Here is a 50,289-nt window from a genome sequence, read left to right on the forward strand (position 1 = left end):
CCCGGTGGTAGGGCATGATCAGGTGCGCGTTGGCGGAGATGAGCAGCCGGGAGGTGTCCACGCCGCGCTGGTTGAGCCCCTCGAGCTCCTCCAGGAGGACGCCCGGGTCGACGACGACGCCGTTGGCGATGACGGGCACCACGTTCGGGGAGAGGATGCCGGACGGCAGGAGGTGCAGGGCGTACTTCTGGTCGCCGATGACCACCGTGTGACCGGCGTTGTTGCCACCCTGGTAGCGCACCACGTAGTCCACGCGGTCGCCGACAAGGTCGGTCGCCTTGCCCTTGCCCTCGTCGCCCCACTGGGCTCCCACGAGCGTGATCGCCGGCATTGTCTCAACCTCTTCGCTCGACGCCTGACCGAGGCTTTCCCACCCCGGACATGGATGAACCCCTGGCGCAAGGCAGCGACAGGGGCCGTTGCGTATTGAGGGTACACGACCAGTGGTTCCGGACTCGGGCGGTGATGTCCACAGGGTGTGGACGGCGCGTTCGGGGAACCGTCCACACCCTGTGGACGCGAGGCCTCAGGCGCCGAGCGCGTCGGCGGCCTCGGCGCTGGACTCGCGCAGGAACGTCGAGCAGCGCTCGGCCTCCTCGGACTCACCGATCTCCCCGGCGGCCGTGGCGAGCGCGTGCAGGGCGCGCAGGAAGCCGCGGTTCGGCTCGTGGTCCCAGGGAATCGGTCCGTGGCCCTTCCAACCCGCGCGGCGCAGCTGGTCCAGGCCCCGGTGGTAGCCCGTCCGCGCGTAGGCGTAGGCGGTCACCGGCTGGCCCTGGGCGAGGGCGTTCTCGGCGAGGAGGGCCCAGGCGGCCGAGTAGGACGGGAACCGGCCCGCGACCGGTGTCGGGTCGTCGGCGGCGGCCAGAGCCTCGCGGGCGTCGGTGTCGTCGGGCAGGCGGGTGGCGGGCGGTTCGCCCAACAGGTTCTGGTGCAGGTTCATGGGCCCATCCTGCCACCGGGCGGGGGCGGCCCGGGCTTCACCGCTCGGCCTCCGCTCCCAGGTGCACGCGGGCGGTGGTGCCCCGCGTCGCGGCGTGGGCGGCCACCGCCGCCAGAGCCGCCGCGACGGCCAGGACGGGCACCGTGCCCGGCGGCAGGAGGTCCGGGGCGACCCACCCGTCTCCGCCCGCGTACGCGTACGGGACCACTTGGTTCAGCCCGGGGACGAGGTTGCAGGCGGCGGCCCCGGCGAACACGCCCGCCAGGACGGCGGCCCCCGCGAACACCGCCCCGAGGAAGGGGGACAGCAGATACACGGCGGAGGCCGCGAACAGGACGTTCGTGACCATCAGTGCCCGGTGCCCGACCGCCCCCGTGGGCAGGACGGCCAGGGCCGCGAGGACGGGGAGCGCCACACCCGCCGCGGCCACCGCCGCCGCACGCAGTCGGGTGCGGGCACCGCCCAGCCGCTCCCAGACCCACAGCCGGGGCCGGTTCCACCACGCCCCCGCCGAAGCGGCGCACAGGCACAACAGCTCGGCGAGGGGGATCCGCTGCTCCTCGTGCGGCCAGCCGACCACCGCCACCGGCACCACGACGCCCGACGCCGCCAGGCCGAGTACCGCGGCGGCCAGGGCGGCGAGAGCGGCTCCGGCCATCGGCAGGAGGCAGGGGCGTGTGATCACGTTCGCCACGGCAGGTCCTCCGGGGCCACGTCACACGCGGACAGGCGTTCGCGGTCGCGTCGGATCCACTCCCGGACCTGGTCGGAGGCGGCCCCGGCGAACACCCCGTCGTCGACCGGGCCGTCGCCGTGGGCACGGCTGACCAGCCAGGCCCGAAGGCCCTCCACCACGGCGGCCCGGCGCGCCTCGGGCGGTGCGTCCTCCTCCAGGCTCGACACGCCGCCGGATCCGCAGCGGAACACGTCGGGTACCAGCCATTCCGCCGCTGCCGCGGGTACCTCCTGCTGCGGCTTCCATCCCGGGTACACGCGCAACCAGAGTGCACCTCGCTGACTCTTCCGCAGCACCTCGCCGTCGCTTCCGGCGAGGCTGAGGTCGCGGACCTCGTCGGGTGCCGCGTCCGCGAGGCCGTACCCGGCGAAGACGGGCGCCGCGAGGTCGGCGATCGTGTCGAGTTCCGCGATGTGTCCGTGATGTACGCAGTACCGGACACTCGCACGCTCCGTGCAGATCTCGGTGCCGTCCTCGGCGTACGCCAGGAGCGGGAACGGCCGCAGGTGGGGCAGGAGCACGGCCACGGCCACGGCGGCGACGGCCAGCGCGTACCCGGCCGAGAGCCGCCGCGGGGTGCGCAGCAGCGCAGCCGTCGTCCACGCGAGCGCCACGGTCAGCAGAAGGAAGAACCCGAGTCGGTAGGGGCCCACGGCTGAACCCTCCCGGGTGCCGAGGGTGGGGGAGACTGGCAGTTGGAGGGAGAGCGCGCTCCAGGCGTCCGCCACCAGGGGCAGGCTGGCCAGGAGGAACACCGATCCGACCGCGACGGGGACGGCGAGCGGCACGTGCAGGGCGGCACCGCACATGTAGCCGAACAGGGTGAGGGCGGTGAAGCCCACCAAGGCGCCCGCGACAGCGGTCGGATCCAGCGACCCCGCCCCCTGCGCGGCGACGGCGAGAGTGAGGGGGAGCAGCCCCACCAGGTAGGCGGCCAGGCACCAGCCCGTCACCACCACGCAGTGCCGCCACGGGACCTCCCGCTCCACGCGCGGCTGCCAGCGCTGGGCGAACACCAGGCCGGGCCGGGTGAACCGGACGGCCACCAGGGCGGCGGCGCCCGCCGCCACCACGACGGGTAGTCGGGCCCGTGCACCCACCTCGGCGGACAGGTACACCCAGTCGAGCGCCCGCCAGGACAGTGCGTCCCAGGTGTCGGCCAGGGTCAGGGCGAGGATGAGGGCCGCCGGAACCAGCGCGAACACCGGTGGCAGCGGCCAGAACAGGACCGAGGCCCGGGCGCGGGTGAGGGTGGGCGTCATGCGCGTTCCCCGATCCGTGCGATCAGCCGGTCGTAGGCCCGCTCGAATCCGGAGCCGTGGGCGCTCCCGGTGGAGGTGTCCTCGATCATCGCCTCCAACTGGGGGAAGGTCCCGTGGAACTCGATCCGGCCTCCCACCAGGACGCCGATGCGCGAGCACAGGTGGGCGACGTCCTCGATGAGGTGCGTGGAGACCAGGACGGTCCGGTCCCGGCCGAGCCGCGCGACGACCTCACGTAGGCGCAGCCGCTGCCCGGGATCGAGCCCCGCCGTGGGCTCGTCCAGGACCAGGACGCGGGGGTCGTGCGCGAGAGCGGCGGCGATGCCGACCCGTTGCCGCTGGCCACCGGACAGGGCGCGGGTCCGGTGGCGGGCGAGGTCGGCGAGATTGACCAGGTCGAGGGCCCGCTGCGCCGCCGCCCCGCAGTCCCGCCGCCCCAGACCGTGCGCCCAGGCGGCGTAGGCGACGGTGTCCGCCACGGTGAGTTCGCCTGCGAGGGAGAAGCGCTGGGGCACGAACCCCAGCACCCTCCGCGCACCCGACCGCCCGGCCGCGGTGGACAGGTCGTGCTCACCGACGAGCAACCGTCCGCCTCTGACCGGGAGCAGCGTCACCAGGAGCGACAACAGGGTGGTCTTTCCCGACCCGTTGGGCCCGAGGAGTCCGGTGACACCGGGCTCGATGGTCCAGGAGAGCCCGTCCAGGACCCTCCTCCCGCGCCGGTACCCGAATTCCAGGTCCTCAGCGGTGACGCGCATGGGCTCGTCCGTTTCCACTCATCGAACTCACGTACTGGTCGGCGGGGGATTTCGGATGGACCTTTCAGGTCGGATTGTTCAGCACCGATTAACGCGTCCGGAGGACAGTTTGTTGCCGGTCGAACTCCGGGTTTCGGTGAAGTACGTTCCGTGGCCCTCACAGTTTCCGCGTGCCGTGAGGTTGCCGGATGAGAAATCACTCCGAGTGGTTTCGGCCACGGCCAGGTCGGGCCACGCTCGACGGTGCTTGCGGACCTCGACGGTGAGGGTCACTGCCCCACCGCACTCGGTGCGGGAACCTGTCCCTGAGATGATGTTGCTGTATTGGTTGGGGGTCTGGGCTCCAAGGCCGCACGCGGCGACCGCACGGTCGGCCACGGTGTCGTCGGTCCCGGCCGACACCGCCGTGGAGGTTCCGACGAGCGCTGCGCCCGCCGCCAGTACGCCGACCGCCACCGTGCGCGCGATGCTGTTCCTGGTCTTCAATTTTCCTCATTCTCTGCCGAGGGGGAGGGGCGTTGAGAAGAATTCCCGGGTACGCATCGCTGAAACAGGGGTGTGGACAACCTTGTTTCTGGTGGGCGATTGGTCATGGTTTGTTGGTTAATGCGGTCCCGACGTGTCGTGAATTCGAGTTCGGGGTTGTGGAAAACCTGTGGAGAACGTGAAGATGCGGGTGCCCGGGTGCCCCCGTGCGCGGTCCGGTCCGGGCACCGGTCCCGCGGCGACGACAACAGAGAGGGGACCCGCGGGCGCGCCCACGGGTCCCCTCGCCGGTCGGTCCTACCTCATCTTGTTGCCGGCGGACTTCAGCTGCTGGGCCGCCTCCACGACGCGCGCGGCCATGCCGACCTCGGCGGCCTTGCCGTAGGCGCGCGGGTCGTAGGCCTTCTTGCTGCCGATCTCACCGTCGATCTTGAGCACACCGTCGTAGTTGCGCATCATGTGGTCGACCACGGGGCGGGTGAAGGCGTACTGCGTGTCGGTGTCGATGTTCATCTTCACCACGCCGTACTCGATGGCCTCGTGGATCTCCTCGAGGGTCGAGCCGGACCCGCCGTGGAACACGAAGTCGAACGGCTTGGCCTTGCCGTACTTCTGGCCCACGGCGTCCTGGGCCTCCTTGAGGACCTCCGGGCGCAGCTTGACGAAGCCCGGCTTGTAGGAGCCGTGCACGTTCCCGAAGGTCAGGGCGGTCATGTAGTAGCCCTTCTCACCCAGGCCCAGGGCCTCGGCGGTACGCAGGGCGTCCTCGGGGGTGGTGTAGAGCTTCTCGTTGATCTCGCCGACGATGCCGTCCTCCTCACCGCCGACGACGCCGACCTCGATCTCCAGGATCGTGTTGGCGGCCTTGGAGGAGGCGAGCAGCTCCTCGGCGATCTGGAGGTTCTCCGCGAGGTCGACGGCCGAGCCGTCCCACATGTGGGACTGGAACAGCGGCTCCTGGCCGCGGGCGACGCGCTCCTTGGAGATCTCCAGGAGCGGACGGACGAAGCCGTCGAGCTTGTTCTTGGGGCAGTGGTCGGTGTGGAGGGCGACGTTCACGGGGTACTTGTCGGCGACCACGCGCGCGAACTCGGCGAAGGCGACGGAGCCCGTGACCATGTCCTTGATCGAGGCCCCGGAGAGGAACTCGGCGCCGCCGGTGGAGATCTGGACGATGCCGTCGGTCTCCGCCTCCGCGAAGCCGCGGAGGGCGGCGTGGAGCGTCTGGCTCGAGGTCACGTTGATCGCCGGGTAGGCGAAGCCCTGGGACTTCGCGCGGCTCAGCATCTCGGTGTAGACCTCGGGGCTGGCGATGGGCATGCTTACTCTCCCTGGAGTCGGCCTTGAGCGAGCGGCCGCCGGTCCTTCGCCCGACGGCACCCCACGTGCGTTGCCCCGGTGGAGGCCGGCCGCCGGGGGGTGGTCCAAGAGGAGGGCCGCGTCCGGGAGTGTCCACCAGGTGTGAAACCAGTATCTCGAATGTGCGGAGCCGTTCAACAGGTCTAGACCAAATTGACCCAGAGCGCACGCGTATGTGCAGTTCGTGGGCTTGGCGCTCGGAAGCCGTTGCCGGTGCGGCCCTCGGATCGTGCGCGATGCGTACGTGAGTGGCCGGATTGGTGATCACGTGAGGTATTCGGGCATCTGCTGTCGCTTTTTGCCGTGATACACGCTACATTCAACGCCGTGGGAAGGCACAGGAATGATCCGCGCGGCGTTGGCCAGGTGATGGCCATCGTCGGAGCCGTCCTGCTCCTGGTCGCTCTGGTGGCCCTCGGGGGCTATTTCCTCTACCGGTCGCTGCCGAGCGACGGCACCAGCGTCAGCGCCAACGCGTCAGGGGCCTCCTCCGAGGTGGAGGAGCCGGAGAACATGGGCGTGCTCTACGTTCGCGTCATCGGTGAGTCCAGCAACGTCTTCGTCCGGGTACCCGGTGGGGACGTCCTGCACGACCAGGTGATCAGGCAGGGCAGCTCCATCACCTACGCCGAGGCACCCGAGGAGGGCCTGGAGGTCACCATCGAGGACCCGGCGTCGGTCGAGGTCTTCGTCAACGGCAACCAGCGCGACATCTCGGACCGCAGCGCGGACTACACCTTCACCATCGACGGCTAGCCGCACACGGGCGCCGACCGGTGCCGACGGCGGGGCCGTCGTCCCGGGTGCCGGGAACGCCCCGCGCCGCAGGCGGGGCCGCGCCCGGTGCGCCGACCCGGTGGCCGGGCCGGCGGAGCCGGTGCCGACACTCAGAGGTCGAGGTCGGCGGCCTCGAACACCGCCCGGTACTCCAGCCCCTCCTCGGTCACGCGCTCGCGCGCACCGCGGTCCATGATCAGCGCGACCGCCACGACCTCGGCCCCGGCCTCCCGGAGCGCCTCCACGGCGGTCAGCACCGAGTTGCCCGTGGTCGAGGTGTCCTCCAGGGCCAGGACGCGCCGCCCCCTCACGTCGGGGCCCTCGATCCGGCGCTGGAGGCCGTGCGCCTTGCCCGCCTTGCGCACCACGAAGGCGTCCAGCCTGCGGCCGCGCGCGTGCGCGGCGTGCAGCATCGCGGCGGCCACCGGGTCGGCGCCCAGGGTCAGTCCGCCCACGGCGTCGAACTCCAGGTCCGCGACGTTGTCCAGCATGACCGAGCCGACCAGCGGCGCGGCCTCCCCGTCCAGGGTCACCCGGCGCAGGTCCACGTAGTAGTCGGCCTCCATCCCGGAGGACAGGGTCACCTTCCCGCGGACGACCGCCTTATCGTTGATCTGACGCAGGAGTTCATCACGTTCGCTCATGACCAGTGAGCCTAGAACACCGGGCGGCGCGGCGCGGACGACGCCGTCCAGGTGAGGAGGGGTGACCGTGCCAGGACCCGAGGACACCGTCCGGGTGGAGACCACCGTCGACAGCCGGGAGGGTGCGGAACGGGTGGCGCGGTCGCTGATCGAGCACCGCCTCGCCGCGTGCGCGCAGGTCGGCGGGCCGATCACCAGCTTCTACCGCTGGGAGGGCGGGGTCCAGTCCGACGAGGAGTGGGTGGTGGTCGCCAAGACCTCCGCCGACCGGGTGGACGATCTCACCGCGCACGTGGTCGAGGCCCACCCCTACGACGTCCCCGAGGTCGTCGCCGTCCCGGTCACCGGGGGCAACGCGGCCTACCTGGCGTGGGTGCGCGACGAGACGCGCGACGGCGGCACCGCGTGATCGCCGTCCTCCTCCCCCCGCCCCTCGGACGTCCCTCGCGCCTCCCCGGGCTCGCGGACGGGCTGGCCGTCCGGGGTGTCACACCCGTCCAGCCGGAGGCGGGAGGGGACGAGACCCCTCCGCACGCGGCCCGCTACGTGGCGCGCGTCAGCATGGAGGTCAACCGCCTGGTGGGTGCGGCGGGCCCGGTCGCGCTGGTCGGCGAGGGAGACGCGGGTCCGCTCGTCGGCGCGGTCGGCGCGGCGCAGCGGGCCGCGCACCGGCCGGTGTTCGGGTACGTCCTGGTGGACGCGCTCCTGCCGCAACCGGGCAGCCCCACCCGCGCGGAACTGGAGCGGGCCCAGAGCCCGGAGGGCGCGGCGGGTGACGGGAAAGGGGCGAGCGACCGGCCGGACGAGCCGCCCGCGTACCGGTCCGAGCACCTGCCGACGGTCGCCGACTGGCCCGACGCCCCGTGCGGCTACCTGCTCACCGATCCGGCCCGCGCGCACGTGGCCCGCCTCTCCCGGATGCGTGGATGGACGGTGCGCGAGGCCGCTCCGGAGGACGCCGCCGAGGCACTGCGGGAGATGCTGACCGAGCTGCGGGGGACGGACTGAGGGCGCTTTCGCGCGGTGACCGGTCCGGTTCGGCCGAGGGCACGAAAACCAGGTGGTGCGTGGGGCGCGCGGGACGGAGAATCGGTGCATGCTGAGCACCTACTTCCCAGCGATGGGACTGCGCCTGACCACTCCTCGCCTCGAACTCCGGCTGCCCGACACGGAGGATCTCGGCGCGTTGGCGCAGACCGCGGCGGGCGGGATCCACGCGCCGGACACGATGCCGTTCACCGAGCCGTGGACCGACGGGACGCCCGCCGAGGTCGCGCTCCGCACCGTGCAGTACAACCTGGCGCAGATGGCCGAGATGGGGCCGCAGAGGTGGAGCCTGAACCTCGTCGTGGTCCATGAGGGCACCGTGCTCGGGATCCAGGACATCGGGGCACGGGACTTCGCGGTCACCCGCCAGGTGAGCACCGGCTCCTGGCTGGGGCTCACCCACCAGGGGCGGGGGTTCGGGACCGAGATGCGCGCGGCCGTGCTGCACCTGGCGTTCGCGGAGCTGGGCGCGCTGGCGGCGGAGACGTCGGTGCTGGAGGGGAACGCGGCCTCGGAGCGGGTGTCGCGCAGACTCGGGTACCGGCCGAACGGCACCTCACGGACGGCGGTGCGCGGTCAGGCCGTGGTCGAACACGGGTACAGGCTGACCAGGGAGGACTGGGAGAGGCACCGCACGGTTCCGGTCACCGTGACGGGGCTGGAGCCGTGCCTGCCGCTCCTCGGCCTGGCGGCGGCGGGGTAGCCGGTGCCGCCTGGTCCGATGCGCTGGCGCCCTCGGTGGCCGCCGGTCAGCCCGGCTCGGCCCGGGCCGAGCAGAGCCGGGCGCGCAGGACGTCCAGCGCCCAGGCCTCCCACTCCTCGTGCGGCCAGCCGCGGTCCCGGACGAGGAGCAGGTACAGCTCGGGGCTGAGCACACCGAACAGCTCGTCGGCGACCTTCGCGGCGTCCAGACCGGTGGCGGCCCCCGGCTTGTCGACCAGCGCCCGTGCGAAGGCGGCCTGGACGACGTGGCGGGGGTCCTCGGCGGAGTCCTCCGCCCAGATCTCGCGCACCGCCGGATCGGTCGCCGACGCGACCCGCAGCATCTCGGTGACACCCGCGACACGGGCCAGGATCCGGCCCACGCCCGGGACGTAGGCACGCAGCGCGTCCTCCGCCCCGTCCTGGTCCCGGGCCGACAGGAACCAGTCGCGTTCCAGGGTGGGCACGGGTTCGTCGTCCCCGGCGATGGACGTGTCCACGACCTGTTTGAGCAGGGCCTTCTTCGTGCCGAACGTGTAGAAGAGGGTCTGCACGGCCACCCCCGCGCGATCGGCGATCGCCTGCATGGGCGTGGCTCCGAACCCCCTCTCGACGAACAGCTCCTCGGCGGCCCCCAGCATGCGCATACGGGTCTGGCGCGCCTTCTCCGCCCGTTTCCCGCCGGTCTTGACGTGGTTCATGGCAGCAGCCTATAACTAGATGCAGTCACTAGTGTCTGGCTCTAGTGAAACTCCCTGGAGGAACCATGACCGAGGTCGCCAACAAGGAGCAGTACGACGCCTGGAACGGCTGGGTGGGTACCCACTGGGCAGAGCACCCCGACCGCTACGACGGCCTCCTGGAGGCCTACAACACCGGCATCCTGGACGCGGCGGAGGTGGAGGCGGCGTCGCGGGTCCTCGACGTCGGCAGCGGGACCGGGCAGTTGACCCGCGCGGCCGGGCTCAGGGCAGCGAAGGGGACGGCCACCGGCGTCGACATCTCGACACCGATGGTCGCTGTCGCCAGGCGGAGGTCGCGGGACCTGGCCAACGTGTCCTTCGTCGAGGCGGACGCGCAGGTCCACGCGTTCCCCGAGGGCGGCTACGACGCCGTCGTCAGCCGCGGCGGCGTGATGTTCTTCGACGATCCCGTCGCCGCCCTCACCAACATCGCCGCGGGTCTGCGCGGGGGCGGGCGGCTGGCCTTCCTCGCCCCGGCGCCCGGTGACCCCGACGGGGACTACGTCCGGGCGACGGCGGCGGTGCGCCGGTACATGACCGAGCCCTCGCCCACCACCCGGCGCATGATGTCGTTCGCGGACCCGGACGTCGTGCTCGGGGTGCTGGGCGAGTCCGGGTTCCGGGACGTCCGGGTGGAGCGCGTCGACGGGGTCGCGAAGCTGGGAGCGGACCCGGCCGAGGCCGCCTCGTTCATCAGCGGTCAGGGCATGGTCAGGTCCTGCCTGGAACGGCTCGACGACGACACGCGCCGGGCGGCCGTGCAGGGTCTGGAGGAGGGGCTGGCGGGGCTCCAGGACGGCGGCGAACTGCGGGTCCGCGACCACGGTTGGCTGGTCACCGCCGTTCGGGGGTGATGCCCGCACCGTCCGCACGGTGACCGGGAGCGGGCCGTCCTCGGTTGATCCCGTGGTCGGGTGACACAGGGGCAGGCGCGCCCGCCTCCCCTTGCGGACGCGCCTCCCGGGGCGCCGCGTGGCGGCGCTCCCCTCACCGGCCGGTTCCGCGGGTCGCCCTCCACCGAGGGCCAGAGGACCCGGGAACCGTTCCGGCTGACCGACCCTCCAGCGCCCCTCCCCTCAACGGGGCGGGGGGTCGGCCGACCGCCCCGTGCCGGGTCCCGCCCCCCTCATGGCGGACCGCGCGGCACCGGGCGGCGTCATGCGGTCATCCGTCCGACCTCCCCAGACCGTTGATCAGGGCCAGTGCCTCCCTGAGGGTGGGCGGCAGCGGCACCGCCCACACACCGGCGCCGTGCTCCCAGCCCGATCCCCCGCGCAGTTCGCCGAGCCGTCCGTCCAGGTCCTCCGCCTCCTGCGCGACCACAGCGATCCGGCCCCGGCTGAGCAGGCACACCGACTCGCCGCGGTCGAAGAAGCGGCGCAGCTCGTAACCGAGCACGATCAGCCGCGCCGTGCGCCGCCACGGATCGATCGTCGGGTCGAGCGTCACCACGACCAGCCGGTGTTTCGCGGCGGGCGCTCCGTCGTCACTGACCGGGTACAGCTCCCCCAGCCGTGTGCGCAGATAGGACCGGGTCGCCAGGCCGGTCAACGCGTCCTGGCAGGTGTCGGCCCCCCTCCCCCCTTCGGCCCATCCCTCGGCCATGGCGCGCACCAACCCCAGCGGGGGGTCGCCCCACCCGACGGCCTCCGTGAACGCGGCCAGGTCCGCCAGGCTCTGACCGACCCCGATCCCCGCACGTGCCCGCGCCGCCCCCAGACGGCCCGAGGCGTCGGTCAGGTCGGAGCCGGTCGCGAAGGCCGCGCAGACCGCGTCCACCGCGGGTGTCCACCAGTCCTCGGCCCGGTCCCACACCGCCTCCCGGCTCCGCCGCCCCCACAGGGCACGGAGTTCCCGGGTTCGGGCCCCGTGGTCGCACGCTCCGGTTCCCCGCTCGTTGTCACCCATGGCACCGCTCCCTCCGGTCGTCCGGACCCTCGGCGCGCGGTCGGGGTCCGCGCCCCCGCGGTGGGCCCCTTCCGCTCGCCTCTGTCTCGGATTACGGAGAACGGTGGCGTCCATGACGCCGATTGGGGATATTTTTTTCGGGGACCTTGTAAGTTCGACGCCGATCCGGCGTTTCTCCCAGCTGGCAGGGGATGTCGAGAAAGGACGCCGGGTGACCGACGCCGACGGCCATCACACAGAGGTACTCACTGGTGACGAAGAATTCATCAGGCGCGTACGAGGTGGCGACACCGCGGCCTACGGCGTGCTCTACGAACGCCACGCGGTCGCCGCGCGTGGTCTCGCGCGCCAACTCCTGCGGGGTGAGGCCGAGGCCGAGGACGCCGTCGCGGAGGCCTTCACCCGCGTGCTCAGTGTCATCCAGCGAGGTCAGGGCCCCACGGACTCCTTCCGTCCGTATCTGCTGACCGCCGTCCGCAACGCCGCCTACGACCGCGGGCGCGGTGAGAAGCGCCAGGTGGTCACGGACGACATGGAGAGCCTCGACCCCGGGCAGCCCTTCGTCGACCCCGCCCTGGCGGGACTCGAACGCTCCCTCATCGCCCGTGCCTTCCTCTCCCTCCCGGAACGCTGGCAGGCGGTGCTGTGGCACACCGAGATCGAGGGGGTCAAACCCTCGGAGGCCGCCCCCATCCTCGGCATGAACGCGAACGGCGTCGCCGCCCTCGCCTACCGTGCCAGGGAGGGCCTGCGGCAGGCCTACCTCCAGATGCACCTGGCGGGCGGGGGCGCCGCCGAGCCGTGCCGCCCCGCCCTCGGTCTGCTCGGTGCCTACGTCCGGGGCGGTCTGGCCAAGCGCGACACGGCCAGGGTCGGCGCGCACCTGGACGAGTGCGCCGACTGCCGCGAGGTGTACGCGGAGCTGATGGACGTCAACATCGGACTGCGCGGGACCATCCTGCCCCTGGTGGCCGGGGCCGGAGCGGCGGGCTACCTCGCCTCCGTCCCGGGCGGCGCCGTCACCGGCGCCTGGTGGGGCAAGATGTCGCGCGGTCAGCAGCAGGCGACAGTCGGCGCCACGGCCGCGGCCGGGGTCGCCGTCGCGGTCGCCTTCGCGCTCGTCGGCGGGCAGGAACCCCTGCCCGATCCGCCGACCGCGGCGCCTCCGGCCCAACCCGCCCCCCAGGACGACCCCCCGCCCGCCGACCCCCCGCCCGCCGAACCGCCGCCGGTGCTCCCGCCGCCCGCCGCCCCGGTCGCCGCCCCGTCCCCGGCCCAGGAGCCCGAGCCGGATCCCGTCCCCGAGGTCGTGCCGCCCGCCGACGTTCCGGAGGCCGAGGTCCCCGGGGCGGAGGCGCCGGAGCCCCGGTTCGCGGCGGGCATCGACCCGGTCGGAGCCCTGGTGCCCGACAGCGACGGGATCATGGTCATGGACGTGCGCAACATCGGAGCGGCCACCGTGGACGAGGTGGTCGCGCTCATCACGCTGCCGCCCGGGGTCGAGATGGTCTCCTCCGGCGGTGCGGGCAACGCCGTCCCCGGAGCGACCGGGCACGGGGACTGGAGCTGCTCGTCGGGCAGCAACGGCGGCCGCTGCGTACACCCGGGTCTGGAGGCCGGACAGGACAGCACGCAGTTCTTCGACGTCCGCGTCGCCGGGGACGCCGACACCGGGGTCCCCGCCACGGTGAGCCTGTCGACCGGCGACGTGTCCGTCACGGCGACGGGAGAGCGGGGAGTGAGCACCGACGGGGTGGCCGCGCGCTACGCGACGGCCGGTCGGGTCCGGACGGAGGCCGTCGGCAACGCCCTGATGACGTGTGTCGAACCGGAGCTCCCCGCAGCCCCGGAGATCCCCTGGCCGTGGCCCTGGCCCGTGCATCCGCACGACCACGGGCACGGGCATGGGCACGGGCACGACGACGACCACGGGCACCCGGGCGGCCACTCCGGCGAAGGCCCGGACGGGAGCGCTCCGGAGCTCCCCGCCCCCTCACCCGAGGCCGACACACGCCGTGCCCCGAGTGACGTTTCACCCGGTCTGGGACTGGAGTTGCCGTCTGGGGACACTGACGTTGTTGGGGATGATGAAGACGAAGGGCACGATGAGCGCTCTGGGGCCCCTGGTGTGACCGAGAGTGATCCTCCTCCGGGGGGCGCGGGGGTCGGCGGCCCGACAGCCGCAGACGCCGGTACCGGCGTCCCGGTCACCCCGGGTGCGTCCGCGCCCCCCGCGCCCCCCGGGGCGACCGAGGCCGTCCGGGGGGCGGGCACCGCGGAGGCTTCGGACCGTCCCGGGGGTGCGGAGAGTCCGGAACCCACGCCGCGCACGGGTGAGGGGACCGCCGGGGACGCCGGGGACGGGCCCTGCGCCCGGGCCCGGGCCCGGGAGGGGTCCCTGCTCGACAACGACCACTGGGAGATGGGTCCGCTCGACCGGGACCGGAACCCCGGCACCACCTCCTCCAGCTCCGCGACCTGGGACCTCCCCGAGGGCGGGAACGTGCGCTGGGCCGGTCTGTACTTCTCCGCGGCCGGGCAGCCGCAGTCGCCGACCGCACGGATCAAGGGTCCCGGGTCGGACGTGTACCGGACCGTCACGGCGGACGAGACCCGCTTCGCCGACCTGCCCGGATACCCCGCCTACCAGGCCTTCGCCGACGTCACCGACATCGTGCGCGCCCAGGGCGGCGGCGAGTGGTGGGTCGCCGACGTCCCCATGGTCCAGGGGCGCGGCGTCCACGCGGGGTGGAGCCTGGTCGTGGTGATGGCGGACCCCGGTGTCGGTTCCTACAACCAGGCGATGGTCCTGGACCACACCGACGTCGTCTTCCAGGGCGGTGAGTCGGGCTTCCCGGTGTCCGGGCTGCTGCCCGCGGCGGTGGCCTCCACCGTGGACGTCGTCGCCTGGGAGGGGGACATGGGGTTGACCGGGGACTCGGTGGCGGTGGACGGAACGGTCCTCGCGCCGTACGGCGCGCACGCGGGAGCGGACAACGCCTTCGCCAGCTCCGCGCGCGGGGCGGTCGGGGACCCCGCGGCGTTCGGGACGGACGTCGTTCGATTCGACGCAGTACTGGGGCGGGAATCGGATGTCCGAATCCGCTCCAGCCAGGACGCCGTGATGGTCGGTGCGGTCGTTCTGACCGCGCCCATGCGGACCTGAACCCCGACCCGGTATGACGTCGCGGTCACGCTGTGTGGAGTGCGCAAAGCCCGGGGCGGCCCGGATCCCCGCCCATGCGTAGCGTGACCGTAACCGTGGGTGTTCGCGGCCGGCACGCAAAACGAGACAGACTTGGCTAGGCTGTGGCCCGGTCATGGGTATGGCCCCAGAATCAACAGGGAAGGGGGCGGTGTCGCGTGGACCGCTGCGCGTTGTTCGTCGACGCGGGATACCTTCTCGCGGACGGCGCGATGGCCGTACACGGAACCCGCAACCGGGACTCCGTCTCCTGGGACTACTCGGGTCTCGTCCAGTTCCTCAACGAGGTCGCGCGGGACCGCACCGGTCTGCCGCTCCTGCGCTGCTACTGGTACGAGGCCGTCGCCGACGACCGGCGCACCCAGGAGCAGGACGGCATCGCCGACATCCCCGGCATCAAGTTCCGCGCGGCCCGCATCCGGCCCGGCCGCCGCGAGGGGGTGGAGAGCTACGTCCAGCGCGATCTCACCACCCTGGCCCGCACCGGTGTGCTGTGCGACGCCGTCCTGGTCAGCGGTGACGAGGACATGGCGTCCGTCGTCGCGGACGTGCAGGACCTGGGTGTCCGCGTCACGGTCGTGCACATCTCCGTCGAGGGCAACTGGACCATCTCCCGTGCCCTGCGCCGCGAGTGCGACGATCTCATCGAGATCGGCGCCGGCCACCTGCGCCCGCACGTCAACCTGCTCACCAGCGGCGGGTCCTCCCAGGAGAACGCGGCCAAGACCACGACGCCGTTCGCGAACGGCCGTGCCCGGTCGGCTCCCGAGGTCCCCCGTCAGCCGGTCGAGGCGCAGCCGGGGGGCAGCCGGGTCGAGCCCGCCGGGACCACCGGCGGCGGCCTGGACGGGATCTTCGCGGGAACCGGGCCCCAGCCCGTCCCGCAGGGCAGCGCCATGGATCAGTTGCGCGCGATGCGGCGGTCCCTCGCCCAACAGCGCGGTGACCACCTCGCCGGTCCGGCCACGGACACCCCGCCAGGTCCGATCGACGCCAACGGCTTCCCCTCGGGAGCCCAGACGCCCCTGAACGGTAACGGCGCCTACCCGGGCACGACACCGTCGGCCAACGGATCCGGCGGGCAGAACGGTCAGGCGGCCTACCACCCCGGCGACCAGCCGTTGCGGGGTGCGGAGCAGAACGGATACGGCCTGCCCAGCAGATCGGCCTCCGGCCAGCCGGGCGCCAACACCCATGCCGCGACCGGTTCCCAGCCGGCGTTCACGGGCGGCACCGGACCGCAGCGTTCGTTCGCCAACGGGACGGGAACCCAGCAGTCCTTCGCGGGCGGGGCCGACGTGCAACAGCCGTTCGCCAACGGGACGGGGCCCCAGCAGTCCTTCGCGGGGGGCACCGGGCCGCAGCGCTCGTTCGCAGCGGACAGTCCCCAGGGTCACGCGCCGCCGCAGAGAAGCGGGCCGCCACCCCAGGTGGACCCGCGGTTCGGGCCGACGGACAACCCAGGCTTCGGGGGTGCGAACGACGCAAACCCTACCTATGGGACCAGTACGGAAACTGACGCCGCGCGCCGCGGCGGGGCGGTTCCCGGATACGGGGCTCCGCCACGTACTGGTCCCGATCACGATGACCGTTTCGATCCTCGGGGGCACCAGGAACCCGGTCCCAGTCCTGGATATCCCCAGCAGACACGCGCCGCCACGCATACCGTTGACGATGCGGTGCATGTCGCACGCAAAGAAGGGAACGACTTCGCGGAGTCGATCGCGCGCGAGGCGCCCGTCCTGTGGGTCGAGGCGGTCCTCGCCCGGAGACCCCGGATGCCCTCCGATCTGGAGGCGCGTCTGCTCCAGGGCTCTTCGCTGCCGATTGACCACCTGTTGAGGGACGAGGTCCGGGACGGACTGCGCCAGGGGTTCTGGCAGGCACTGGAGCGCGCCAGGCCCTGATCGGCGCGCGGGAGTGCGAGTGGGGGATGGGGGCGATGCGGTTGACCCACGTGACGACGGCAGATCTGGACCGTATGGAGTTCCACGCCGTCCGGTCGGGTGAGCACGGCCCCGTCGCCGCCCAGCTGCAGGACCTGGCCAACCGGGTGGACGCCGGGAGCGAGATCACCCGCGCCGAGCTGTTCGTGCGCGCCGGGGAGCAGTGGGAGATCGCCCAGGAGTACGAGCACGCGTGCGCGGCCTACCAGCGGGCGATCGACGACGGCGGCCCCACGGTGATCGACGCGCGTGCCCTGAGTGCGGGCGCGCTGCTGCAACTGGACGAGCCCGAACGGGCCTACGCGCAGCTCAACCGCCTGGAGGGCGAGCCGTCGCTCGGGTTGGCCACCCACGTGCACGTGGCGGAGGTGCTCTACGCCCACGACGACCCCGGGGGCGCCGAACGCTGGGCGACCACCGGGATCCGCGAGTACCTGGACGTCTCCTCCCCGTACGTGCGGGACCTGCTCGACGAACTCCTGCGGATCCGGTTCCGCATCCGCACGGACCTGGGGCTGGAGGAGGACGACCTGGACGGCCTGTTGGACGGCGACTGACCCCGGGGCCGGGCCCTGTGCGGCGGGGCGGGCCCCGTCCCCGTCGGCGGCCTCTGGGGCGCGTCCGGGCGTGCCCCGCGACGCGGTCGTGAGCTTTCTGACGCGCCTGGTGCGTCACACCCCCCGGGGGCCCCTAGGCTGTGTCCGGTCGCGGTGGCGAACACCCCCGGATCGGTGTGCGAAACCCCCGTGAAGCTGATGGTTCGACGCGCCCCATACCACGTCTCGGGTGCGCCCTCAGCCACGGTCGCCGACCCTGGAAAATCGATGACACGCCATCATCTTGCGGTGTTCCAACGTCCCATCCCCTAGATGTAGTATCTCTCCCGCTGGTGGTTCACCCCTCAGGGGTGAGGCAAGAGGGAACCCGGTGTGAATCCGGGGCTGCCCCGCAGCGGTGAGCGGGATCGGACTGCGTCGCACACTGGACTCCCCCGAGTGACCCCCGGGGAGCGACGGTCAGGAGGGCGCCCGCGAGCCCGAGGACCTGCCGCCAGCGCGCACCGGAACGTGCGCCGACGACGGGGCTTCGAGGGCGGGCCACCGCGACCCACCGGTCACGTGACCACGCGCACTCAGCGTGTCGGCCCACCGGTGTGCCGTGGCCGTGTTTCTCGTGTCCCTCCCCGCCGGGACTCTTCTACCGAGGTTGGAGCCGCTGTATGACCCTTGACGTCGAGACCGTGCCCGCATCCGTTCGGCCCGAGCCGACCCACGAGGGCGCGCCCCCCGCCGCCGTCGACCGGATCGAGCACGTCGTAACCGAGGCCTGCGCGCGGCTCACCGGTGTTTCGGCGGACAAGGTCCTCACCGAGGCGCGTCGCGGGTTCTACCCCGGCATCTCGGACGCCGAGGTGGAGCTCGCCCTGGTCATGGCCGCCCGCAGCTTCGTCGAGGTCGACCCGGACTACTCCTACGTCGCCGCCCGCCTGCTGCTGGACAAGCTCCGCAGCGAGGCGCTCAGCTTCGTCGCGGGTACCCCGCAGGCCGCCAGCCAGTCCGAGATGGCCGACCGCTACGCCGCCTACCTGGCCGCCTACGTCGGCCGCGGCATCGACCTCGGCCAGCTCGACCCGGCCCTGGCCACGTTCGACCTGGAGCGACTGGGCGCCGCCCTGCGCCCCGAGCGGGACGAGGACTTCACCTTCCTCGGTATCCAGACCCTCTACGACCGCTACTTCCTGCACAGCGACGAGGTCCGCTACGAGCTGCCGCAGGCGTTCTTCATGCGCGTCGCCATGGGCCTGGCCCTGAACGAGGACGACCGCGACGCCCGCGCCATCGAGTTCTACGAGCTGCTGTCCTCGTTCGACTTCATGGCCTCGACGCCGACCCTGTTCAACTCGGGTACGGTGCGCGCGCAGCTGTCCTCCTGCTTCCTCACCACCGTCGGCGACGACCTCCAGTCGATCTTCCACGGCATCAGCAACAACGCGATGCTGTCCAAGTACTCGGGCGGCCTCGGCAACGACTGGACCCCGGTTCGCGGTCTGGGCTCGCACATCCGCGGCACCAACGGCAAGAGCCAGGGCGTCGTCCCGTTCCTGAAGATCGCCAACGACACCGCCGTCGCGGTCAACCAGGGCGGCAAGCGCAAGGGCGCGGTCTGCGCCTACCTGGAGACCTGGCACATCGACATCGAGGAGTTCCTCGACCTCCGCAAGAACACCGGTGACGAGCGTCGCCGCACCCACGACATGAACACCGCGAACTGGGTTCCGGACCTGTTCATGAAGCGTGTGGAGGAGGGCGGCTCCTGGATGCTGTTCTCGCCGGACGAGGTCCCCGACCTGCACGACAAGTACGGGGCCGAGTTCGCCCGGGCCTACACCCGCTACGAGGCCGCGGCCGAGGCGGGGCAGATCAAGGTCTTCAAGAAGATGCAGGCCGTGGACCTGTGGCGCCGCATGCTCACCATGCTCTTCGAGACCGGCCACCCGTGGATCACGTTCAAGGACCCGTGCAACCTGCGCTCGCCGCAGCAGCACACGGGTGTCGTGCACTCGTCCAACCTGTGCACCGAGATCACGCTGAACACCAGCGCCGACGAGGTCGCCGTCTGCAACCTGGGCTCGGTCAACCTGGCCCAGCACACCGGTCCCGACGGGCTGGACGCCGAGCGCCTGCGCCGCACCGTGCGCACCGCCGTGCGGATGCTCGACAACGTCATCGACGTGAACTTCTACACGATCCCCGAGGCGCGCCGCGCGAACATGCGCCACCGTCCGGTGGGTCTGGGCCTCATGGGCTTCCAGGACGCGCTGTTCAAGCTGCGCACCCCGTTCGCCTCCGAGGGCGCCGTCGACTTCGCCGACGAGAGCATGGAGCTGATCAGCTACTACGCCATCGAGGCGTCCATGGAGCTGGCGGCCGAGCGCGGTTCCTACGAGAGCTTCGACGGCTCGCTGTGGAGCAAGGGCGTCCTGCCGATCGACTCGCTGCGCGCGCTCGCCGAGGCGCGCGGCGGCGACCTGGACGTCGACCGGGGCGAGACCCTGGACTGGGACGCGCTGCGCGAGCGGGTGCGCACCACCGGCATGCGCAACTCCAACGTGATGGCGATCGCCCCGACCGCGACCATCGCCAACATCACCGGTGTGAGCCAGTCGATCGAGCCGGTCTACCGCAACCTGTTCGTCAAGTCGAACATGTCCGGCGACTTCACCGTCGTCAACCCGTACCTGGTCCGCGACCTCAAGGAGCGCGGCCTGTGGGACGACGACATGGTCTCGCAGCTGAAGATGCACGACGGCAGCCTGGGCGCCATCGACCGGGTCCCGGCCGACCTCAAGGCCCTGTACGCCACGGCCTTCGAGGTCGACCCGGACTGGCTGGTCGACGCCGGGTCGCGTCGCCAGAAGTGGATCGACCAGGCCCAGTCGCTGAACCTGTACATGGCCGCTCCGAGCGGTCGCAAGCTCGACGCCCTGTACCGTCGGGCGTGGCGCTCGGGTCTGAAGACCACGTACTACCTGCGTTCGCAGAGCGCCACCCACGTGGAGAAGAGCACGCTCAAGGGAACGGACGGGCGCCTCAACGCCGTGTCCGCCACCCCGGCCCCGGCTCCCGCCCCGGCGCCGAGCCCGTCGCCCTCCCCCTCGCCGAGCCCCAGCCCCGCCCCGAGCCCCGCGCCCACCGTCGCCGGTGAGGACGAGTTCGAGATCGTGGAGGGTCAGGCCTGCTCCATCGACGACCCCGAGTGCGAGGCCTGCCAGTAGGCCCGCCCGCCCGGGAGATCCGTGCCGAGGGGCCGTCCGCGCAGGTCGCGGACGGCCCCGCACCGGGCCTCCCCCAGACACCACGCACCACCAACGTCCGGCCCGGCCCGGAGACACGGAGAGCGACCGCAGCATGACCACAGCAGCCGACAGCAGCGCCAGCGCGACCAGCGGCCTCGGGGAGATCGAGCGCGACGCCGAGCGCGTCAACGTCGACGACAAGGCGATGATCAACGCCCGCGCCGACGTCAACCAGCTGCTCCCGCTCAAGTACACGTGGGCGTGGGAGAAGTACCTGGCGGGCTGCAACAACCACTGGATGCCGACCGAGGTCGCGATGCAGGCCGACATCGCGCTGTGGAAGTCCAAGGACGGCCTGACCGAGGACGAGCGACTGATGCTCAAGCGCAACCTCGGCTTCTTCGCCACCGCCGAGTCGCTGGTGGCCAACAACATCGTCCTGGCCGTGTACCGCCAGCTGACCAACCCGGAGTGCCGCCAGTACCTGCTGCGCCAGGCCTTCGAGGAGGCCGTGCACACGCACACCTTCCAGTACATCTGCGAGAGCCTGGGCCTGGACGAGGGCGAGCTCTTCAACATGTACCGGGAGATCCCGTCGATCACGGCCAAGGACGCCTGGGCGCTCAGGTACACGCAGAACCTGGAGGACCCCGACTTCAGGACCGGTACGCCCGAGGCCGACCAGGCGTTCCTGCGTGACCTGGTCGCGTTCTACGTGATCTTCGAGGGCATGTGGTTCTACACGGGCTTCGCGCAGATCCTGTCGCTGGGCCGCCGCAACAAGATGGTCGGCATCGCCGAGCAGTACCAGTACATCCTGCGCGACGAGTCGATCCACCTGAACTTCGGCATCGACGTGATCAACCAGATCAAGATCGAGAATCCGCACCTGTGGACCGAGGAGTTCCAGGCCGAGGTCCGCACGATGCTCACGGAGGCCTGTGAGCTGGAGGTCGCCTACGGCCGCGAGACCATGCCGCGCGGCGTGCTGGGCCTCAACGCGGAGCTGTGCGAGAAGTACATGCACTTCATCACCGACCGCCGCGCCGAGCAGATCGGGCTGGCGCCCATCTTCGGCGAGACGGAGAACCCGTTCCCGTGGATGTCGGAGATGATGGACCTCCAGAAGGAGAAGAACTTCTTCGAGACCCGGGTCATCGAGTACCAGACCGGCGGCGGCCTGGACTGGGACTGACCCGAACCGCCCGGCCCTCCCTCCCCGTCGGCGGAGGGGGCGGAGGGCCGATGCCGGAGGGGTCCGGCGGGCGCGACCGGACCCCGTCGCCCGACGGGCGGACGCGAGGGTGCCCCACCTCCTCGGAGGCGGGGCACCCTTCGCCGTGCCCGGGACGCCCGGGGCCCGGGATCACCCCGGGTTCGACCAGGTCATCCTGACGTTGAAGGTGGCCTCTCCGCCGCCCTTGACGACCACGGCGTCGGCCTCGGCGCTCACGTTCACCCCGAACTCGACCTCCGTCTGCGCGGGTGCGAAGGGGGACGAGGAGAGTTCCGTCAACTGTGCCGACACCGCCTCCCCGACCTTCCTGATCCGGAGCAGCACCGATTCGAGTTGGCTGTTGCCGAGCATCTTCGCGGGGTCCCTGGCGACGTTCGAGGCCCCCTCGCGTCGGACGGGCGCGGATTCGACGCTGATCACGGTGCCGTCGTCGGTGACGAAGTCGATCACTTTGTTCACGCGGACCTCACGTATTCATCGAGGGGGTATTGGTATTCCTGTCGGCGGGCGCGGAAAGTAAAATGATGGTACATGTCCGGAATAGGAGAGATTCCGCGGCCGTCCGAGCGGAGGAAACGGTGGGACGAACCAGTGAGGACCGGACGAGACAGCGCACCTACCACCTGGCGGGACGGTCGAGACGGCACCGGGTGGCGTAAGTCGTCGTGGTCCGATCGGGGCAATGGCTGTTGTGAGGCGTCCCTGGGGGAACCGGGGTGGGTGCACCTCCGTGACTCCCGGAACCCCGGCGGGTCGGTTCTGCGGGTCGAGGTGGGGGAGTGGCGGTCGTTGCTCCGGTCCCTGCCCTGAGGCCCGGTCGCCCCCGGGGCGGTCCCGGATCACGGACGCTGCGGCTCAGACCCTCATCGAGAGGATGTCGGTGTCCAGTCGGGTGAAGTCCGCCATCGTGGTCACGAAGCGGTGGTCCGGGCCGAACCGGGCCGCGTACAGGTCGCGTAGTCCCTCCCACTCCTCCTGAACGTTCTCCCCCAGTGCCCGACGGCTGATCAGCAGGTTGCGTCGGGCGGTGGTCAGGAAGAGGTGGTGCTCTCCCAGGGCCTCCTGGCACATCTCCACGCTCCTCGCGTCCTGGGCTCGGGCCTCCTTGAGCCGACCCAGCGCGAAGAGGTCGTTGCCCAGGTTCACCTCGATCGCGGCCAGGGTGATGCGCGAGTCCGGGAAGTGGCGGCGGATCCCCTCCCGGGCGGCTCGGTCGAGTTCGTGGGCCTGTTCGTACTTCCCCGCCACGCGGAACACGATCGCGGCGTTGGCTCTGGCGGCCCAGGGGAACAGGTGGTGGTCGGCGAACTCGTCGTCCACACGGGAGAGCAGGTCCTCGGCCAGTTCCCGGGCGGCCTCGACGTGGCCGGCGAAGGCCAGGTTCAGCATGTGGATGCTGTTGATGTGCAGTGTCGGGCGACTGTGCGGCCCGTACCGCGCGACGGTGTCCTCGTGCTCCCCGGCGGTCAGCTCCATGGCCAACTCGTGGTCGCCGAGCCTGCGGTGGATCACCGCGAGCGAGATCGGGATGTCCACGGTGTGGGTGCTGGCGTCCGCCACAGCGGCCTCGAACCGCCGCTGACTGTCCTCCAGGACGTTCTGGGCCTCCTCCAGGTGTCCGAGCGCCATGAGGCTGAGGCCGACGGACATCCGGGTGCGCAGCGTCGGGATGCCGTTCGGACCGAACAGGTACTCGCGCTGGTCAAGGGTACGGCGGTCCAGATCGAGCGCCTCCCGGAACCGGCCCAGACGGCGCAGGTTCACACTGATGTCGTGCGCGATGACCAGGGTCTTCTCGTCCTCCTCGGTGAACCGGGCCGTCCTGATCCGGTGGATCTCCTCGAACATGTCCAGGGCCCGTTGGTAGTGCCCGAGGTTGCTGAGCGCGATGGCCCGGGCCCGCTGGGCGTCCAGGGCCTCCTCGCTCTCCGGGCCCTCCAGCTCCGCCTGTTCGGTGTACATCCGGTCCGCCTCGGCGAACGCGGTCTCGTTCTCGCCCTGGATCCGGAGGATCATCGTGCGCAGCAGTTGGACCTGGAACCGCTGTCCCGTGTCGTCGTACCAGGACGCGATGGCGCGATCCGCCAGGTCCAGCGCGGACCGCTCGTCCCCGGTCTCCACGAGGTAGGTGACCACGTTGCGGACGAGTCCGCGGACCTGCGGGTCGTGGCTGCGCCAGGCCTCCGACGCCCGCACGTGCGTGAACAGCAGCTGGTACTCGTCCCAGTTCTGCGGCAGTTCGGGGCCGAGCGGGTCGCTCTGCGCCAGCAGGCGGTGGGCCAGGTCCCGGTAGCGCACACGCTCCTCGTCGCTGACCGTCCGCTGGACGACGGTCTGGAAGGTGACGTGCATCTGGAACGTGTGCTTGGTCCGGTCGAACTCGGCGAGACTGTGCCTGCTCACGTAGCGCAGCACCTTGGACAGTTCCATCTCGTTGCCCAGGATCCGGGCCAACTGGGGGTTGGAGCTCAGCCCCCGGGCCCGGTGGAAGAGGGTGCGCGACAACGGACGGGGGCCGAAGAACGAACAGAGCTGGACGAACTCGCGCACCATCTGCTTGGTCGCCCGGTCCGGACCCGTGCCGTGCCGGAGATCGTCGAGCTGCATGTTCCACGCCGCCGCGAGCGGGAGCGGGTACAGGTCGTCCGACTCCACGTTGGTGACGAGTTCGTCGAACTTGTCCTGGATCAGGGGGAGGAACTCCTCGACGCTCATCAGGGAGTCGCGAAGGTAGGCGCCGACCTGTGCCAGGGCGAGGGGGACGTGCTCCAGGAGTTCGGCGATGCGCTGCGCGTCCGGGGCGGCCTCCAGGCCGTGCGGGCAGATCTTCCGGAGCAGGGCGATGCTCTCCCGCGGGGTGAGGCTGGGGACGACCGCCCCCTCGCTCCGTCCGCTGGGGATCCAGCTCTGGTCGCGTGAGGTGACGATGATGTCGCCGGGTCCGTTGACGGGGATCTCGGCGCCGTCCAGACGGCCCAGGTCCGCCACGTCGTCCAGGACGAGCAGCCAGCGGCCGACCTCGGGGTCGGTCTCCAGGGCGTCGCGGACCCGCTGGGCCGTCTTCTCCAGGTTGCCGCCGTCCTCGGCCAGTCCGAGGTGCCTGGCCAGGTTGACGTAGGACTGGTGGACGTCGGTGACGCTGTTGGCGGGGATCCACCAGATCAGGTCGTAGCCGTCGCGGTAACGGTGCGCGTACTCGATCGCGATCTGGGTCTTGCCGATCCCTCCGCCACCCGCCAGCAGGTAGATCCGACTCACCGAATCGGACAGCAGGTCGTGGATCCGTCCGAGGATCTCCTCGCGCCCGGTGAAGTTCAGGTTGTGCGGTGGAACCCCGCGGAGCTTGGCGGGCGGGCGTGTCCGGGCACGCCTGTCCCTGGGTCGGTGGACGGCCAGGGGCTCCGAAGGGGTGGGGTCCGTTTCGGAGGTGCGGGTGTCGGTCACGGTCGGACTGGCATCCTCTCGGGGAGTCGCGGGAGGTGGACTGTGGGTGCCCGGATCGCCGGGGAGCTCCCCGAGCGCCGCGCGCAGGTGTTCGGCGAAGCGCCGATACTCCCCGGGCATCTCGGACAGGGCCGGGAGCAGGGCCCGTGCCAGGTCCTCCTCCCCGGCGAGTGCGTCGACCCGGGGCGCTCCGGTCTCGATCCTGGACAGCCACCGGAAGACGCGCGCGGAGTCCTTGAACTCGATGGCGAGCGCGTAGAACACCGAGCGCATGACGCTGAGGTCGCCGAACCGGCCGAGCAGGTTCCTGCGCACGCCGGGGAGGAAGTCCAGCGCGGGGGAGGCGGGGTCGTTCAGGTCACCCAGGGGACGGGTGGGGTCCATCAGATCGCCGCCGAACACCTCGGCGATCTCGGTGACGGCGGTGCGGGCCTCGCGCGGGGCGTGGGGGAGGTTCCGTTGGAGCAGCTCGGCGACCGGGAGGTTGACCGGAGCCTGGGTCAGGCGCACGGCGAGTTCACGCGCCCCGCGCGAGGCATGCGAGAGGAAGCGCGCGACGGGGTCGGGGTCCCAGGGAGCCGTCTCCGGTGGGCGCGTACCGGAGGGCGGCAGGACACCGACGTCCGCCTCCCAACCGGTCTCGGACCGGTTCACCACGGCGGTCCACGACGCGAGGGAGTCGGGTCCGAACTCCAGCATCGGCAGGACCGCGGCGTCCTCCGGGACGGCGCCGCCCCCGGCGTCGTTCGCGGTGTGCCTGGCGGCCCAGGAGGCGGGTGCCGACGGATCGGTCCCCGTCATGTACAGCGGTTGCGGCGCGAGAGGGCCCCGGGCCCAGACGGAGTGGTCGAGCAGGTGCAGGAGAGCGGTCGGCAGCCGGCTGGCGACCGAGGCCACCCAGGCGCGGAAGGGGCGTTGCCGCCAGCCCCGGTCCTGGGTGTCGGTGACGATGACGGCCGCCTCGATCCCGTCGGGCAGCGGATCGGAGAGCGGCCACGCGGCGCCGTGCCCGTCGGAGGTGTGCGCGGTGTGCCCGGCCTGGAACCGCACGACCGGTGATCCGACCCTTCCGGCGTGCTCGACCAGTTCGGCGACGTTGTCCCGGTGCAGGTCCATCAGGGGGGAGGAATCGACGAGAACGACCAGGCGGGACGGGCCGCCCGCCAGACTTGTGAGTGCGCTTTGGTATGTGTTCGACAACGTCGAACTCCTCCTGGAAGTCTCCTCCCATAATCCTGCCACGAGTCACCGACTTCTGCGATACGCCGTGCCCCGACTTGTGGACAGGGCCAGCTCGGGGTCAGCGTCACATTGCGGGATCGGAGTTCGCATTCTCGTTGTGTGCTGCCAAAAACTGTGAAGTATGAGAATTTTGTTGTCTTAAAATATATATGTAGGTTTCTGTTGCTATAAGTCATGTTTGTCTGTTTGTGGGTGGTCATGGTCCTGGACGGCCTGGCGCACGAGCCCGTCCCCGAAGTCGTCGTGGATGATGGCGATGTCGCGGCTCTCCGTGTCCTCCCGGGCCCGGTCGCGCAGGAACCTGGGCAGGCCGGAGATCGGTACACGCAGGTGCGGGTCGCGGTCCAGGAGCGCCTTGGCGAGGTTGCGGAGCGCCTGCCTGGGGCCGCGGATGACGGTGGGGATGCCCTGGTGGAGCGCCGAGTCGTAGACGTGTCGGACGTCCTCGTCGTCCGACTCGGCGACGCAGACGGTGACGTTCGCCTGTCCGAGGTGGTGCACCACCTCGCTCACCTGCGAGTTCCAGGTGAGCAGGACGTTGCGGTCCGTCACCAGCGTGTCCGACCTCTGCAGTTCGCAGTTGCGCCGCCACTTGTTGGGGAGCGCCCCCAGGTAGTGCGGCGACTGGACGCGTTCCCGCACGTGGTAGACGATCTCGTACATCGCCCCCAACCTCGGCGGGTGCTTGAGCAACTCGCGGTGTGTGGCGGCCTGTCCGAGGTTGAGGTGCAGCAGGTCCCTGGGGAGGAGGAAGCGCAACCGCAGCGACTCCTCGTTCGGCGTGACCAGCCTCTGGAGTGCGGCGTCCCCCATGATGTCGCCGATCTCGTCGAGGATGTCGACCCTCCCCACCACCTTCGTGCCCTGGGGCAGCAGCCGGTAGCCGTCCTCGTCCAGGTGGGCGATGCCGTGGGACAGCCGGTAGCCGCCGGTCACCGGTTCCAGGTCGAAGAGCACCGCGGTGTCCGGCTGCGCGGACGCCGCCGACCCGTCGACCGCGGCACCGTCCGGTTTCCTGTGCCTGAGCAGCCGCTGCTCCCGGTTCCGGACGAGGATCTCCTCCCAGTCGCGCCCCAACGGGTGCGCCTCCTGGCGGATCCACGGCCAGACCGTCGGGGGGAGCGGCCGCCGGGTCCGGATCTCCTGGTACACGTGGTGCACCCAGGCGACCCGCGGCGGCGGTTCCCCGGCGGGCGGGACCAGGTCCCACAGGGCGGTGAGGACGCGCCAGGCGGTGCCGCCGGACCCCTGTCGCCTGACCCTGCGCAGCTCCCGGGGGCGAAGGAGTGAGTCGGGCGCGACCTCGTCGGCGGGGACGGAGTCCAGCAGGTCGTGCAGTCTGGCGTACGCCTCCCGCCCGCACAGGGACTCGTCCGCCAGACGCTGCACCGACACACCCCCCTCGTCGCCCCCCTCCCGGAGGAGTTCGACGACCGGGAGGTAGAAGGAGATCCCCGACGTCTCGCCCGGCCCGTCCGACGGGTACTGGTGGTTCTTCTGCATGATCCCCACGAGGTCGCCCGTCTCGGTGCGGACGGCGCATCCGCTGAACCCGCCGGTGATCAGGGCGGACCGCCACTTCGGCGTCTCGACCTGGTGGGTGCTGTCGGTGGGCCCGCCTCTGCCCTGGTAGGTCACCGAGGCCTGGAGGGACCGGCTGCCCGCCGGGTAGCCCGTGATGTGGAGCTCCTGCCCCGCGGGCACGCGGGCGGTGCTCAGCTGGGGGAAATGGGTGTCGGGCAGTCCCGGCCCCGAGAGCCTCAGCGCGGCCAGGTCCCGGCTGTCCCGGCCGGCGGACCACAGCTCGGGGAGGACGACGGCCTCCCACACCCGGTCGTCGAAGGACGCCAGCCGCACCGCGGTCGCCGGTCCGGGGAAGTCCTCCTCGTCCTCGTAGCGGCCGAGCGCCACGTTCACGACGTGCGCGCACGTCACGAGGAGGCTGGGCGACACGAGGATGGCGCCGCCGACGACGTCGTCCGCGAAGTCGAGCATCCGCATCTGCCAGGGCGGTTCGTTGCGTTGCAGACCGCTCGGGGGGTGGGGGCTGGGCACGATCCGGGAACCTCTCTCGCATCCGTTGTGCCCAGAACTGTTCCCCGTCGGGTCGGGGCGAATCGCGGCGGCCCGCGGGGCGGGGAGAGGCGGGCGGAGGGAGGGAGGGGGCGCCGTCCCGGACGGGTGACGACGCGTACACGCTCGGGTGATCCCAAAGATCCCATCACGGGTTGTCGATTATGTTCGACCGGACAAACGCAACCGCCCCAGCGTGGTGAGCGGAACAATCATGCCTGGTCAAAGACTCGGCTAGGTATCAAAGAGGTGATGTTCCACCAACGGGCGTTGTGACTCGTCGAACACGGGGTCATGATCACCCACATACTTCATAAGCAGCGCGTAAGGGTCACGACCGCGCGCGTCTAGGAAAGGAGGGGACGTCTTGAACGGCTCCATGCTCGGTTCGGTGGTGACCTTCGCGGTGTATCTCGCCGTGATGGTGGGCATCGGCCTCTGGGTGTACCGGCGCACCGTCTCCCAGTCCGACTTCGTGCTCGGTGGTCGGCAGCTCAACAGCTGGGTCGCGGGCCTCAGCGCCAACGCCAGCGACTTCAGCGGGTGGCTGCTGCTCGGCCTGCCCGGCGCCATCTACGTCTCCGGTCTGGGCGAAGCCTGGATCGCGGTCGGCCTGGCCTGCGGTTTCGCGGGAAGCTGGATCCTGCTCGCGCCCCGCCTGCGCGTGTACACCGAACGCGTCACCGACGCCCGGACCGGCGGTGAATCCGACTCGCTGACCCTGTCCTCCTTCCTGGAGAACCGGTTCAACGACCCGACCCGTCTGCTGCGCGGTGTCTCGGCGGTGCTGATCGTCGTCTTCTACTTCTTCTACGTCGCCTCCGGCCTGGTCGCCATGTCGGCCCTGTTCGACCAGGTCTTCGGCCTCGACCCCGTTCCCGCCATCGCCATCGGCGTCGGCATCGTCGTCCTCTACACCGTGCTGGGCGGCTTCCTCGCGGTCTCCTACACCGACGTCGTGCAGGCCGTCATGATGTGGCTCGCCCTGCTCATCGTGCCGATCATGGCGATCGTCGCGCTCGGCGGCTTCGGCGGCCTCACCGCCGGCGTGGCCGAGCAGAGCGACGGCCTGCTGTCCGCCGTCGGCGGCACCTCGCTGAACCCGGAGACGCTCGCCTGGGAGAGCACCGACACCCTCGGCTGGGTCGTCATCGTCTCCGGCCTGGCCTGGGGCCTGGGCTACTTCGGCCAGCCGCACATCCTCGCCCGCTTCATGGGCATCCGCTCGGTCAAGGACATCCGCCACGCCGGGATCGTCAGCGTCTCCTGGGCCGTGACCGCCATGGCGCTGGCCCTCGTGGTCGGTTTCGTCGGCATCGCCTACTTCGAGACCCCGCTGGAGAACCCGGAGCAGGTCTTCCCGCAGCTCATCGAGGCCATGACGCACCCGCTGGTCGCGGGCGTCCTGCTGGCGGCGATCCTCGCCGCGGTCATGAGCACCGCCGACTCCCAGCTGCTGGTGGCCGCCTCCGCGCTCACCGAGGACGTCTACCGGGGCTTCGTCTCGCGTGACGCCGACCCGCGTGTCCTGCTGTGGATCAGCCGCGGCACCGTCGTCGCCGTGGCGCTCGCCGCCGCGGGTATCGCCCTCTGGGGCAACAGCTCGGTCATGGACCTGGTCGGCTACGCCTGGGCGGGCTTCGGCGCGGGCTTCGGCCCGGTGCTGCTGCTCGCGGTGTTCTGGAAGCGCATGACCTGGGCGGGTGCGCTCGGCGGCATGGTCGTCGGCGGCGCCACCGCGATCATCTGGGACATCATCGACAGCAACTACCTGGGCACCGGGCTCTACGCGATGGTTCCGGCGGTCATCCTCGCCGTCGCCGCCATCTTCCTGTGCAACGGCCTCGGCCGGGTCACCGGCGCGATGGCGCAGGACTTCGAGCGTATGGAGGCCGAGGTCAAGGGTGCCGCGGTCAGCGGCGACGGCTCCGTGGGCAAGGCCGGCTGACCGGTCGGCGGACGGCCCCTGCACCACCGGACGGCCGTGTCCTGCGCACCACCCGTGATCCGGGCCCGTACCGCGCGTCGGTACGGGCCCGGACCCGTCTGGCGTGGTGACCGCGCGGAACGGTAGAACGGTGACATGTCGTCACTGACGGAACACCCAGCCGCGTGGACCCGGACCGACGTCCCCGAGGGGCTCGGCCTCGGCGCCCTCCTCCCCGAGCCCGACGGCTACCGGCTGGAGGCCGGGGAGGTCGTCGTGGAGGGCGACGAACGCTTCCTCACCCGGTTCACGGTCCGCACCGACCTGGCCTGGACGACGCGGGAGGTCCGTGTCGAGGTGGTCACCGCGCGGGGCGCGGAGTCGGCCGTGCTCACCTCGCAGGGCGGCACCTGGGCCGACGGCGAGGGCAGACCCAGACCCGACCTCGTGGGGTGCCTGGACACGGACGTCGCGGCGACCCCGCTCACCAACACCCTCCCGATCCGGCGTCTGGGCCTGAACCCCGGCGAGTACCGCGACATCGCGGTGGCCTGGATCGACATCCCCTCCCTGCGGATCCGACGCGTCCGGCAGCGGTACACCCGCCACCCGCCCGAGGGCGGTCTGGAGCGCTACACCTACCGCGACCCCCTGCGCGGCGAGTACCGGTTGTCCGTGGACGCCGAGGGGCTGGTCGTCGACTACGAGCGGTTCGCCCGGCGGGTCGGCCCCCAGGTCTGAGCCCCGTACCCCGGGGTGCGCGTCCCGCACCGGACCGGCGATAATCGGCGGGGCACACCCACCACACCCACAGGGGACCGCAGTGACCGAAACCGAGCTGAGCCAGGCCCGCCGCGAGATCATCCGCGACCTCGACGTTCCCGGGCGCTTCGACGTCCACGCCGAGATCGAACGGCGCGTCTCCTTCCTCGCCGAGCGCCTGACCTCCACCGGGGCCGCGGCGCTCGTGCTCGGTATCAGCGGTGGCGTCGACTCGCTCACCACCGGCCGCCTCTGCCGCCTCGCCGTGGACCGCGCCCGCGCCGCCGGGCACACAGCGGAGTACGTGGCCATGCGCCTTCCCTACAAGGTCCAGAAGGACGAGGAGGACGCCACCCGCTCCGTCGGGTTCACCGCCCCCGACCGCTGCCTCACCGTCGACATCGGCCCGGCCAGCGACGCGATGGCGGACTCCCTCACGGCCTCCGGGATGTCCTACGCGAGCGTGTCCGCCGAGGACTTCGTGGTCGGCAACGTCAAGGCCCGCCAGCGCATGATCGCCCAGTACGCGGTCGCGGGCGCTCTCGGCGGCCTCGTCGTCGGCACCGACCACGCGGCCGAGGCGGTCACCGGCTTCTTCACCAAGTACGGCGACGGCGGGGTCGACCTCGTGCCGCTGACCGGTCTGACCAAGCGTCGCGTGCGCGCCGTGGCCGCCGCGCTCGGCGCCCCCGACGACCTGGTGAACAAGGTGCCCACCGCGGACCTGGAGACCCTGTCGCCGGGCAGGCCCGACGAGGAGGCGCTCGGCCTCACCTACGAGCAGATTGACGACTTCCTGGAGGGGCTGCCGGTCGCCGAGCACGTCGAGACGGCGCTCGTCGACCGCTACCGCGCCACCGCGCACAAGCGCGCGCTGCCCACTCCGCCGCCCGCGGCCTGAGCCGCCGCTCCGCCGCCGGTGGTGTCAGCACCACCGGCGGCGGGTGGGCGGACCGCCCGGCGGAGAGTGGAACCAGAGCCATCGCGGCGCACCCCGCCGCGGACCTAGGGTCGTGTCCGACGACGCACCGGCGGGGACGGACCCCCTGCGCCCCAGCCGAGGCCCGTCGGACCACGTGTCGTCGCCCCCTGAGCCCGGTCGGCACGACATCCCCTCCACCGCGCGGCGCCCGCACGCTCCCGCGGTGGACACGACCCGGGAGCGACCGATGGCCATGACCCTCCGACCGAGCACCAGGGGCGGGACGCCGGTCCTGCCGGCGCCCCCGCCCGCACTCCCCGACACCGGACTCCGCCCCGGCGACCCCTCGGCCGGGCACGGCCGGGACCGCTTCCTCGACGTCCTCCGTCTGCTGGTCATGGTGCTGGTCGTCCTCCAGCACTGGTGGTTCCCCGTGCTCGGCGGCGGTCAGGGGGGCCTGTCCACCGACAGCGTGCTCTCCGTGCCCGGCGCGTCCGCCATGACGTGGGTCTCCCAGGTCATGCCGCTGATCTTCTTCGTCGGCGGCGCGGCCAACCTCATCAGCTGGCGCTCGGCCTCCTCCCGTGGCGTCGCGCCCACGACCTGGGTGGCGCGGCGGCTGCGCAGGCTCGCCTGGCCGGTGGTCCCGCTCGTCGCGGTGTGGATCGCCGCCGCCCACCTGCTGGCCCTGGGCGGGGTTCCGGAGCAGCCGTTGTCGGTCGCCGCGGACGCCGCCGGGCTCGTGTTGTGGTTCCTGGCCGTGTACGTCCTGGTGGTCGTGGCGACCCCGGTGCTCCTCCCGCTCCAGGACCGGTTCGGCTGGCGGGTGGCGGCGGGGCTGTTCGCCGGTGCGGCCGTGGTCGACCTGGCCCGTTTCGCGACCGGGACGGACGCGGTCGGCTACGCGAACGTGGTCTTCGTGTGGCTGGGCGTGCACCAGCTCGGTCTCCTGTACGGAGCGGGGGACCTGCGCCCGCGCCGGGCGGGGGCACTGGCGGCGGGCGGCGCGGTCGCGGCGGCGGCCCTGATGCTGACCGGGTGGTACTCGCCGAACATGACGGGTGTGTTCGCCATGGAGGCCTCCAACGCCGGTCCGCCGACCCTGGTCCTGGCCGCGCTCGGTGCCGTGCAGGTCGGGGCGGCGGTTCTGCTCCGCCGACGGATCCGCGCCTGGGCCGACCGCCCCGGTCCCGCGCGTGTCCTGGACGGGGTCTGCCCGAAGCTGATGGCGGTGTACCTGTGGCACATGGTCCCGGTCAGCCTCGTCGCCGGGGTCCAGGTGTACGCCCTCCGGATCGACACCCCCGAGCCGCTGACGGCGGCGTGGCTCGGGTGGGGGCTGGCGGGGACGGCGGCACTGCTGCCGCTGACCGCCGCGCTGGCCTACCTCGCGGCGCGGTTCGAGACGCCCCCGGCACGGCTGTGCGGGGTGCCGGGCCCGCTTCGCGCGCTGTCGGCGGCGGCGCTGGTCGGCGGGGGGGTGGGTGCACTGGTGGCGGCCGGACTCGGTACGGGGTGGACACCCGTGCTCGGCCTGGCGGCCGTGGTGGCCGGTCTGCTGCTCACCCGGGGGCCGCGGCCCGCCTGAGGCGCACTCGGTGTCCGGGCGGTCGGTTCCCCGCGTTCCGGGCACGTCGTGTGGCCCGGAAGGGGCCGGGAGGGGTAGACCGGTGAACATGGATCCCGCACGTATCGCGTTCGAGCGCCGCGGCACCGGGCGCCCGCTGGTCCTGCTGCACGGTCTGGGGGACCGGCGGCAGTGCTGGCGCGCGGTGTCCGCCGCGCTCGCCGGGGAGTACGAGGTGGTCTGTGTCGACCTCCCCGGCTTCGGGGCCTCTCCGGCACCGGAGCCGGGCGCGCCCTACGACGTCGGGACGCTGACCGACGCGGTCCAGGGGTTCTGCGCGTCGCGCGGACTGGAACGGCCCCACCTCGCGGGCAACTCGCTCGGCGGAGCGGTCGCCCTGGAGCTGGGGGTGCGCGGGGCCGCCGCTTCGGTGACCGTGTTCTCGCCCGTCGGGTTCTCCGCCGCGCTCTCCCGGTCGGGGATCCGCGTGCTCGGTGCCGCCGCACGTCTGGCCGCCCGTGTTCCGGCGCCCCTCAAGGAGCGGATCGCCGACAGCGCCCCGGCCCGGGCGCTGGCGCGGGCGGTCCTGCGGGGGAACCCGTCCGCGCCCGAGGCCGGGTCGGTCCGGTTCGGGGCCGACGCCCTGGAGCCGGGGTCGCCCTTCGTCCGGATGATGCCGAGCGTCGCCGGGTACGCGTTCACGCCCCGCCCCCTCGACTGCCCGGTCACCATCGCCTGGGGCGACCGGGACCGGACGCTGCTGCCGTCCAGCGCCGTGTACGCCCACCAGCGGGTGCCGCACGCGCGCATGGTGTCGCTGATCGGCAGCGGGCACATCCCCATGGCCGACGATCCGCGCACGGTCGCCGAGCACATCAGGTGGACCTGCCGTGCCGCCGACCGGGACCGGGTGGTTCCGGGCTGAGCCGGGACCGGGTCCCGCGCCCCGGAACGGTCACCCCCGGGGGCACCGTGCCTCCCGGGCGAACAGAGCTCACGCCCCGGTCGGGGTCTGCGCGCTGTGGACCAGGTGCGCGTCCAGGACGCACCAGGCCCAGTCGTCGCCCGGCTCGGCGGAGAACATGACGGGGTGGCCGAACCCGGTCGCGTGCGCGCTGGCGTGGCGGCCGGGGGAGTCGTCGCAGCAGCCCACGAAGCCGCATCCGGCGCAGATCCGCAGGTGGACCCAGTCGCGCCTGCCCTTACGGAGGCAGTCGGTGCAGCCGGGGCTCTTGGGGAGGACGGGCGGGAGGTCCTCCATGTGCGCGCACGCGGTCTCGGGTTCGGGGAAGAACCGGGTGATCACGGTCGGGTCGGGGTGACCGCGGTGCGTGTGGTCGATGCCGAGGAGGTCCAGGACGGTTCCGCCCAGCGGCTCGGTCGCCGCCCGGTGCGGGTCCACGATCCGTTGGACGTGCGCGTCGTACAGACCCGTGATGTCCGGTGAGTCCGTCGGGCGCACCACGATCGGTACGCCCGGTGCCAGGCCGTTGAGGATGTGGGCGATGTGCGTGGCCTCCTCGGACGCGTTCTCCGCGATGACGATGAGCCGCACGCGGTCCATGTCGATCTCGTGCAGGACGCTGGCCTTGGTGACCTCGCCCCGCACGACGGTGTGGCCGAAGTTCTCCGCCTCGGCCGCCAGGTCGGGGCTGAGCGTGGTCACCGTCGACGGGACACCGTTCGCGTTGAGGTAGGCGCCCAGGTTCCGGGCGACCGGCCCCCATCCGGCGAGCAGGACGCGGTCGCGCGTGTCGCCGGCCTCCTCGACGGGTGCGGCTGCGGGGGCGCCCGCCCTCTCGGGCAGGCGGCGGGAGATCGCCTCGCCGAGCGCACCGAGCGCGGGTGTGAGGGTCATCAGGGCCACGGTGACGGCGACGAGGAGCTGGCCGCCCTCGGCGCCCATTCCGGCCGGGGAGAGCCCGTACTCGGCACCGGAGCGCTGGAGCACGAAGGAGAACTCGCCGATCTGCGCGAGCAGGAAGGCCGACGCGACGGCGGTGCGGGCACCCACCCGCAGCGACGAGACCGCGACGAAGGTGGTCCCCACCTTGACGACCACGACCACGGCCGCGGCGAGCAGGACCATCCACCACAGTTCGGCCAGGACGGACACGTCGAGCAGCATGCCGACCGACACGAAGAAGACGGCGCTGAAGATCATCTGGAGCGGCATGATCTCGCTGAGCGCGTGGGCGCTGTGCCGCGACTCGCTCAGCACCATGCCCGCCAGGAAGGCGCCCAGGGCGTTGCTGACCCCGGCGAGAGAGGTCAGGTAGGCCACGCCGAGGGCGATGGCCACCACCGTCAGCAGGAAGATCTCCGGCGAGCACAGCCGCGCGATGCGCTCCAGCAACGGCGGCATGACCTTGCGCGCGACCACGATGACGGCGGTGAGCACCAGGGCCGCCGTTCCGAGGGCCCGGGCGATGCCCCAGGCCCCGCCGCCCTCGCCGCCCAGGATCGGGATGAGCATGACCATGACGATGATGGCCAGGTCCTGGAGGATGAGGGTGCCCACGGACGCCTGGCCGACGGGACGCTGCGTGATCCCCTTCGCGGCGATCACCTTGAGCACGATCGCCGTGGAGGAGAGCGAGACCAGGAACCCGGTGAAGACGCCGACGCGCCAGTCCAGGCCGAACAGCAGGCAGATCCCGGTCACGACCGCGGTGGCCAGCAGGACCTGGAGCGTTCCGCCGCCCAGGACGAACCGCTTGATCCGGGCCAGGCGTTCGATGGAGAACTCCACCCCGATGGTGAACAGCAGCAGCATCACGCCGATGTCGGCGGCGGCCTCCACCTGGGCCTCGTCGGCGACCACCCCGAGTTGGTGCGGGCCGATGAGGACGCCCGCGAGGAGGAAGCCCACGATCGGGACGACCTTCAGCCGGACGAAGAGCGCGCCGATCAGCCCCGCCGCGATCAGCAGCGTGACGATCGGTCCGAGATAGACGGGGGTCTCCCCCGCGGCGAGCATCATCAAGCGCCTCCTTCACCCTGCCTGGTCCCGGTACGCCGGGCGGCCGCCGCCCGACCGGTGCCGACGCGCCCGCGTCCCGGCGGTGCCCACTCGGAGCGTACCGATGAGGGTTCCCACGCGTCCCGGTGGCCTCGCCGGTCGCAGCGGGTGACAGGGGAATCGTTGCTTCGCCGGGGGCGGACGACGAGGGGTGCCGGGGCCCGGTTCGGAGCGGCCGTCCACAGGGGCCGACCGCTTCTTCCCGCGGCGGGGCGGTGCGGATATCGTGAACCGCGTACCCGAACGCCGAGGAGGCAGTGGACTGATGGCACCAGGACATCCCGTGCCGGGACACCCGGACTGGTTGCGCACGGAGGAGCGGCGCCTGTATCCGTTCGCGGCGGGTTCGGCCGTGGCCGACGGCTTCGGCTGGCTGGACGCGCTCGGGCGGGTGGAGCCCGACCGGCCCACCGCGACCTGGATCACCGCACGCATGACGCACGTGTTCTCCCTGGCGTACCTGCGTGGGGAGGAGGACGCGGGGCGCCTGGCGGACCATGGTCTGGCGGCGCTCGCCGGCCCCCTGCGCGACTCCGAGCAGGGCGGGTGGTTCGAGGAGGCCCCGGCCGCGTCCGCGTTGTGGGAGCGCTCCCACAACGCGGACGCCGCGGTCTCCGGCGGCCTCCGCAAGTCCGCCTACACGCACGCCTTCGTCGTCCTCGCCGCGTCGAGCGCCGTCCTGGCCGGCCGCCCCGGGGCGCGCGACCTGCTGGACGAGGCGCTCCGGGTGGTCGACACCCGGTTCTGGGAGGAGCACGCGGGCGCCGTCCGGGAGAGCTGGGACCGGGAATGGGCCGGGACCGAGGACTACCGGGGCGCCAACAGCAACATGCACTGCGTGGAGGCGTTCCTGGCCGCGGCCGACGCGACCGGCGACCGCCGATGGACGCGCAGGGCGCTGGCCATCGCCGAGCGGCTCGCGCACGGGGTGGCCGCGGAGTACGACTGGCGGCTGCCCGAGCACTTCACCGCCGACTGGCGCGCCCTGCCCGAGCACAACCGGGACCGGCCGGACGACCCGTTCCGGCCCTTCGGCAGCACCACCGGCCACCTTCTGGAGTGGTCGCGGCTGCTGCTCCACCTGGAGGCGTCCCTGAGGGGCGCGGGGGAGCCCGTGCCCCCCTGGCTGCACGGGGACGCCGCCCGGCTCTTCGACCACGCTGTCCGCCGGGGCTGGTCGGTGGACGGGGCGGACGGGTTCGTCTACACGCTGGACTGGGCGGACGTCCCCGTCGTGCGCGAACGCATGCACTGGGTGGTCGCCGAGGCCACGATGGCCGCGTGGGCACTCGGCGCGCGGACCGGGGAGGACGGGTACATGCGCCACTACGACCGCTGGTGGGCCTACGCCGACCGCCACCACCTCGACCGCGAACACGGGAGCTGGCACCACGAACTCGACCCGGCGGGTCACCCGTCGCGCACGGTGTGGCCGGGCAAGCCGGACGTCTACCACGCCTACCAGGCGAGCCTCCTGCCCCAGGCCGGTCTGGCCGGCTCCCTGGCCGCCGCGCTCCGCGAGGGGCGCGTGAGCACGGACGGAGGGACGGCGTGAGTGCTCCGAGCGCCCGGCTGGTGGTGGTCGGGGAGAACGTCATGGACCTGCTGCCCACACCCCACGGGACCGACGTCCTGCGTGCCGTCCCGGGCGGAGGACCGGCCAACACGGCGGTGGCCGCCGCCCGTCTGGGCACACCGACCCGTCTGCTGGCGAGGATCGGAGCCGACGGTTTCGGTGAACGCATCCGCGAGCGGCTCCTCCGGGAGGGGCTCGACCCGGCCGGTCTGGTCGCCGCCGACGAGCCGTCCGCTCTGGCGGTGGCCACGGTCGGCCCGGACGGGGCCGCCCGCTACGACTTCCGGATGGACGACGCGGCCGACTGGCGGTGGCGTCCGGGTGAGTTGCCCGAAGCTCTGGAACCTGAGGTCAGGGCCGTGCACGCCGCCTCGGTGGCCCTGTTCCGGGAACCGGGGGCCGCGCGGATCGAGGCACTGCTGCGGCGCGAGCACGGGAGGGACCGGGTCACCGTCACTCTCGACCCCAACATCCGGCCCGACGTGATCGGTGACCCGGCCGAGGCCCGCGCACTGGCGCTGCGCCACGCCGCGCAGGCACACGTGGTCAAGGCGAGCGACGAGGACCTGGCCTTCCTCCACCCCGGTCTGTCCCCGCTGCGGGCCGCCCGCGAGATCGCCGGGTCGGGCCCGGCGCTGGTCGTGGTCACCCTGGGGGCGGAGGGCGCGGTGGCGCTCTCGGGCGGGACCGAGGTGCGGGTACCGGCGCCGAGCGTCGGGGTGGTCGACACCGTCGGTGCCGGGGACACGCTCATGGGCGCCCTCCTGCACTGGCTGGACGCCGCCGGGCGGTTGGGCGACCGCCCGCGTACCCGGCTGGCCGGTCTGGACGCCGCCGACCTCCGCGAGATGCTGACCGTCGCGACCACGGCAGCCGCGTGCGTGGTCACGCGGGAGGGCGCCGATCCGCCCGGGGCGGACGAACTCGCCGCCGCGCTGAGGGAGGTGGCCGCGGGGGACACCGCCGGCTGACACGAGTAGGGTGGGCGCCGCGAGCGGGGAACGAGCGGCAGGCGCGGCCGGGGAGGAGGAATCCCTGTCGTCGGGGCGCCCGGACCCGGTCCGAAGCCAGGCGGAGGACCCGAAGAGCACAGCCTAGGGCAGCCCCTCCCCGGCCTGGGCGGCCAGGTGGTCCACGACGTCGGTGATGCGGCCCCGCCGCTCCAGGTAGGCGCGCTGGCGGGCGGCGCCCGACCCGGCGGCGCGCACCCGGTCCAGCAGCCCGACCACGAGGTCGGCGTCCCCGTTCGCCTCCAACCCGGGGAGGGCCGCGCCGAGCATCCGGTCCATGGCGAGGAAGCCCGGCAGGGACTCGCCGGTCAGCGGGTCGGGGACGCGGCCCTCCAGGCCGTCACGGGCGGCCCGCCAGACGGCCGCGCGCAGTGCGGGGGCGTCGACCTCCGGGGCGGGCACCCCGTCACGGACGTCGGTGAGCGCCCGGGCGGCCAGCCCCCGGGTCAGCACGGCGAAGAGCAGTGCCTCGTCGGCCGTCGCGGCGACGTCGCCCACGCGGATCTCCAGGGTGGGCAGGTGGTCGGAGAGACGGACGTCCCAGTAGACCATGTGCCGGTCGAGGATGGCGCCGCTCCCGGCGAGCGCGCTGACGGCGCGTTCGTGTTCGGCCAGGGAACGGAAGAGCGGCGGCGGCCCGGCCGACGGGAGCCGGTTCCAGGTGATGGTGCGCCAGCTGGCGTACCCGGTGTCCCGGCCCGCCTGGAACGGCGAGTTGGCCGACAGCGCCACGAGGAAGGGAAGCCACCGTCGTAGGTGCCCGCCCACGGCGACGGCGGTCCCGCGGTCGGGGATGCCGATGTGGACGTGGCAGCCGCACACCACGTGGGACTCGCGTAACGCGCCGAAGTGGGTGGCGATGTCCGCGTACCGCCTCCCGTCGCTGACCCGGGCCGCCGCCGGGTCCCCCAGGACCGGGGTACCGGAGGCGACGACCGCCAGTCCGGCGGCCGCGGCGGCCCGGACCAGTTCGCGGCGGGCCGACTGGAGGAAGCGCGCGGCGTCCCCGGAGGTGCCGCACACGGGGCTGTTGCTCTCCACCTGGGTGCGGGTGAACTCGCCGCACAGGTGTCCGTGGAGGTGGCGGACGTTCGACAGGACGTCGGGGGCCCGGGACAGGATGCGCCGGCTGCGGGGGTCGACGACGAAGAACTCCTCCTCGACACCGAAGGTGGGAGGGGCCGTCCGCGCGTCGGCACGGGTGCCGACCGGTGAGCGTTCCCGCGTACCGTGCGCGGCCAGGAAGCGGTTCTCCATGGACGTGGGTCCCTTCTGGTGTCCCGTCCCCCGCCCCGGGGGAGCGTCTCGCACTGGATATCCCGTGCCGGGCGCCCGCGACAGTGTCCCCGGGAGGACAAAACGCTATCCGAGGGACGTTATGTACTAAATGTCGGTATCGCGGGGCGCTGTTGCCGGGAGATTACGGCTTGATAACCGGCCAGTGGTCGCCAGGCGGCTCGGGAGTGAGGCCGCGGCCACCCTGCCGTGTGACTCGCACCACCCTCGAAGGGCGGAGGATGCGCAGGTGAGCGGTCCGGTGCCACACTGGTCGACTCGGCCGGAAAGGCGCCCCTCCACCCACCCGAAGACGTCGTGCACCTGTTCCGTGCGACTCCGTCCGGGTATCGGTGGATCGACCAGTATGTGTGCTCGCACCTGCCGTAACGGGGTGCTCGTGTGCGATCGTCGGCGTGTGGCTGGCAGGAACACGGACCCCCGGGGCGCCCGCCTCCGGGGCCGGGACGAAGAGCAGCGGACACTCGCGGACGTACTCGACGGCGCGAGGTCCGGGAGCGGCGCGTCCGTCCTCCTCTCCGGGGGACCGGGGCGCGGAAAGACCGCCCTCCTCGACCATGTGCGCTCGGCCGCCGGTGATCTCACCGTCCTGCACGTGGCCGGTGTCCCCTCCGAGACCGACCTCCCCCTCGCCGGGCTGCACCGGCTCCTGCGCCCCGTCGAGGCCGGTGCCGACCGGCTCACCCGGCACCGCGCGGACCTCCTCCGCGACGCCCTCACCCAGGGCGCCCCCGCGGCCCCGGACCGGTTCGCGCTCTACACGGCGGTCCTCGACCTCCTCCGGCTCACCTCCGCGGGGCACCCGGTCCTGGTCTGCGTCGACGACGCCGACCACCTCGACGCCCCCTCCCTGGAGGCCCTGTCCTTCGTCGCCCGCCGGCTGTCCGGCCTCCCCGTCTCCGCGGTGTTCACCGCCCGCGGCGGCCACGGCAAGCCGTCGGGCGGAGAGCACGACGACCCCGCCCCCGACACCCTCGTCCCCGGCGTCGCCGAACACGTCCTCCCACCCCTGGCCGAGCGGGCGCTCCACGACATCCTCACCGACCGCGCCCCCGTCACCCCGGCCTCGGGAGTGCGCACCGCCCTCGTCCGGGCGGCCCACGGCAACCCGGAGGTGGCCACCAGCCATCTCCGCTCCCTGTCCGACGCCCAGCTGCGCGGCGAGGCACCGCTCCCCGAACCGCTGCGCCTTCCCGCCCGGCTGCGTTCCGCCCTGCTCACCTCCTACCGGGGACTCCCCGAGCGCGTGCGCCACCTCCTCCTGGTCGCGGCCCTGGCCACGGACCCCGACGTGCGCCTGCTGACCGACGCCGGCGGCGACCCCGACCTGACCGTCCACGACCTCGAACCCGCCGAGGAACTCGGGCTGGTCCGGGTGGTGGGCGCGACCGTGGTCTTCCCCGACCCCCTCGTCCGCGAGGCCGTCGCCCAGGACGCCCCCGCCGGGCGGCTGCGCGCGGTCCACAGCGCCCTCGCCGGGGCGGTCGACCCGCAGTACGCCCCGGTCGAGTTCTCCCGCCACGCCGCGGCCGGCGCGGGAGCCCCCGACGCCGGGCTCTCCGACGCCGTCGAGGCCGCCGCCCTGCGCGCCCAGCGGCTGGAGGGCCCGAGCGCCGCCTCCCACGCCCACGAGCGCGCCGCCGACCTGGCCCCCGACCCCGACGTCCGCGCCTGCCGCCTGGCCACGGCCGCCTACCAGGCCTACGCGGGCGGCGGCACCGCCCGGGCGGCGCGCCTGCTCGACCGGGCCCGCCCGCTCGCCGTGTCCGACCGCCGCCGGGCGATCATCGACCTCGTCGAGGCCCAGCTGTCCATGCGGGGCGGCAACGCCATCGACGCCGCGGAACGCCTGCTCGCCGTCGGCCGGTCCCTGATCGCGCACGACCGCGCCCTGGCCCTGCGCGCCCTGGTGCGCTCCGCGGACTCCGCGTCCCTGGCGGGCGACCCGGTCCGCCACGGCAGGGCCGCCGAGCTGGCCGTCCCCCTGGTGCGCCCCGACGACTCCGCGTCGATGCGCCTGGTGGCCGCCTTCCTCAAGGGATGCGCCGTGTCCTTCCGGGGCGACTACGTGACCTCGACCCCGCTCCTGCGGGAGGCCGCGCGGCTGTCCGAGGGCATGGACAAGCCCTCCGAGCTCATCTGGGCGGGTGTCAGCGGGCTCCGACTGGGCGACGCGCCGTTCGTTCGCGCCGTGACGACCCGGGCCGTGGACGTGGGCACCACCCAGGGCGAGTACGCGACCGTCCCGGCGGCGCTCGGCTTCCAGGTCTTCTCCGAGTTCTGGAGCGGCCGTTTCCCCTCCGCCGCGGGGCACGCGCTGGGCGGCCTCAGGGCGGCGCGCGAGTACGGGCAGCCGGTGTGGGCGACGCACCACCTCGCGTGCCTGGCGATGATCGCCGCCATCCAGGGGGACGTCGACACCTGCCGTATCCGGGCCCGCGCGGTGACCGCACAGGCCGGAGAGAAGAGCCTCGGCCTCCCGGCCGCCCTCGCCGCCTGGGCGCTGGCCGTCCTGGAGCTGTCGCGCGGCAACGCGGCGGAGGCGTTCTTCCGGCTGCGTGCCCTGGTCCACGCCGGCCCGGGGCACGGGCACCCCACGATGCGCCTGCTCACCGCGCCGCACTTCGTGGAGGCGGCCACCAGGATGGGCGAGACCGAGTGGGCCCGCACCTCACTGGCGGGCTACGAGCGGTGGGCGGAGGGGATCGGGAGTCCGAGCGCCCGTGCCCTGGCTGCGCGCGGTCGCGGCCTGCTGGCGACGGGGGACGAGGCCGCGGACCACTTCGAGAACGCGCTGGCCCTGCACCGGGAGTGCGGTGACGACGACGTCGAGCAGGCACGCACCCACCTGCTGTTCGGCGCCTTCCTGCGCCGGGCCCGACTGCCCGGCCGGGCGCGCGAGCACCTGTACGACGCGCTGGAGTCCTTCGAGCGCTTCGGCGCGCGGCTCTGGGTCCGCCAGACGCGGGCCGAACTGCGGGCGATCGGGACCGCCGAACGCGACCCCGACACGTCCGCCACCGGGGACCTGACCGCCCAGCAGCAGCAGATCGCCCGGTTGGTCGCCGACGGTGCGACCAACCGGGAGGTCGCCGCGCACATGTTCATCAGTCCGCGCACGGTCGAACACCATCTGCGCGGCATCTTCCGCAAGCTCAACATCAGGTCCCGGGTGGATCTGGCCCGTCTCCTCAACTGACGCGGGGCGGGCTCCACACCCCCGGAGCCCGCCGCACGGCCCGAACCCCCGGGGGCGCCCGCCCCACCGGCCCGGACACGACGGAGTGGACGGGCACCCGACCCGTACCAACTAGTCGGTATGGACCGCCGTACGGAAACCGCGAGAGAGGCACCCATGACAACGACCGCAGGCGACCAGCTCCTGAGCGCGGACGGGGTGACCGTGCGCTTCGGGGGCCTGACCGCCCTCGACGGCGTCGGACTCCGGGTCGCGCCCGGGGCCGTCGTCGGGCTGATCGGGCCCAACGGGGCCGGGAAGACGACCCTGTTCAACGTCCTCTCCGGCGTCCTGCGCCCGAGCGCCGGGACACTCTCCTGGAAGGGCGGGCCCCCGCCCGGACGCGGCCCCCACGGCCTGGCCCGGTCCGGCATCTCCCGCACCTTCCAGGGGCTCAACCTCTTCTCGAACATGACGGTCCTGGACAACGTCGTCGCGGGCGCCGACCGCCTCGCGCGCGGCGGCCCGCTGTCGATGGTCACCGGCCTCGGGCGGCACCACCGGGACGAGCGCGAGCTCCGGACCCGCGCCCTGGCCACCCTCGACCGCTTCGGCGTGGCCGAGCACGCCCACCGCCTCCCCGGAACCCTGCCCTACGGCATCCAGAAGCAGGTCGCCCTGGCCCGCGCCTGTGCCGGCGACCCCGAACTCCTCCTCCTGGACGAACCCGCCAGCGGACTGTCCGGACGGCAGATGGACACGCTGGCCGAGCAGATCCGCTCCTTCCGCCAGCACATGGCGGTCGTGCTCGTCGAGCACCACATGGACCTGGTCATGGACGTGTGCGACCACATCGTCGTGCTCGACTTCGGCCGGGTCATCTCCACCGGCACCCCCGACGAGGTCCGCGCCGACCCCGCTGTCACACGCGCCTACCTCGGCGCCTCCGCAGACGCCTCCGGCACCGACCGGAACGCCACCCCCACCGACGACGGAGCGGCCCGATGAGTACCGAACCCCTCCTGCGCGTGGACGGCCTCCACGCCCACCACGGCGCGGTCCGGGCCCTCGACGACGTCTCGCTCGCGGTCCCCGCCCGCGGCATGTGCGCCGTCCTCGGTGCCAACGGCGCGGGCAAGACCACCCTCCTGCGCACGCTCACCGGCCTCCACCCGGCCACCTCGGGCCGGGTCCTGCTGGACGGGGAGGACCTCACCCGGCTGCCCGCCGAACGCGTCATCACCCGGGGTCTGGCCCACGTGCCCGAGGGCGGTGGCGTGATCGTCGAGCTCACCGTCGAGGAGAACCTCCGCCTGGGGGCGCTCTGGCGCTCCTCCCGGCGTGACGCGGCGGCGATGGACGAGGTCATGGACCTCTTCCCGCCGCTGGTCGAGCGCCGTCACCAGCCCGCGGGCACCCTGTCCGGGGGTGAGCGCCAGATGCTCGCCATCGGCCGCGCCCTCATGGCCCGACCACGCGTCCTGCTCCTGGACGAGCCCTCCCTCGGTCTGGCGCCCCTGGTCACCCAGAGGATCCTCACCCTCCTGCGCGACCTGCGCGACGACACCGGGCTCACCGTCGTGCTCGTCGAACAGAACGCCGCCGGGGCGCTGTCGGTGACCGACCACGGCTTCGTGCTGAACCAGGGCCGGGTGGCCGCCGAGGGGGCCTCCGCGGACCTGCTCGCCGACGACCGCACGCGCCACGCCTACCTCGGTTTCTGAGGAGACCCCATGACCCACTTCGTCAACCTGACCCTCAACGGGCTGGCGTCCGGGGCCGCCTACGCGGCGCTCGCGCTCTCCCTCGTCATCATCTACCAGGCCACGCGCCTGGTGAACTTCGCCCAGCCGGCACTCGCCCTGATCTCGGTGTACACCGCCTACACCGTCACGCAGCTCACCGGTTCCTACTGGCTCGGGTTCGCCGCGGCGCTGTCCGCCGGACTGGTGGCCGGGGCGCTGGTGGAGCGGGTGATCATCCGGCCCATCGCGCGGATCTCGGAACTCAACGCGGTCATCGTCACCCTCGGGCTCCTCCTGGTCGTCCAGGGCGCGGTCGGGATGGTGTGGGGCAACGAGCAGCACGCGCTGGGCTACGCGTTCAGTTACGTGGGGCGCTTCTCCCCGGCCGACGCCTTCGCACTGGCCTCGGTCGCCGCCGTGGCCGGACTCCTGTTCGCCCTGTACCGGTTCACACCGCTCGGACTGCGCATGCGCGCGGCCGCCTTCCACCCCGAGGCCGCCCGGCTCAGCGGAGTGCGGGTCGGGTTCATGCTGACCGTCGGCTGGGGTGTGGCCGCCTTCATCGGGGCCCTCGCCGGGATGCTCGCCGGGCCGCCCTTCATCTCCCCGAACGCCTTCGACGCCGTGTTCGTGTTCGGCATCACCGCCGCCGTGGTGGGCGGGCTCGACAGCCCCTTCGGCGCGGTCCTGGGCGGGATGCTCATGGGCCTGGCCATGTCCTACGTGTCCGGCTACGCGGGGCCCGAGGTGGCCACGCTCGCCGCCCTCGCCGTCGTGGTCCTCGTCCTGAGCGTGCGCCCCGACGGAATCCTGTCCCGCCCGACCGCGCGAAAGGTGTAGCCGCCGTGACCTCACCCACCCGCGAGCGCGCCGAGCGCGCCCCCGCTCCGCCCCGGACCGTACCGACCACCCCCGCCGACCGCTGGCGCGCCCTGCCCGCCCCCCTGCGGCACCTGCTCATGGCCGTACTCGCGCTCACCGCGGTGTGCGGTCTGGTCCTCGCCACCGGCGACCTGGCCGCACTGCGGTTCGCCGCCGTCGGGTACACCCTGCTGGCCCTCTCGGGGCTCCAGCTCCTGGTCGGCGCCAGCGGCCAGATCTCGCTCGGCCACGGCGCGTTCCTGATGATCGGCGCCTACGGCATGGCACTGCTGGTCCTGCACCAGCCCATGCTGCCGCTGGCCGCCAACCTGGCGATCATCGTGGCCGCGTCGGCCGTGGCCGGGGTCGCGGTCGGCACCGCCACGGCACGGCTGCACGGCCCCTACCTGGCGGGCGCCACGCTCATCCTCGCCGTGGGGCTGCCGGGGCTGGCCCACCGCTACCACGAGCTCCTCGGCGGCAGCAACGGACTCAACATCCGTACCGCGGGGGTGCCCCCCTTCCTCCAGGGGATCGTCAGCACCAGCGACTGGAGGGCCCTGGTCGTGTGGACGACCGTGCTGCTGGCCCTCACCGTGCTGGCCACGATCTCCTCCGGGCGCCTGGGCCGGCGGATGCGGGCCGTCCGCGACGACGAGACCGCCGCGGCCATGGCGGGCGTCCCGGTCGGCTCGACCAAGGCGGCCGCGTTCGTCATCGCCTCCACCGCGGGCGGGCTGGCGGGGGGCCTCCAGGCCTACGTACTGGGCACCGTCACCCCCGGCAGCTTCACGCTCGCGCTGTCCCTGAGCCTGCTCGCGGCCCTGGTCCTGGGCGGGATCGGCAGCATGTGGGGCGCCCTCTGGGCGGCCCTCGCCCTCGTCTACTTCGAGGTGTGGGCGTCGGACCTGGCCGGCGCCCTCGACCTCGGGCGCGACGTCGAGAACAACCTCCCGGTGGTGTTCTTCGGCGTCGTCCTCATCCTCGTTCTGCGCTTCTGGCCCCTCGGGATCCAGGGGCTGGTCCAGCGACTCCTCCCGCGGCGCGGACCCTCCGCTTCCGCACCCACCCCCCGATGAAGGAGAACACCATGCGCATCCGCAGAGGAACGACGGCCGCCACCGCGGCGGCCCTGGCCCTGGCACTGCTGGCCACCGCGTGTACCGGGGCCGGTGAGGTGACCGAGGGCGACGCCGTCGACCTGGAGGTCGCCCCGGGGGTGACGGACGACGCCGTCGTCATCGGCAGCCACCAGCCGCTGACCGGACCCGCCGCACCCGGCTACGCGGCGGTCTCACAGGGGGCCGCCGCGGTGTTCGACTACGTCAACGACCAGGGAGGGGTGAACGGGCGGCAGATCGACTACCGGCCCGAGGACGACGCCTACGACCCCTCCCAGACGATCGACGTGACCCGGGAGCTGGTGATCGAGGACGAGATCTTCGCGATGGTCGGCGGTCTGGGGACCCCGACGCACACCGGCGTCCTGGACTACCTGAACGACGAGGGCGTCCCCGACGTGTTCCCGTCCTCCGGCGCCCTGGCCTGGAACGACCCGCAGGAGCACCCGCTCACCTACGGGTGGCAGACGGACTACACCAAGGAGGCGAAGGTCCAGGGCGAGTACATCGCCGAGAACTTCACGGGCCAGAGCGTGGGCTACCTGTACCAGAACGACGACATCGGCGTCGACGCCCAGGCCGGACTCGACCAGTACCTCAGCGAGGAGGTCGTGGCGCGGGAGCACTACGAGTCGGAGGTGACCGACCTCGGTCCGCAGATCGCCGAGCTGGAGCGCTCCGGCGCCGAGGTGGTCGTGTGCTCGTGCATCCCGGCGTTCGTCGCGCTGGCGCTGCTGGAGGCGGCGAGCATCGGCTACGAACCGCAGTGGGTGGTGTCCAGCATCGGCGGTGACACCGCGACCCTCCAGGGGCTGCTCTCCCAGTTCACCGAGGGCGGCGACGCCGAGGAGGTCCCCGCGGACGCCTTCCTGGACGGGCTGCTCATCACCAGCTACCTGCCCAGGGTGGAGGACACCGAGGACGAGTGGTCGCAGTTCTTCATGGAGGTGCACGAGGAGTACGGGGACGGTGGTCCGCTGACCAACACGCATCTGTTCGGGATGACCCAGGCGGTGATGTTCGCGCAGGTCCTGAAGTCGGCCGGGGAGGACCTCACCCGCCAGTCGCTCGTCGACGCGCTGGAGTCGCAGGAGTGGAGCGGTCCCGGACTGGTGCCGTTCAGCTCGTCCGGTGACGACCACGGCGGGCACCAGGGCGTGTACGTGGTCCAGTACTCGGAGGGCGACGAGATCGAGATGGTCCAGGAGGCCCGGGTCACCGACCGGGACGGCGGGGCCATCGAGGAGCCGGACTTCGAGCGGCTCTCGCCCGAGGAGCTCGACTTCCACGACTGACGCGCCCGCCCCCCGGGGGGCGCGTACCCCGGTCCGAAGCGCGGCGGAGGCCCGCACGGACACGGCGGCCCGGGAACCCTCCCGGGCCGCCGCCGTGCGCGGTTCAGGCGGCGTGGCGGGGCGAGGCCAGGTCGCGGACGAGGTCCACCGCGGCGTCGGTGCACCGCACGGACACCGAGCCGGTCTCCAGGACGGAGCCGTCGTCGAGGACGCGCTGGGTGAGGAAGTACCGGCCGAGGACCCGGGTGCGCGTGCCCCGGGTGTACACCGCCGGTTCGCCGTAGAGGTCGAGCCTCGTGCCGGGGACGTCGGCCCGTCGGAGGGCGGCGTACAGCTTCTTGAGCGCCTCGTCCCGGTGGACGGCCGCCGCGCCGTACGTCGCCGCGCCGCGGAGCCCCTCGGGCGGGGCGTCCGGTACGCGTGTCCACCGGCGTCGGCCCGCGTCGGGGTCGGCCCCTCCCGCGTCGGTGCGTGTACTGGTCATGCTGAGAGGTTCGCACCTGCGAGGACGTGAGGGAAGGGAGGATACAAAGAGATCACGCCCTGGGCAGTTCCATACATGTCAGTACCGAATTCTTGACAGGGTCGGTACATGGTGGACCGACTGAAGCCCTCATGGGTCGAGTTTGGCAAGCACGTCCGTCGTCTCCGCACCCAGGCGAACCTGTCCCTCGACCGCCTCGCCCGGCTGACGACGTACTCGGCCACGTACCACAGCAAGATCGAACGCGCGGTACGGGTGCCCAATGTCGGAATTGTCGAGGCCCTGGACCGGGAACTCGGTACAAGGGGCGCGCTGCTCAGGATGTGGAGGGACGTCGAGCGCTCGGAAAGCGGGTCCTGGTACGAACAGCCGGACGAGTACGAGAAGGAAGCGACTGAGATAAGGTTCTTCCACCCCTTTGTCCTCCCCGGTTTCCTCCAGACCGAGAGCTACGCGCGGATCATCACGTCCCACTCCGTTCCGAACATCGACAGGGACGGCCTGGAGAAGACCGTCGAAATGCGGCAGGCGTGGCGCCGGCTGCTGCGGGAGAACGAGGATCTCCGGCTGAGCGTCGTCATACCGGAGTTCGTCCTCACCCGTCTGGTGGGCGGCGCCGAGACGATGCGTGACCAACTGGAGAGGCTGGTCCAGGAGTCGCAGGCGGAGGGACTCACCCTCCAGGTGCTTCCGGAGGGGATCAGCGACTTCGCGTGGACCGTGGGGGCCTTCTGGCTGGTATACATTGAGGACCAAAGTCCCATTGTGTGTACCGAACACTGTATCGGCGGACACATGACGAGTGAGGCCAGATACGTGCGGAAGCTGGAGTCCGCGTACAACAGGCTACAGGTATGGGCACTTTCCCCGAATGATTCGTTGCACAAGATCAAGGCACTGAGGGACGTACTGTGAACGAATGGCACAAATCCTCCTACAGCGCGACCGATGTTCGATGCGTCGAGGTCAAGGAGACGTCGGACGCCGTCCTCATGCGTGACACGCAGAACCGGGAACTCGGCCATCTGAGCTTCACCCCCGTCGAGTGGGGCTCCTTCCTCGGGGACCTCAAGGCCGACGCCGTCGGATAACCGGGGTCCGTCCGGACACGGGACGGGGCGGGCGGGCCGCGCCGGGCGGCCCGCCCGCCCCCTCGGTCAGGACGGGGTCAGGAACCGTGCGGGCAGGAGTCCCGGTAGTCCGAGAGGTCCGTGC

General features: G+C 72.2%; 42 protein-coding genes and 1 riboswitch (1 of these 43 cut by a window edge). Of the genes, 26 read left to right on the top strand and 16 right to left on the bottom strand.

All coding sequences use genetic code 11. The annotated features are described in order from the left end of the window. From ACTVAJ_RS17735 to fbaA, 7 genes are all read right to left on the bottom strand, one after another. Nucleotides 1-331, bottom strand: partial view of an adenylosuccinate synthase gene (locus tag ACTVAJ_RS17735; protein ID WP_470389288.1) — the start only. 953 nt of this gene lie to the left of the window's left edge; the window shows 331 of its 1,284 coding nt (coding positions 1-331); its start codon is at nt 329-331; its stop codon lies off the left edge, out of view. A gap of 195 nt (nt 332-526) precedes the next feature. Next, on the bottom strand, nt 527-943 hold the full coding sequence (locus ACTVAJ_RS17740) for a DUF3151 domain-containing protein (protein ID WP_470389289.1): 417 nt from the start codon (nt 941-943) through the stop codon (nt 527-529). 37 nt (nt 944-980) lie between these two features. Next, nucleotides 981-1,637, bottom strand: coding sequence for a hypothetical protein (locus ACTVAJ_RS17745; RefSeq protein WP_470389290.1), 657 nt, complete (start codon nt 1,635-1,637; stop codon nt 981-983). Next, nucleotides 1,625-2,941 (bottom strand): ABC transporter permease, encoded by a 1,317-nt coding sequence (locus ACTVAJ_RS17750; protein WP_470389291.1) that lies wholly within the window; start codon nt 2,939-2,941, stop codon nt 1,625-1,627. Before ACTVAJ_RS17750 ends, ACTVAJ_RS17745 begins: the two co-directional genes overlap by 13 nt. After that, complete coding sequence (locus tag ACTVAJ_RS17755; RefSeq protein WP_470389292.1) at nt 2,938-3,699, bottom strand: ATP-binding cassette domain-containing protein; 762 nt, start codon at nt 3,697-3,699, stop codon at nt 2,938-2,940. The genes ACTVAJ_RS17750 and ACTVAJ_RS17755 overlap by 4 nt, the downstream gene beginning before the upstream one ends. Nucleotides 3,700-3,777: 78 nt before the next feature. Next, on the bottom strand, nt 3,778-4,185 hold the full coding sequence (locus ACTVAJ_RS17760; RefSeq protein WP_470389293.1) for a hypothetical protein: 408 nt from the start codon (nt 4,183-4,185) through the stop codon (nt 3,778-3,780). 297 nt (nt 4,186-4,482) lie between these two features. Next, nucleotides 4,483-5,505, bottom strand: coding sequence for a class II fructose-bisphosphate aldolase (fbaA, locus tag ACTVAJ_RS17765; protein WP_470389294.1), 1,023 nt, complete (start codon nt 5,503-5,505; stop codon nt 4,483-4,485). Between the two features lie 408 nt (nt 5,506-5,913). Here fbaA and ACTVAJ_RS17770 point away from each other — a divergent pair, with 408 nt between their 5' ends. Beyond that, on the top strand, nt 5,914-6,300 hold the full coding sequence (locus tag ACTVAJ_RS17770) for a DUF4115 domain-containing protein (RefSeq protein WP_470389330.1): 387 nt from the start codon (nt 5,914-5,916) through the stop codon (nt 6,298-6,300). A 131-nt stretch (nt 6,301-6,431) separates the two neighbouring features. On the opposite strand, the gene pyrE is transcribed toward ACTVAJ_RS17770, so the two are convergent. Further along, nucleotides 6,432-6,965: an orotate phosphoribosyltransferase gene (pyrE, locus tag ACTVAJ_RS17775; protein WP_470389295.1), complete on the bottom strand. Its 534-nt coding sequence runs from the start codon at nt 6,963-6,965 to the stop codon at nt 6,432-6,434. Between the two features lie 67 nt (nt 6,966-7,032). Between pyrE and cutA the strand changes: the two genes are divergently transcribed. The 3 genes from cutA (at nt 7,033) to ACTVAJ_RS17790 (ending at nt 8,715) form a co-directional block, all read left to right on the top strand. Next, complete coding sequence (cutA, locus tag ACTVAJ_RS17780; RefSeq protein WP_470389296.1) at nt 7,033-7,374, top strand: divalent-cation tolerance protein CutA; 342 nt, start codon at nt 7,033-7,035, stop codon at nt 7,372-7,374. Further along, nucleotides 7,371-7,973 (top strand): hypothetical protein, encoded by a 603-nt coding sequence (locus ACTVAJ_RS17785; protein ID WP_470389297.1) that lies wholly within the window; start codon nt 7,371-7,373, stop codon nt 7,971-7,973. The genes cutA and ACTVAJ_RS17785 overlap by 4 nt, the downstream gene beginning before the upstream one ends. Before the next feature lie 88 nt (nt 7,974-8,061). After that, nucleotides 8,062-8,715, top strand: coding sequence for a GNAT family N-acetyltransferase (locus ACTVAJ_RS17790; protein ID WP_470389298.1), 654 nt, complete (start codon nt 8,062-8,064; stop codon nt 8,713-8,715). A gap of 46 nt (nt 8,716-8,761) precedes the next feature. On the opposite strand, the gene ACTVAJ_RS17795 is transcribed toward ACTVAJ_RS17790, so the two are convergent. Further along, nucleotides 8,762-9,415: a TetR/AcrR family transcriptional regulator gene (locus ACTVAJ_RS17795; RefSeq protein WP_470389299.1), complete on the bottom strand. Its 654-nt coding sequence runs from the start codon at nt 9,413-9,415 to the stop codon at nt 8,762-8,764. Nucleotides 9,416-9,480: 65 nt separating this feature from the next. Between ACTVAJ_RS17795 and ACTVAJ_RS17800 the strand changes: the two genes are divergently transcribed. Continuing rightward, nucleotides 9,481-10,311, top strand: coding sequence for a class I SAM-dependent methyltransferase (locus ACTVAJ_RS17800; protein ID WP_470389300.1), 831 nt, complete (start codon nt 9,481-9,483; stop codon nt 10,309-10,311). Between the two features lie 310 nt (nt 10,312-10,621). On the opposite strand, the gene ACTVAJ_RS17805 is transcribed toward ACTVAJ_RS17800, so the two are convergent. Beyond that, on the bottom strand, nt 10,622-11,365 hold the full coding sequence (locus tag ACTVAJ_RS17805) for a hypothetical protein (RefSeq protein WP_470389301.1): 744 nt from the start codon (nt 11,363-11,365) through the stop codon (nt 10,622-10,624). Between the two features lie 211 nt (nt 11,366-11,576). Here ACTVAJ_RS17805 and ACTVAJ_RS17810 point away from each other — a divergent pair, with 211 nt between their 5' ends. The 5 genes from ACTVAJ_RS17810 (at nt 11,577) to ACTVAJ_RS17830 (ending at nt 21,507) form a co-directional block, all read left to right on the top strand. Continuing rightward, entirely contained in the window at nt 11,577-14,531 is a 2,955-nt protein-coding gene (locus ACTVAJ_RS17810; protein WP_470389302.1) for a sigma-70 family RNA polymerase sigma factor, read from the top strand. Between the two features lie 197 nt (nt 14,532-14,728). Next, nucleotides 14,729-16,477 carry an NYN domain-containing protein gene (locus tag ACTVAJ_RS17815; RefSeq protein WP_470389303.1) on the top strand — a complete coding sequence of 583 codons (1,749 nt, stop codon included), beginning with the start codon at nt 14,729-14,731 and terminating at the stop codon, nt 16,475-16,477. Between the two features lie 26 nt (nt 16,478-16,503). Further along, nucleotides 16,504-17,073 (top strand): hypothetical protein, encoded by a 570-nt coding sequence (locus ACTVAJ_RS17820; protein WP_470389304.1) that lies wholly within the window; start codon nt 16,504-16,506, stop codon nt 17,071-17,073. Nucleotides 17,074-17,389: 316 nt separating this feature from the next. Further along, a riboswitch (cobalamin riboswitch) is annotated at nt 17,390-17,582 on the top strand. Between the two features lie 153 nt (nt 17,583-17,735). Next, on the top strand, nt 17,736-20,291 hold the full coding sequence (locus ACTVAJ_RS17825; protein ID WP_470389305.1) for a ribonucleoside-diphosphate reductase subunit alpha: 2,556 nt from the start codon (nt 17,736-17,738) through the stop codon (nt 20,289-20,291). After that, on the top strand, nt 20,218-21,507 hold the full coding sequence (locus tag ACTVAJ_RS17830; RefSeq protein WP_470389306.1) for a ribonucleotide-diphosphate reductase subunit beta: 1,290 nt from the start codon (nt 20,218-20,220) through the stop codon (nt 21,505-21,507). Before ACTVAJ_RS17825 ends, ACTVAJ_RS17830 begins: the two co-directional genes overlap by 74 nt. Before the next feature lie 171 nt (nt 21,508-21,678). Here ACTVAJ_RS17830 and ACTVAJ_RS17835 read toward each other — a convergent pair whose 3' ends face one another. Further along, nucleotides 21,679-22,008 carry a CU044_2847 family protein gene (locus tag ACTVAJ_RS17835; RefSeq protein ID WP_470389307.1) on the bottom strand — a complete coding sequence of 110 codons (330 nt, stop codon included), beginning with the start codon at nt 22,006-22,008 and terminating at the stop codon, nt 21,679-21,681. 72 nt (nt 22,009-22,080) lie between these two features. Here ACTVAJ_RS17835 and ACTVAJ_RS17840 point away from each other — a divergent pair, with 72 nt between their 5' ends. Further along, the gene (locus tag ACTVAJ_RS17840; protein WP_470389308.1) at nt 22,081-22,359 is read left to right on the top strand and encodes a DUF397 domain-containing protein; all 279 of its coding nucleotides are present in this window, start codon (nt 22,081-22,083) and stop codon (nt 22,357-22,359) included. A 45-nt stretch (nt 22,360-22,404) separates the two neighbouring features. On the opposite strand, the gene fxsT is transcribed toward ACTVAJ_RS17840, so the two are convergent. Then, on the bottom strand, nt 22,405-26,193 hold the full coding sequence (fxsT, locus tag ACTVAJ_RS17845) for an FxSxx-COOH system tetratricopeptide repeat protein (RefSeq protein WP_470389309.1): 3,789 nt from the start codon (nt 26,191-26,193) through the stop codon (nt 22,405-22,407). A gap of 207 nt (nt 26,194-26,400) precedes the next feature. Continuing rightward, nucleotides 26,401-28,290, bottom strand: coding sequence for a S1 family peptidase (locus tag ACTVAJ_RS17850; protein ID WP_470389310.1), 1,890 nt, complete (start codon nt 28,288-28,290; stop codon nt 26,401-26,403). A 397-nt stretch (nt 28,291-28,687) separates the two neighbouring features. On the opposite strand from ACTVAJ_RS17850, the gene putP reads away from it, so the two are divergent. The 5 genes from putP to ACTVAJ_RS17875 all read left to right on the top strand — a co-directional run bounded on the left by putP (nt 28,688) and on the right by ACTVAJ_RS17875 (nt 34,411). Next, nucleotides 28,688-30,256, top strand: coding sequence for a sodium/proline symporter PutP (gene putP / locus ACTVAJ_RS17855; RefSeq protein WP_470389331.1), 1,569 nt, complete (start codon nt 28,688-28,690; stop codon nt 30,254-30,256). 135 nt (nt 30,257-30,391) lie between these two features. Beyond that, a complete protein-coding gene (locus ACTVAJ_RS17860; RefSeq protein ID WP_470389311.1) occupies nt 30,392-30,976 on the top strand; it encodes a putative glycolipid-binding domain-containing protein in 585 nt (194 codons plus the stop codon). Nucleotides 30,977-31,058: 82 nt separating this feature from the next. After that, a complete protein-coding gene (nadE, locus tag ACTVAJ_RS17865) occupies nt 31,059-31,898 on the top strand; it encodes an ammonia-dependent NAD(+) synthetase (RefSeq protein ID WP_470389312.1) in 840 nt (279 codons plus the stop codon). Nucleotides 31,899-32,172: 274 nt separating this feature from the next. After that, a complete protein-coding gene (locus ACTVAJ_RS17870) occupies nt 32,173-33,507 on the top strand; it encodes an acyltransferase family protein (protein ID WP_470389332.1) in 1,335 nt (444 codons plus the stop codon). 88 nt (nt 33,508-33,595) lie between these two features. After that, entirely contained in the window at nt 33,596-34,411 is an 816-nt protein-coding gene (locus tag ACTVAJ_RS17875) for an alpha/beta fold hydrolase (RefSeq protein ID WP_470389313.1), read from the top strand. Nucleotides 34,412-34,480: 69 nt separating this feature from the next. Here ACTVAJ_RS17875 and ACTVAJ_RS17880 read toward each other — a convergent pair whose 3' ends face one another. Next, nucleotides 34,481-36,469 (bottom strand): cation:proton antiporter domain-containing protein, encoded by a 1,989-nt coding sequence (locus ACTVAJ_RS17880; protein WP_470389314.1) that lies wholly within the window; start codon nt 36,467-36,469, stop codon nt 34,481-34,483. Between the two features lie 304 nt (nt 36,470-36,773). On the opposite strand from ACTVAJ_RS17880, the gene ACTVAJ_RS17885 reads away from it, so the two are divergent. Both ACTVAJ_RS17885 and ACTVAJ_RS17890 read left to right on the top strand, forming a co-directional pair. Continuing rightward, on the top strand, nt 36,774-38,063 hold the full coding sequence (locus ACTVAJ_RS17885; RefSeq protein ID WP_470389315.1) for an AGE family epimerase/isomerase: 1,290 nt from the start codon (nt 36,774-36,776) through the stop codon (nt 38,061-38,063). Beyond that, nucleotides 38,060-39,055 carry a carbohydrate kinase family protein gene (locus ACTVAJ_RS17890; RefSeq protein ID WP_470389316.1) on the top strand — a complete coding sequence of 332 codons (996 nt, stop codon included), beginning with the start codon at nt 38,060-38,062 and terminating at the stop codon, nt 39,053-39,055. The genes ACTVAJ_RS17885 and ACTVAJ_RS17890 overlap by 4 nt, the downstream gene beginning before the upstream one ends. A 123-nt stretch (nt 39,056-39,178) precedes the next feature. On the opposite strand, the gene ACTVAJ_RS17895 is transcribed toward ACTVAJ_RS17890, so the two are convergent. Then, complete coding sequence (locus ACTVAJ_RS17895; protein WP_470389317.1) at nt 39,179-40,351, bottom strand: carboxylate-amine ligase; 1,173 nt, start codon at nt 40,349-40,351, stop codon at nt 39,179-39,181. A 385-nt stretch (nt 40,352-40,736) separates the two neighbouring features. On the opposite strand from ACTVAJ_RS17895, the gene ACTVAJ_RS17900 reads away from it, so the two are divergent. The 6 genes from ACTVAJ_RS17900 to ACTVAJ_RS17925 all read left to right on the top strand — a co-directional run bounded on the left by ACTVAJ_RS17900 (nt 40,737) and on the right by ACTVAJ_RS17925 (nt 48,590). Continuing rightward, nucleotides 40,737-43,589, top strand: a complete 2,853-nt coding sequence (locus ACTVAJ_RS17900) for a helix-turn-helix transcriptional regulator (protein WP_470389318.1) — start codon at nt 40,737-40,739, stop codon at nt 43,587-43,589. 156 nt (nt 43,590-43,745) lie between these two features. After that, entirely contained in the window at nt 43,746-44,576 is an 831-nt protein-coding gene (locus tag ACTVAJ_RS17905) for an ABC transporter ATP-binding protein (RefSeq protein WP_470389319.1), read from the top strand. Then, complete coding sequence (locus ACTVAJ_RS17910) at nt 44,573-45,292, top strand: ABC transporter ATP-binding protein (RefSeq protein ID WP_470389320.1); 720 nt, start codon at nt 44,573-44,575, stop codon at nt 45,290-45,292. The genes ACTVAJ_RS17905 and ACTVAJ_RS17910 overlap by 4 nt, the downstream gene beginning before the upstream one ends. Before the next feature lie 9 nt (nt 45,293-45,301). Beyond that, nucleotides 45,302-46,153: a branched-chain amino acid ABC transporter permease gene (locus ACTVAJ_RS17915; protein WP_470389321.1), complete on the top strand. Its 852-nt coding sequence runs from the start codon at nt 45,302-45,304 to the stop codon at nt 46,151-46,153. Between the two features lie 5 nt (nt 46,154-46,158). Continuing rightward, on the top strand, nt 46,159-47,253 hold the full coding sequence (locus ACTVAJ_RS17920; RefSeq protein WP_470389322.1) for a branched-chain amino acid ABC transporter permease: 1,095 nt from the start codon (nt 46,159-46,161) through the stop codon (nt 47,251-47,253). 11 nt (nt 47,254-47,264) lie between these two features. Next, nucleotides 47,265-48,590: an ABC transporter substrate-binding protein gene (locus ACTVAJ_RS17925; protein WP_470389323.1), complete on the top strand. Its 1,326-nt coding sequence runs from the start codon at nt 47,265-47,267 to the stop codon at nt 48,588-48,590. A gap of 103 nt (nt 48,591-48,693) precedes the next feature. Here the strand turns inward: ACTVAJ_RS17925 and ACTVAJ_RS17930 are convergent, their stop codons facing one another. Continuing rightward, nucleotides 48,694-49,074 (bottom strand): hypothetical protein, encoded by a 381-nt coding sequence (locus ACTVAJ_RS17930; protein ID WP_470389324.1) that lies wholly within the window; start codon nt 49,072-49,074, stop codon nt 48,694-48,696. 108 nt (nt 49,075-49,182) lie between these two features. Between ACTVAJ_RS17930 and ACTVAJ_RS17935 the strand changes: the two genes are divergently transcribed. Then, nucleotides 49,183-49,989, top strand: a complete 807-nt coding sequence (locus ACTVAJ_RS17935; RefSeq protein WP_470389325.1) for a helix-turn-helix domain-containing protein — start codon at nt 49,183-49,185, stop codon at nt 49,987-49,989. Next, nucleotides 49,986-50,165 carry a DUF397 domain-containing protein gene (locus ACTVAJ_RS17940; RefSeq protein WP_470389326.1) on the top strand — a complete coding sequence of 60 codons (180 nt, stop codon included), beginning with the start codon at nt 49,986-49,988 and terminating at the stop codon, nt 50,163-50,165. The genes ACTVAJ_RS17935 and ACTVAJ_RS17940 overlap by 4 nt, the downstream gene beginning before the upstream one ends. The last annotated feature ends 124 nt before the right edge of the window (nt 50,166-50,289 follow it).

This window comes from Nocardiopsis sp. KDC1DS13DA1, assembly GCF_055632325.1.

Bases quoted from the DNA above. Each gene is read 5' to 3' on its own strand.
- ACTVAJ_RS17740 (WP_470389289.1), bottom strand. From the start codon at position 943: ATGAACCTGCACCAGAACCTGTTGGGCGAACCGCCCGCCACCCGCCTG.
- ACTVAJ_RS17750 (WP_470389291.1), bottom strand. From the start codon at position 2,941: ATGACGCCCACCCTCACCCGCGCCCGGGCCTCGGTCCTGTTCTGGCCG.
- ACTVAJ_RS17755 (WP_470389292.1), bottom strand. From the start codon at position 3,699: ATGCGCGTCACCGCTGAGGACCTGGAATTCGGGTACCGGCGCGGGAGG.
- fbaA (WP_470389294.1), bottom strand. From the start codon at position 5,505: ATGCCCATCGCCAGCCCCGAGGTCTACACCGAGATGCTGAGCCGCGCG.
- ACTVAJ_RS17770 (WP_470389330.1), top strand. From the start codon at position 5,914: ATGGCCATCGTCGGAGCCGTCCTGCTCCTGGTCGCTCTGGTGGCCCTC.
- pyrE (WP_470389295.1), bottom strand. From the start codon at position 6,965: ATGAGCGAACGTGATGAACTCCTGCGTCAGATCAACGATAAGGCGGTC.
- ACTVAJ_RS17790 (WP_470389298.1), top strand. From the start codon at position 8,062: ATGCTGAGCACCTACTTCCCAGCGATGGGACTGCGCCTGACCACTCCT.
- ACTVAJ_RS17795 (WP_470389299.1), bottom strand. From the start codon at position 9,415: ATGAACCACGTCAAGACCGGCGGGAAACGGGCGGAGAAGGCGCGCCAG.
- ACTVAJ_RS17800 (WP_470389300.1), top strand. From the start codon at position 9,481: ATGACCGAGGTCGCCAACAAGGAGCAGTACGACGCCTGGAACGGCTGG.
- ACTVAJ_RS17805 (WP_470389301.1), bottom strand. From the start codon at position 11,365: ATGGGTGACAACGAGCGGGGAACCGGAGCGTGCGACCACGGGGCCCGA.
- ACTVAJ_RS17820 (WP_470389304.1), top strand. From the start codon at position 16,504: ATGGGGGCGATGCGGTTGACCCACGTGACGACGGCAGATCTGGACCGT.
- ACTVAJ_RS17825 (WP_470389305.1), top strand. From the start codon at position 17,736: ATGACCCTTGACGTCGAGACCGTGCCCGCATCCGTTCGGCCCGAGCCG.
- ACTVAJ_RS17840 (WP_470389308.1), top strand. From the start codon at position 22,081: ATGTCCGGAATAGGAGAGATTCCGCGGCCGTCCGAGCGGAGGAAACGG.
- putP (WP_470389331.1), top strand. From the start codon at position 28,688: ATGCTCGGTTCGGTGGTGACCTTCGCGGTGTATCTCGCCGTGATGGTG.
- ACTVAJ_RS17860 (WP_470389311.1), top strand. From the start codon at position 30,392: ATGTCGTCACTGACGGAACACCCAGCCGCGTGGACCCGGACCGACGTC.
- ACTVAJ_RS17870 (WP_470389332.1), top strand. From the start codon at position 32,173: ATGACCCTCCGACCGAGCACCAGGGGCGGGACGCCGGTCCTGCCGGCG.
- ACTVAJ_RS17875 (WP_470389313.1), top strand. From the start codon at position 33,596: ATGGATCCCGCACGTATCGCGTTCGAGCGCCGCGGCACCGGGCGCCCG.
- ACTVAJ_RS17880 (WP_470389314.1), bottom strand. From the start codon at position 36,469: ATGATGCTCGCCGCGGGGGAGACCCCCGTCTATCTCGGACCGATCGTC.
- ACTVAJ_RS17885 (WP_470389315.1), top strand. From the start codon at position 36,774: ATGGCACCAGGACATCCCGTGCCGGGACACCCGGACTGGTTGCGCACG.
- ACTVAJ_RS17895 (WP_470389317.1), bottom strand. From the start codon at position 40,351: ATGGAGAACCGCTTCCTGGCCGCGCACGGTACGCGGGAACGCTCACCG.
- ACTVAJ_RS17900 (WP_470389318.1), top strand. From the start codon at position 40,737: ATGTGTGCTCGCACCTGCCGTAACGGGGTGCTCGTGTGCGATCGTCGG.
- ACTVAJ_RS17905 (WP_470389319.1), top strand. From the start codon at position 43,746: ATGACAACGACCGCAGGCGACCAGCTCCTGAGCGCGGACGGGGTGACC.
- ACTVAJ_RS17910 (WP_470389320.1), top strand. From the start codon at position 44,573: ATGAGTACCGAACCCCTCCTGCGCGTGGACGGCCTCCACGCCCACCAC.
- ACTVAJ_RS17915 (WP_470389321.1), top strand. From the start codon at position 45,302: ATGACCCACTTCGTCAACCTGACCCTCAACGGGCTGGCGTCCGGGGCC.
- ACTVAJ_RS17925 (WP_470389323.1), top strand. From the start codon at position 47,265: ATGCGCATCCGCAGAGGAACGACGGCCGCCACCGCGGCGGCCCTGGCC.
- ACTVAJ_RS17930 (WP_470389324.1), bottom strand. From the start codon at position 49,074: ATGACCAGTACACGCACCGACGCGGGAGGGGCCGACCCCGACGCGGGC.
- ACTVAJ_RS17935 (WP_470389325.1), top strand. From the start codon at position 49,183: ATGGTGGACCGACTGAAGCCCTCATGGGTCGAGTTTGGCAAGCACGTC.